This window comes from Enterococcus sp. DIV1420a (assembly GCF_051712165.1).
In the GTDB taxonomy this organism is placed as follows: Bacteria; Bacillota; Bacilli; order Lactobacillales; family Enterococcaceae; genus Enterococcus; species Enterococcus faecalis.
In genome coordinates this window covers 1,987,672-2,045,342 of the sequence record NZ_JBIOOI010000001.1, presented here as the reverse complement: position 1 = coordinate 2,045,342, position 57,671 = coordinate 1,987,672, and the positions used below count along the sequence as shown (strand labels likewise).

The 57,671-nt window shown below is 38.1% G+C and carries 56 protein-coding genes, 1 other RNA gene and 1 other annotated feature (2 of these 58 only partly in view); of the genes, 15 read left to right on the top strand and 42 right to left on the bottom strand.

Annotated elements, in window-relative coordinates; translation table 11 throughout:
- Positions 1-397, bottom strand: partial view of a class II fructose-bisphosphate aldolase gene (locus IGI80_RS10255; RefSeq protein WP_002357972.1) — the 5' portion only. It extends 473 nt beyond the left edge of the window; 397 of the gene's 870 nt are visible here — the first part of the coding sequence; the start codon lies at positions 395-397; its stop codon lies beyond the left edge, outside the window.
- Positions 398-599: 202 nt separating this feature from the next.
- Positions 600-1,556 carry a YitT family protein gene (locus IGI80_RS10250; protein WP_002381974.1) on the bottom strand — a complete coding sequence of 319 codons (957 nt, stop codon included), beginning with the start codon at positions 1,554-1,556 and terminating at the stop codon, positions 600-602.
- A 234-nt stretch (positions 1,557-1,790) separates the two neighbouring features.
- Between IGI80_RS10250 and IGI80_RS10245 the strand changes: the two genes are divergently transcribed.
- Positions 1,791-2,285, top strand: coding sequence for a YajQ family cyclic di-GMP-binding protein (locus IGI80_RS10245; protein WP_002357974.1), 495 nt, complete (start codon positions 1,791-1,793; stop codon positions 2,283-2,285).
- 16 nt (positions 2,286-2,301) lie between these two features.
- Here the strand turns inward: IGI80_RS10245 and IGI80_RS10240 are convergent, their stop codons facing one another.
- The 16 genes from IGI80_RS10240 to IGI80_RS10165 all read right to left on the bottom strand — a co-directional run bounded on the left by IGI80_RS10240 (position 2,302) and on the right by IGI80_RS10165 (position 17,917).
- On the bottom strand, positions 2,302-2,985 hold the full coding sequence (locus IGI80_RS10240; RefSeq protein WP_002361640.1) for an HD domain-containing protein: 684 nt from the start codon (positions 2,983-2,985) through the stop codon (positions 2,302-2,304).
- 21 nt (positions 2,986-3,006) lie between these two features.
- Positions 3,007-3,972: an asparaginase gene (locus tag IGI80_RS10235; RefSeq protein WP_002361639.1), complete on the bottom strand. Its 966-nt coding sequence runs from the start codon at positions 3,970-3,972 to the stop codon at positions 3,007-3,009.
- Complete coding sequence (locus IGI80_RS10230) at positions 3,969-6,431, bottom strand: helicase C-terminal domain-containing protein (RefSeq protein WP_002393441.1); 2,463 nt, start codon at positions 6,429-6,431, stop codon at positions 3,969-3,971. Before IGI80_RS10230 ends, IGI80_RS10235 begins: the two co-directional genes overlap by 4 nt.
- Before the next feature lie 36 nt (positions 6,432-6,467).
- A complete protein-coding gene (locus IGI80_RS10225; protein ID WP_002357978.1) occupies positions 6,468-6,986 on the bottom strand; it encodes a GrdB-related putative oxidoreductase in 519 nt (172 codons plus the stop codon).
- Positions 6,987-7,003: 17 nt separating this feature from the next.
- The gene (gene celB / locus IGI80_RS10220; protein WP_438723356.1) at positions 7,004-8,344 is read right to left on the bottom strand and encodes a PTS cellobiose transporter subunit IIC; all 1,341 of its coding nucleotides are present in this window, start codon (positions 8,342-8,344) and stop codon (positions 7,004-7,006) included.
- 18 nt (positions 8,345-8,362) lie between these two features.
- Positions 8,363-8,692, bottom strand: a complete 330-nt coding sequence (locus IGI80_RS10215; protein WP_002357981.1) for a PTS sugar transporter subunit IIB — start codon at positions 8,690-8,692, stop codon at positions 8,363-8,365.
- Positions 8,693-8,711: 19 nt separating this feature from the next.
- Positions 8,712-9,665, bottom strand: a complete 954-nt coding sequence (locus IGI80_RS10210; protein ID WP_002361636.1) for a N(4)-(beta-N-acetylglucosaminyl)-L-asparaginase — start codon at positions 9,663-9,665, stop codon at positions 8,712-8,714.
- Positions 9,666-9,834: 169 nt separating this feature from the next.
- Positions 9,835-11,133 (bottom strand): Sapep family Mn(2+)-dependent dipeptidase, encoded by a 1,299-nt coding sequence (locus IGI80_RS10205; protein ID WP_002419191.1) that lies wholly within the window; start codon positions 11,131-11,133, stop codon positions 9,835-9,837.
- Positions 11,130-11,894 carry a GntR family transcriptional regulator, LSA1692 subfamily gene (locus IGI80_RS10200; protein WP_002361633.1) on the bottom strand — a complete coding sequence of 255 codons (765 nt, stop codon included), beginning with the start codon at positions 11,892-11,894 and terminating at the stop codon, positions 11,130-11,132. Before IGI80_RS10200 ends, IGI80_RS10205 begins: the two co-directional genes overlap by 4 nt.
- Before the next feature lie 173 nt (positions 11,895-12,067).
- Positions 12,068-12,715, bottom strand: coding sequence for an endonuclease III (nth, locus tag IGI80_RS10195; RefSeq protein ID WP_002357985.1), 648 nt, complete (start codon positions 12,713-12,715; stop codon positions 12,068-12,070).
- A gap of 14 nt (positions 12,716-12,729) precedes the next feature.
- Positions 12,730-13,446: a DnaD domain protein gene (locus IGI80_RS10190; protein ID WP_002357986.1), complete on the bottom strand. Its 717-nt coding sequence runs from the start codon at positions 13,444-13,446 to the stop codon at positions 12,730-12,732.
- 32 nt (positions 13,447-13,478) lie between these two features.
- On the bottom strand, positions 13,479-14,975 hold the full coding sequence (locus tag IGI80_RS10185; protein ID WP_002360566.1) for a carboxypeptidase M32: 1,497 nt from the start codon (positions 14,973-14,975) through the stop codon (positions 13,479-13,481).
- An 18-nt stretch (positions 14,976-14,993) separates the two neighbouring features.
- On the bottom strand, positions 14,994-16,157 hold the full coding sequence (locus IGI80_RS10180) for a THUMP domain-containing protein (RefSeq protein WP_202567839.1): 1,164 nt from the start codon (positions 16,155-16,157) through the stop codon (positions 14,994-14,996).
- A gap of 237 nt (positions 16,158-16,394) precedes the next feature.
- Positions 16,395-16,763, bottom strand: an RNA gene (rnpB, locus tag IGI80_RS10175) — RNase P RNA component class B.
- Positions 16,764-16,870: 107 nt separating this feature from the next.
- Positions 16,871-17,281, bottom strand: a complete 411-nt coding sequence (gene gpsB, locus IGI80_RS10170; RefSeq protein ID WP_002357990.1) for a cell division regulator GpsB — start codon at positions 17,279-17,281, stop codon at positions 16,871-16,873.
- 93 nt (positions 17,282-17,374) lie between these two features.
- The gene (locus tag IGI80_RS10165; RefSeq protein ID WP_002363720.1) at positions 17,375-17,917 is read right to left on the bottom strand and encodes a DUF1273 domain-containing protein; all 543 of its coding nucleotides are present in this window, start codon (positions 17,915-17,917) and stop codon (positions 17,375-17,377) included.
- A gap of 62 nt (positions 17,918-17,979) precedes the next feature.
- On the opposite strand from IGI80_RS10165, the gene recU reads away from it, so the two are divergent.
- The 3 genes from recU to IGI80_RS10150 all read left to right on the top strand — a co-directional run bounded on the left by recU (position 17,980) and on the right by IGI80_RS10150 (position 22,436).
- Positions 17,980-18,597 (top strand): Holliday junction resolvase RecU, encoded by a 618-nt coding sequence (recU, locus tag IGI80_RS10160; RefSeq protein ID WP_002388848.1) that lies wholly within the window; start codon positions 17,980-17,982, stop codon positions 18,595-18,597.
- 41 nt (positions 18,598-18,638) lie between these two features.
- Positions 18,639-20,975 carry a PBP1A family penicillin-binding protein gene (locus tag IGI80_RS10155; RefSeq protein WP_438723353.1) on the top strand — a complete coding sequence of 779 codons (2,337 nt, stop codon included), beginning with the start codon at positions 18,639-18,641 and terminating at the stop codon, positions 20,973-20,975.
- A gap of 67 nt (positions 20,976-21,042) precedes the next feature.
- Positions 21,043-22,436, top strand: a protein-coding gene (locus IGI80_RS10150; protein ID WP_251846742.1) for an IS3 family transposase whose coding sequence is annotated in 2 segments (ribosomal slippage) — positions 21,043-21,583 and positions 21,583-22,436 — 1,395 coding nt in all. Because the reading frame shifts where the segments join, the coding sequence is not laid out codon by codon here.
- Between the two features lie 131 nt (positions 22,437-22,567).
- Here IGI80_RS10150 and IGI80_RS10145 read toward each other — a convergent pair.
- The 3 genes from IGI80_RS10145 to IGI80_RS10135 all read right to left on the bottom strand — a co-directional run bounded on the left by IGI80_RS10145 (position 22,568) and on the right by IGI80_RS10135 (position 25,617).
- Positions 22,568-24,178 carry a CTP synthase gene (locus IGI80_RS10145; RefSeq protein WP_002357995.1) on the bottom strand — a complete coding sequence of 537 codons (1,611 nt, stop codon included), beginning with the start codon at positions 24,176-24,178 and terminating at the stop codon, positions 22,568-22,570.
- A gap of 307 nt (positions 24,179-24,485) precedes the next feature.
- Positions 24,486-25,103 carry a DNA-directed RNA polymerase subunit delta gene (gene rpoE / locus IGI80_RS10140; protein WP_002357996.1) on the bottom strand — a complete coding sequence of 206 codons (618 nt, stop codon included), beginning with the start codon at positions 25,101-25,103 and terminating at the stop codon, positions 24,486-24,488.
- Between the two features lie 76 nt (positions 25,104-25,179).
- Complete coding sequence (locus IGI80_RS10135) at positions 25,180-25,617, bottom strand: DUF1934 domain-containing protein (RefSeq protein WP_002382132.1); 438 nt, start codon at positions 25,615-25,617, stop codon at positions 25,180-25,182.
- 331 nt (positions 25,618-25,948) lie between these two features.
- On the opposite strand from IGI80_RS10135, the gene IGI80_RS10130 reads away from it, so the two are divergent.
- From IGI80_RS10130 to yidA, 3 genes are read left to right on the top strand one after another with little or no spacing between them, the layout of a single operon-like run.
- On the top strand, positions 25,949-26,764 hold the full coding sequence (locus IGI80_RS10130; RefSeq protein WP_002393438.1) for a lipoate--protein ligase family protein: 816 nt from the start codon (positions 25,949-25,951) through the stop codon (positions 26,762-26,764).
- Complete coding sequence (locus IGI80_RS10125) at positions 26,761-28,131, top strand: dNTPase (protein WP_002357999.1); 1,371 nt, start codon at positions 26,761-26,763, stop codon at positions 28,129-28,131. Before IGI80_RS10130 ends, IGI80_RS10125 begins: the two co-directional genes overlap by 4 nt.
- An 18-nt stretch (positions 28,132-28,149) precedes the next feature.
- Positions 28,150-28,962: a sugar-phosphatase gene (yidA, locus tag IGI80_RS10120; protein WP_002361624.1), complete on the top strand. Its 813-nt coding sequence runs from the start codon at positions 28,150-28,152 to the stop codon at positions 28,960-28,962.
- A 63-nt stretch (positions 28,963-29,025) separates the two neighbouring features.
- On the opposite strand, the gene IGI80_RS10115 is transcribed toward yidA, so the two are convergent.
- On the bottom strand, positions 29,026-29,472 hold the full coding sequence (locus IGI80_RS10115) for an NUDIX hydrolase (RefSeq protein ID WP_002363716.1): 447 nt from the start codon (positions 29,470-29,472) through the stop codon (positions 29,026-29,028).
- A gap of 148 nt (positions 29,473-29,620) precedes the next feature.
- Between IGI80_RS10115 and gloA the strand changes: the two genes are divergently transcribed.
- Both gloA and IGI80_RS10105 read left to right on the top strand, forming a co-directional pair.
- Positions 29,621-29,995 (top strand): lactoylglutathione lyase, encoded by a 375-nt coding sequence (gene gloA / locus IGI80_RS10110; RefSeq protein ID WP_002358003.1) that lies wholly within the window; start codon positions 29,621-29,623, stop codon positions 29,993-29,995.
- 142 nt (positions 29,996-30,137) lie between these two features.
- Positions 30,138-30,860, top strand: a complete 723-nt coding sequence (locus IGI80_RS10105; RefSeq protein ID WP_002358005.1) for a gamma-glutamyl-gamma-aminobutyrate hydrolase family protein — start codon at positions 30,138-30,140, stop codon at positions 30,858-30,860.
- A gap of 50 nt (positions 30,861-30,910) precedes the next feature.
- Here IGI80_RS10105 and IGI80_RS10100 read toward each other — a convergent pair whose 3' ends face one another.
- The gene (locus IGI80_RS10100; protein ID WP_002393437.1) at positions 30,911-31,783 is read right to left on the bottom strand and encodes an aldo/keto reductase; all 873 of its coding nucleotides are present in this window, start codon (positions 31,781-31,783) and stop codon (positions 30,911-30,913) included.
- Positions 31,784-31,811: 28 nt separating this feature from the next.
- Positions 31,812-32,174 (bottom strand): hypothetical protein, encoded by a 363-nt coding sequence (locus IGI80_RS10095; RefSeq protein ID WP_002358008.1) that lies wholly within the window; start codon positions 32,172-32,174, stop codon positions 31,812-31,814.
- Positions 32,175-32,343: 169 nt separating this feature from the next.
- Here IGI80_RS10095 and IGI80_RS10090 point away from each other — a divergent pair, with 169 nt between their 5' ends.
- A complete protein-coding gene (locus IGI80_RS10090; protein WP_002382128.1) occupies positions 32,344-33,264 on the top strand; it encodes a mechanosensitive ion channel family protein in 921 nt (306 codons plus the stop codon).
- Between the two features lie 44 nt (positions 33,265-33,308).
- Here IGI80_RS10090 and IGI80_RS10085 read toward each other — a convergent pair whose 3' ends face one another.
- The 10 genes from IGI80_RS10085 to ulaG form a co-directional block, all read right to left on the bottom strand.
- On the bottom strand, positions 33,309-34,478 hold the full coding sequence (locus IGI80_RS10085; protein WP_002393436.1) for an N-acetyldiaminopimelate deacetylase: 1,170 nt from the start codon (positions 34,476-34,478) through the stop codon (positions 33,309-33,311).
- A gap of 36 nt (positions 34,479-34,514) precedes the next feature.
- Positions 34,515-35,216, bottom strand: a complete 702-nt coding sequence (gene dapD, locus IGI80_RS10080) for a 2,3,4,5-tetrahydropyridine-2,6-dicarboxylate N-acetyltransferase (RefSeq protein ID WP_002358012.1) — start codon at positions 35,214-35,216, stop codon at positions 34,515-34,517.
- Positions 35,217-35,296: 80 nt separating this feature from the next.
- Positions 35,297-35,782, bottom strand: a complete 486-nt coding sequence (gene cbpB / locus IGI80_RS10075; protein ID WP_002386623.1) for a cyclic-di-AMP-binding protein CbpB — start codon at positions 35,780-35,782, stop codon at positions 35,297-35,299.
- 256 nt (positions 35,783-36,038) lie between these two features.
- Entirely contained in the window at positions 36,039-36,749 is a 711-nt protein-coding gene (locus tag IGI80_RS10070) for an L-ribulose-5-phosphate 4-epimerase (protein ID WP_438723351.1), read from the bottom strand.
- Positions 36,739-37,599, bottom strand: a complete 861-nt coding sequence (locus IGI80_RS10065; protein ID WP_202577556.1) for an L-ribulose-5-phosphate 3-epimerase — start codon at positions 37,597-37,599, stop codon at positions 36,739-36,741. The genes IGI80_RS10070 and IGI80_RS10065 overlap by 11 nt, the downstream gene beginning before the upstream one ends.
- A gap of 4 nt (positions 37,600-37,603) precedes the next feature.
- Entirely contained in the window at positions 37,604-38,242 is a 639-nt protein-coding gene (locus tag IGI80_RS10060) for a 3-keto-L-gulonate-6-phosphate decarboxylase UlaD (RefSeq protein WP_435033069.1), read from the bottom strand.
- 13 nt (positions 38,243-38,255) lie between these two features.
- The gene (locus IGI80_RS10055; protein ID WP_002358018.1) at positions 38,256-38,555 is read right to left on the bottom strand and encodes a PTS sugar transporter subunit IIB; all 300 of its coding nucleotides are present in this window, start codon (positions 38,553-38,555) and stop codon (positions 38,256-38,258) included.
- A 14-nt stretch (positions 38,556-38,569) separates the two neighbouring features.
- The gene (locus tag IGI80_RS10050; RefSeq protein WP_002366460.1) at positions 38,570-40,057 is read right to left on the bottom strand and encodes a PTS ascorbate transporter subunit IIC; all 1,488 of its coding nucleotides are present in this window, start codon (positions 40,055-40,057) and stop codon (positions 38,570-38,572) included.
- A gap of 12 nt (positions 40,058-40,069) precedes the next feature.
- The gene (locus tag IGI80_RS10045; protein WP_002366459.1) at positions 40,070-40,528 is read right to left on the bottom strand and encodes a PTS sugar transporter subunit IIA; all 459 of its coding nucleotides are present in this window, start codon (positions 40,526-40,528) and stop codon (positions 40,070-40,072) included.
- A 17-nt stretch (positions 40,529-40,545) separates the two neighbouring features.
- Positions 40,546-41,613, bottom strand: a complete 1,068-nt coding sequence (gene ulaG / locus IGI80_RS10040; protein ID WP_002366458.1) for an L-ascorbate 6-phosphate lactonase — start codon at positions 41,611-41,613, stop codon at positions 40,546-40,548.
- A 193-nt stretch (positions 41,614-41,806) separates the two neighbouring features.
- Between ulaG and IGI80_RS10035 the strand changes: the two genes are divergently transcribed.
- The gene (locus IGI80_RS10035) at positions 41,807-42,571 is read left to right on the top strand and encodes a DeoR/GlpR family DNA-binding transcription regulator (RefSeq protein ID WP_002382117.1); all 765 of its coding nucleotides are present in this window, start codon (positions 41,807-41,809) and stop codon (positions 42,569-42,571) included.
- A gap of 93 nt (positions 42,572-42,664) precedes the next feature.
- On the opposite strand, the gene IGI80_RS10030 is transcribed toward IGI80_RS10035, so the two are convergent.
- Genes IGI80_RS10030 through racE form a run of 3 tightly spaced genes read right to left on the bottom strand, consistent with a single transcriptional unit; the run spans position 42,665 to position 45,365 of the window.
- Positions 42,665-43,177: a metallophosphoesterase gene (locus IGI80_RS10030; RefSeq protein WP_002381991.1), complete on the bottom strand. Its 513-nt coding sequence runs from the start codon at positions 43,175-43,177 to the stop codon at positions 42,665-42,667.
- Positions 43,178-43,189: 12 nt separating this feature from the next.
- Positions 43,190-44,545, bottom strand: coding sequence for a ribonuclease PH (rph, locus tag IGI80_RS10025; RefSeq protein WP_002409873.1), 1,356 nt, complete (start codon positions 44,543-44,545; stop codon positions 43,190-43,192).
- Positions 44,538-45,365, bottom strand: coding sequence for a glutamate racemase (racE, locus tag IGI80_RS10020; RefSeq protein ID WP_002409874.1), 828 nt, complete (start codon positions 45,363-45,365; stop codon positions 44,538-44,540). Before racE ends, rph begins: the two co-directional genes overlap by 8 nt.
- 264 nt (positions 45,366-45,629) lie before the next feature.
- On the opposite strand from racE, the gene IGI80_RS10015 reads away from it, so the two are divergent.
- From IGI80_RS10015 to IGI80_RS10000, 4 genes are read left to right on the top strand one after another with little or no spacing between them, the layout of a single operon-like run.
- A complete protein-coding gene (locus IGI80_RS10015) occupies positions 45,630-46,361 on the top strand; it encodes an amino acid ABC transporter ATP-binding protein (RefSeq protein WP_375344317.1) in 732 nt (243 codons plus the stop codon).
- Between the two features lie 34 nt (positions 46,362-46,395).
- Positions 46,396-47,223, top strand: a complete 828-nt coding sequence (locus IGI80_RS10010; RefSeq protein WP_002360586.1) for a transporter substrate-binding domain-containing protein — start codon at positions 46,396-46,398, stop codon at positions 47,221-47,223.
- 45 nt (positions 47,224-47,268) lie between these two features.
- Positions 47,269-47,982: an amino acid ABC transporter permease gene (locus tag IGI80_RS10005; protein WP_002363695.1), complete on the top strand. Its 714-nt coding sequence runs from the start codon at positions 47,269-47,271 to the stop codon at positions 47,980-47,982.
- 11 nt (positions 47,983-47,993) lie between these two features.
- Positions 47,994-48,659 (top strand): amino acid ABC transporter permease, encoded by a 666-nt coding sequence (locus IGI80_RS10000; protein ID WP_002382114.1) that lies wholly within the window; start codon positions 47,994-47,996, stop codon positions 48,657-48,659.
- 197 nt (positions 48,660-48,856) lie between these two features.
- Here the strand turns inward: IGI80_RS10000 and pheT are convergent, their stop codons facing one another.
- From pheT to IGI80_RS09975, 5 genes are all read right to left on the bottom strand, one after another.
- Complete coding sequence (gene pheT, locus IGI80_RS09995) at positions 48,857-51,280, bottom strand: phenylalanine--tRNA ligase subunit beta (RefSeq protein WP_016627398.1); 2,424 nt, start codon at positions 51,278-51,280, stop codon at positions 48,857-48,859.
- A gap of 7 nt (positions 51,281-51,287) precedes the next feature.
- A complete protein-coding gene (gene pheS / locus IGI80_RS09990; protein WP_438723349.1) occupies positions 51,288-52,334 on the bottom strand; it encodes a phenylalanine--tRNA ligase subunit alpha in 1,047 nt (348 codons plus the stop codon).
- Positions 52,335-52,390: 56 nt separating this feature from the next.
- Positions 52,391-52,609 (bottom strand) — a binding site (T-box leader).
- 43 nt (positions 52,610-52,652) lie between these two features.
- Positions 52,653-52,997: a winged helix-turn-helix transcriptional regulator gene (locus IGI80_RS09985; RefSeq protein WP_002358035.1), complete on the bottom strand. Its 345-nt coding sequence runs from the start codon at positions 52,995-52,997 to the stop codon at positions 52,653-52,655.
- A gap of 69 nt (positions 52,998-53,066) precedes the next feature.
- Entirely contained in the window at positions 53,067-56,861 is a 3,795-nt protein-coding gene (gene addA, locus IGI80_RS09980; protein WP_193802489.1) for a helicase-exonuclease AddAB subunit AddA, read from the bottom strand.
- Positions 56,854-57,671 carry the end of a PD-(D/E)XK nuclease family protein gene (locus IGI80_RS09975; protein WP_033626823.1) on the bottom strand. Its footprint extends 2,773 nt past the window's final position, so the window shows 818 of its 3,591 coding nt (coding positions 2,774-3,591); the start codon falls outside the window, past its right edge; the stop codon is at positions 56,854-56,856. Before IGI80_RS09975 ends, addA begins: the two co-directional genes overlap by 8 nt.

Sequence of the window (57,671 nt, the reverse complement as noted above, 5' to 3'; positions counted from 1 at the left end):
CAGAAATACCTTTAGCGTGAGCTTTTTCAACTACATCTTTCGCTAATTTTAAGTTTTCTTCGAATGGTAAGTGAGAACCATCAAACATGATTGAAGTATAGCCAACTTCGATACATTCTAAAGCAGCTTCGTAGTCACCGTGGTCTAAGTGAATTGCTACTGGAACTGTGATATTCATTGAGTCTACTAAATTAGTAATCATGTCTTTAGCTACTTTGTAGCCACCCATGTATTTAGCAGCGCCCATTGATGTTTGGATTAGAACTGGTGCTTTTTTAGCTTCTGCTGCTTCTAAAATCGCTTGTGTCCATTCTAAGTTATTTGTGTTATAGCCACCTACTGCATAGCCGCCTTTACGTGCTGCTTTTAAGAATTCTGCTCCTGATACTACTGGCATAAAAAATTCCTCCTAAGTTTTTAAAAACTTTATTTGTTAGGTGTTCCCTAACCAACGGTTCTATTTTAGCAGAATTCCTGACACTTTTCTAGTAAAATTCCCTTTTTCAGAAAATTTTTGTCTATTCTTTCACATAACCTTCATTTTTATAAAAAAACCTCCAGTTTTCCCATTATCACTTTGGGATCTGAAGGCCGACTTGCTATTTTAATTTTTTCTTTGGTGGATAACGTTTCACCTTGTAGGATTGAAGCTCAGGAAATGTTCCTGTACTATGAAAAATCCGTTGTTCATCTTCATTGGCAAAACGCCCTAAAACCGATTGTGTTGGTAAAATATTTACAAAGGCATTCTCATCGATACTGTAAACTGCTTGTTCTAAATCATAGAGCTCGTAGCGAGTAATGACCATCATAATCATCCGACCTTCTGCACCTGAATAGCCGCCGATTGAAGGCAACAAGGTCATGCCACGAGCGATTTGTTGAGAAACTTCTAAGGCAACAGCTTCTGGTCTCGTGGTGACAATCATTGCTGTGACTTTTTGGTGACTAGTATGAATCATGTCGACCACCTGACTCAAACAGTAAATAGAAATAATAGTATACAACGCACTTTCCCAGTTAAACACAAAACCAGCCAACAGCACAATAATACCATTTAATAAGAACATAAAATTACCAACTGTTTTCCCTGTTGTTTTTGAAAGAATCAGTGAAATAATGTCCATGCCGCCAGTGTTAAAGCCCATTTTCAATGAAAGCCCTGCGCCAACGCCGACTAAGACACCACCCATAATTGCGTTCATCAAAGGATTCGTTGTGACTGTTACGATTGGCACAAACATAGTGACAACGGAAATGCCAATAACATTGATGAAACTAAGAATCGTTGATTGTTTCCCTAATTTTACAAACCCTAGAATGAAGACGGGAATGTTTAAAAATAAAATGAAGATCCCTGTATTAATATGGATTCCTAAATTTGTATATAATAATGTAGCAATGATTTGCGCAATTCCGTTCATCCCTGCCGAAAAAACTTTTGCCGGAATCAAAAAGAAATTCAAACCGACCGCAGAAGTCAAAGCGGTTATCGCCATCACTGCTATTTTTTTTATCGATTCATTCCTTTGGTAAGTACTAACCAATCGACTCATTTTTCTTCGCTCCTTCGCTATTCTTCTGACTTAGAATAACAGGTTCTATCCTAAAAGAAAAGGGGCTAAAAGCGAACATTGAAAAAAATTTTTTTGCAACGTTTCCATGAAAGAATGCGGGAAGATATCCCTAAAAACTGATCTTCTTATTTCTCTATTCAAAATGATTCTAGCCTAACCTTTTTTACTATTTCATGATATGATGAAGCAAAGAATATTTTAGGAGGTTTTTACATGGCTGCAAAAGAAGCAAGTTTTGATGTAGTTTCAGAGGTCAATATGGAGGAAGTCAAAAACGCGATTCAAATTGCCTTGAAAGAATTGAAAAATCGTTTTGACTTTAAAGGGTCAATTGCTGATATTAAATTGGAAAACGATAAATTAGTAGTCGTAGCTGAAGATGATTATAAAGTCGAGCAAGTGAAGGATATTTTATTTGGAAAATTAGTCAAACGCAATGTTCCGATTAAAAATATTCATTTTTCAGAAAGTGAAAAAGCCTTAGGCGGTACCGCTCGCCAATATGGTGATTTAATCAGTGGTATTGATAAAGAAAATGCGAAAAAAATCAACACAGCTATCAAAAACTCTGGGATTAAAGTTAAGTCACAAATCCAAGAAGACAAAATTCGGGTAACTGGAAAAAGTCGGGATGATTTACAAAAAGTCATGGCTCTTTTACGAGAATTAGATTTACCAATGGCTCTTGAGTTTAACAATTATCGCTAAAAAAATCCTTCAACTGTTAATGAATAGTTGAAGGATTTTTTTGTTTTGGTACTGGCCATTCTTGATTATTCAATAAAACGATTGGTCGGCGTTGGATTTTTTCTGAAAAAGCGGCAATTGCTTTGAAAACCTTTGGCATAAAATAAAACGCATTTAATTCTTCTAAATCCAGTTCTTCTTCTGCCGTAAACGAGACACAAACCTCTTGTTCTGAAAGCATAATTTCAATTTTCTTTAAAAATTGAAATTGCCGCATTCCTGGCACGAAATAACCAGCCTTTGCAACACGAGAGGTTGTAATATCTAATTTATCACTAATGATTAGTGCTAGTGTCATTAACTCTTCCGAATCAAAGCCATTACTATGATTTTCTATAGAAGATAAAATTTCTTCTTGATAAGGCAAACAAATCTTTTGCTTACGAAAATATGCTTCTGCAAATTGTTTCCCACGAAGTGCATGTCCTGCTTTTCCTTGTAGCGCACCCACATCATGGAGCAGTGCCGCAATTTTTGCCGCCTCTAAATACTCCTCTGAAACAGCAAGTTGTTTCAAAATCATTTCCGTCATGGCTACGACATTGGTTACATGAAACCAATTATGGTATGCCCACCCAGCTTCTTCATCTTCCATTTGACCAATTGCATCATAAATTTGTCGAATTTCAGTATCTTGATGAATGCGTTCAAACAGCTTCATTTATTTTCTCCTTAAAATTAGTTACTGTTCCAAAAATTCTTTTAACTTTGCAGGATTTTTTTCGCTGTTTAAACCAACAATTAAACGAATCCGCGCTTTCGGTCCGTTTAAACCACGGGCAAAAACGACCCCCATTTTTTTCAAGCCAACGCCACCACCAGCATAATCATAGATATCTTCAGCAATGCCATTGGAACAACGAGAAACTAAAACGACTGGAATCCCGTTATCTAGCATTTTTTGTAATGCTGGGAGCGTTTCTGGCGGTAAATTACCCGCACCTAACGCTTCAATTACTAACCCATCCGTTTCTGGGGTGTTTAATAATTCAAACATTCGTTCACCCATCCCCGCATAGGCCTTCACTACGTGAACATTTCCTTTCACAGAAGAAACATCGCAAACTTCTTGCGGTAAGACCTCTTTCGCAAAAAAAGCACGTTCTTTCGCAATGGTTCCAATTGGTCCAAAAGTTGGCGTCCGAAACGTCGCTACGTTCGTTGTATGTGTTTTTGTCACATAACGCGCCGTATGAATTTCATCATTCATCACGACTAAAACACCTTTATCGTACGATTCGTCTGAACAAGCAGTCCAAATAGCACTGATGAAATTATACAAGCCATCACTACCGATTTCGTTACTTGACCGCATTGCTCCTGTTAAAACAATGGGGATTTTTTTCTCTAAGGTTATATCTAAAAAATAAGCAGTTTCTTCTAATGTATCTGTTCCATGCGTAATAACCACGCCATCAATTGGTTCAGAATAAGCTTTTTGAATCCGTTCTTTTAATTGAAACATCCGTTCTAAGGTCATGTGTGGTGAGGGAATATTAAAAATATCTTCGACAACTAAATGAACCTTGCCAGAAAATAATGCTTCTTGTTCCATCAACGGATTTTTTTCATTCGGGGCAACACTTCCTCCTGCTACTTTCGACATGGAAATGGTCCCACCTGTATGAAGGACTAAAATGGTCTTCATTTGTTTCCTCCTTTGTTTTCTTTATTTTTTAACCAAAATTGTTTCACTTGTTGAATGAGTTGTTCATTGGTGTTTGCCTTACGATGCGCCAACCAATGCGGCGGAAAGAAACGCTGGACACTTGGTAATTCAAATCGTTCGTCTAATAACAACACAAAGCCTTTATCTTCCGCATCTCGAATGACACGTCCAGCCGCTTGCAAGACTTTATTCATGCCAGGAATTTGATACGCAAATTGAAACCCTTGTCCTCGCTCTTCTTGATAAAAAGTGCGAATCAGTTCTTGCTCCGGATTCATTTGTGGTAGCCCGACACTAACAATTATCGTACCAATCAATCGGGTACCTTTCAAGTCAATTCCTTCTGAAAATATACCACCTAAAACACAAAAACCGATGAAAGTTTCTTGAGGATTCTCTTTAAATTCAGCTAAAAATGCTTCTCGCTCTTTTTCGTTTAAGTCCGTTCCCTGAATTTGAGTTTTTACTTGCGGGTAGCGTTGGCTAAATACTTGATAGACATCATCCATATAGGCATAAGAAGGGAAGAAAATTAAATAATTACCTGTTTTTGTTTCACTTAACTTCCCTAAAAGTTCACTAATCTGTGGATAACTTTTTTCACGGTTTTTATAGGTTGTTTGAAGATGACTACCAATCATCAACAATTGATTTTCTTCTGGAAAAGGATACGGAATCCGATAACGTAGGCTTTCTTCACCTCCACCAAGCACTTCTTGATAATAATTCAGAGGTGTTAAACTTGCCGAAAATAAGATACTCGCTTTCCCTTTATCTAATCGTTGTGACAATAAATAAGCCGGATCGACACAAAATTGTTTCACAACGCAGTCATAGTTTCGCAAAGAAATAGACGTATAAAAGCCGTTGTCGTAATACTCGCTGATTCGAAGATAACTTAAACAATCAAAATAAAAACTGAGAATCGACGCCAATTCCTCAATGTGTTGATTTTCTGGCAACCATTCTGCAATTACTTCTGTTAATCGATGTATCTGTTTAACTAATGAATCAATTGGCGCACGTTGGGCAAAAAAATCCGTGTCTTTTTCTTCACAGATTGCTTCAATATCATCAAACGTAGTTAAGACTTTTTGACAAGCACTTTTCAATTGAACAGATTCTTTTTGCAATCTTTTTTGAATTTGCAAAACCGCATTCCTAGAAATAGCGGCCGAATACATCTCCCGTGAACGATTGACCAAATTATGGGTTTCATCCACTAAAAAAATATTCTCTTCTGCACTTTGGGGTTCTTCAAAGAAGCGCCGTAAATAAACCGTTGGATCAAATAGATAATTGTAATCGCCAATAATTAAATCACACCAAAGACTTGCATCTAGCGACAACTCGAATGGACACAATTGGTGCTTTTGTGCATACCGTTCAATAACCTCTCTCGTTAAATGATTTTCATGTTGCAATAAATCCCACAGTCCCTCATTTAAACGATCATAATAGCCGTCAGCAAACGGGCAATGTTCTGGTGTACAATTTCGTTCAGTTAAAAAACAAATTTTATCTTTTGCTGTTAACGTAATACTCTTAGTTTGCGCTTGTTTTTCGGACAGCGCTTTGACGGCATCTTCAGCCACTTGCCGCGTGATGGTCTTAGCTGTTAAATAAAAAATCCGTTCGCCTTCTTCTTCACCAATTGCTTTCATCGCTGGAAAAAGAGTGGACATTGTCTTGCCTGTTCCAGTTGGTGCTTCCACGAAGAGCCGCTGTTTACTAAGAATTGTTTTATAGACGGCTACCGCCAATTCTCGTTGCCCTTTGCGATACTCTCCGTAAGGAAAACTAAGATTTTTTAATGATTTATTTCTCAAAATACGCCACTCTTCTTTAAAAATTACCCACTGTTCATAGCGCTTCATCAAATCAGTAAAAAACTCCGCTAATGCAGCTTCTGTAAAATGGCGTTCTTGTCGTGTGATTTGTTTTGTGGTGGTCTGATAATAAGTGAGTTGAAGCGTTATTTCAGAAAGTTGTTCTTGTTGGCAATACATGTGACCATAACACATCGCTTGATACCAAAACAATTCGACCTTTTCTGGCGGCAATTCTTCAAACGCTGGCTCGGATGTTTTAATTTCATCAATGACCACTTGCCCAGTTTCTTTCACAAAAATGCCGTCTGCACGACCTTCTACACAATAATTATGGCCATTTAAAGGCACCTCAATTTTTAAAGATACTTCCTTTTGATAAAGGCTCCCCGCTTCCTTTTGCAACATTCGATGAAGGCGACTACCTTCTTGTGGTGTATGTTCACTCACATGGCGAGAATCGATACTTCCCCGCCTTAAAATAAATTCGACCACTTGACGCACCGCAATTTTTCTCGTTGATTTCACGTAATCCCACCTATCTGCCTCCCTATTATAGAACATACATTCGCTAAACAAAAGCAAAAAATCCAAAACGAACACAATCATGCGTTCATTCTGGATTTCTCTTTAGATTATCAACAATTAAAAACAACTTGTTTCTTCTAACTGTTTGGTTTCTTTTCCATTTGCTTTTGCCACGACCAATTGCGCCATTTGTTTAAACGAATTATTTAAACCAATGCCGCCCTTTTTGGGCATCTTCACAATCGGTACTTGCTGATAATAGTGACTAACTGCTGGATTTTCTTCTGCCATCGCTGCAATTGCAGGAATGCCTGCAGCATTAAACTTACAAGCTAGATGAGCGGCCATTTCTCCAAAATTAGGATAATGCATGGCAGGTCCGCAAAGAACCGCATTGGCATGAAACTTTTTTGCAAAGCCAATAAATTTCTTTGCTACCTCTTCCTCGTTTTCCAAATAATATTGGTCACCACAATAAAGTGTCGCAACAATTTCCGCTCCTTGCTTCTGTAAAAATGGTAGCAATGTTACCCCTGGACCTAAGGGAGCTTTTTTACCACTTGGTTTCAGCTGAGCTTGTTCATCACTGCCAAATCCTGCTAAACTGTGGTTTAAGACTAAAAGGATTTTTTTCATGCCTATTTCCTCCTTATTTATAAATCATCGAAGTCAAAGGAATCAAAATCAATTTCTTCACTCTCTTCTTCTTGTGCTTTCCATTCTTCACGTAAATATTGGTCATCCATAACTCGAATAAAAGGATAATAAATGAACATTCCTAGTACCAATAAGAGAGCTTGCAGAATTGATCCTTGCCAACCGCTGACTAAAGGTGGGGTCGTCCACGGCAATTGAATACCGTTCGTCAATGGAACTAAGCCCCAATCCATAGCAAAATAGGCAATAATAATATTAATTGCGGGTACTAATAAAAATGGAATTAAAAGGATTGGATTTAAAACAATTGGCAACCCAAAAATGATTGGTTCGTTAATCCCAAAAACACCAGGAATTAGTGAAAGTTGCGAAAGCTTTTTAATTCGTTGACTTTTACAGAATAAGACCATCACAATGATTAATGAGAGTGTGGAACCGGCGCCACCAAATGTTGCAAACATATCTTGAAATTGTCCAGTGATGATGTTGGGAATTTCATGACCGTCTTTAAATGCTTGTAAATTTTCAACAGACAATGCCCGCAAAACAGGATTAAAGACTGCGCCAACCACGCTACCTCCGTTAATGCCAAAGAACCAAAAGAAGTGTAAAAATAAATAAGCAATGCTCATCGCACCTAAGGTATTACCAAGACTCAATAAGGGCGTTTGTAGAAATTCAAAAATAACATCTTGTAAATTACCATAAGGAGTTAAAGCAGCCAGCCAATTGACTAAAAACATGAGAGTAACAACTAAAAAACTCGGAATCAGGGCCTCAAAAGACTTAACCACTGTTGGTGGCACTCCTTCTGGCATTTTTATTGTCCACCCTTTACGAACAATGGCCACAAATAAACGAGTCGCAATTAATGCGACAATCATTCCTAAAAACAAGCCACTGGAACCCATCCATTTTAAAGGTAAACTAGTAACTTCATAAACCTTTGAACTATTTTCCGGTGTAAATAATGTTTGATAAGGCGTTACAATAAAAAATGAAACCAATGCGATAATTCCTGCTTGCATTGCATCCACATTGAATTGTTTTCCTAAACTATAGGCAATACCGACAACGGCCAGAATAGTCATTACATCAAAACTAGCACTAGCTGGAACAGACATCATTGTCGCCCAGTCTTTACCAAGCAAATGAGACATCCAAGTATCCCATTGTGGCAAAGGAAAATTAGCAATTAATAAGAAGACCGAACCAACAATCAACAAGGGCGTTGATAAAAGGAAGCCATCACGAATCGCTACTAAATACTTATTTTCTCCTATCACTTTTGCCAAAGGGGTCAATACGCGCTCTAACCAATCCAAAAATTTTTGCACGGTCGTCACTCCTATCTATTATTTTTTATTTTGCTTAATTAACCGCAGCGCTTCTTTCAATGCTTTTTCGCCATCCATCATGCCATAAATTTCTGGCGCAATTGCAGCGACAGGAATCCCTTGAGGAGCAAATTGTTCTTTTGTTTTTTCTAATAAAAAACGGACTTGTGGTCCTAATAAAATAGCAACAGGCTTCTCTGCTTCAACCACTTCTTGTGCTCTTGCAATAGGAAAAGCAGTAATCATTAAAGGCATTTGATGTTTTTCCACCACTTCCATCATTTTATTCACCATAATACTTGTAGACATCCCTGCATCACAAAAAAGATAAATTTGTTTTTTACTCATGTTCCTTCACTCTCCTCATTTATTCAATTGGTGCTTTGATTCTTTTTTCATAGGCCGCTAACCATTCTTGTGAAATCGGCTGAATCTCTGTGGTATGATTCTTGCCTGGATTTGCAATATAGATTTCTGGTTGCTGCATATCAGTACCAACCGTAAAAGTAAATTCCACATTCGTAGCTACGCCCCAGTCTCCCTGTTTGTTCATGGCCACTAGTGAAAAAGCTCCTGCTTTCCCATAACGTTGGGTCAATTTTTCATGAAAAGCATAGACGGCTTGATCACATGCTTGTTGTGGCGAGCGCCCTTCCCCCATTAAACGAACGATTTCATAAGAAAGACAGCCTTTCATTAAATCTTCACCTAAGCCTGTAGCCGCAGCACCACCAATTTCGCTATCAACATAAAAACCAGAACCTGACAGTGGTGAATCGCCAACACGTCCTGCTTTTTTCATGAAGAGTCCCGAACTGGAAGTGCCAGCTGCCATTGATCCTGTTTGGTCTAACGTAATAGCGCCGACAGTATCATGCCCATCATAGGGGTTCAACTGATTTTCCTGAATTTCTTTTAAACGCTTTTGCCACCATTGATTAGCGCGTTCTGTCAACATATTCTTTCTTTCAAAACCGTGCAACATTGAATATTTCGTTGCACCTGCGCCAACACGAAAACTATTAAACTTCTCTTTACTTAATGCTTTAGCCACTGAAATCGGATTTTTAACATCTGTAATTCCCGCCACAGCACCAATTGCAAATGTGTCTCCATCCATATAGGCAGCATCCATTTCTAAAATCCCTTCCTCATTAGGTAAACCGCCGTAGCCCACTGACTTATAAAAAGGATAGTCTTCTACTTCTTTAATTAATTGTTCCACGGCCGTGCCTGCAGCACCTCCTTGTTGTAATTCTTCTGTAGCTTTTAGTAACCCATCATGTGCCATCCGCCATGTCGCAATTGCACCCCAAGTCATTTTCCATCCGCCCTTTCGTTAACGCTTACATTTCTCCACCATTATAAACTAGTATATACTGTTTTGTATATACTGAAAATGAAATTTTATACAGAAAAATAGAAGATACACGTATGCGACCTCTACGAAACACATTGGCTTCTTCTCATACGTATATCTTCTATTGGTTTTATGCTTCTGTTAATGCAATCATCGCTTGCATATAGATTTCCAGATTAAGCAGTAAATCTTTTTCATCCATATATTCATCTTGGTTATGCGCAATGCCTTTTTGACCAGGAAATGATGGACCAAAAGCAACGATATTCGGCATAAAGCGAGCATACGTAGCACCTGTAGTTGTGACTGGCGTCCCATCTAAGCCAGTAATTTGTTCATAAACCTTGGTTAATTTTTGAACATTGCGCTCATCTTTTGGAAACAGCGTACTAGGGAGGCGGCGGATGACGGTCACTTCACTTTCTGGAAATAGTGCCTTCGTTAGCTGCGTGGTTACTTCGTTTTCTGTAATAGAAACAGGATAACGCACGGCCAATGATAACACCAACTGCTGTCCTCGTTTTTCCAACGCATAGGGCGTTAAAATCAATTGCCCACTATCCTGATCCTTAAAGTCTAGAGCTACTCCTTCGCCATAGTGCTTTTCGTGAAAACTAGCGGTTAACCAGTCGAAATACTGTAATAAATTTCCTTTGACTAACTGTTCCTCGCTAATTTTCTGTGCCAATAAAGTAATCGCGTTCTTGCCTAGTTCTGGCGCATTGGAAGGAGCACGTTTTCCCGTGATTGCTGTTGTTTTTCCCGCAATCACCACACTTAATTGATCAGGTACGTGGTCTTTTGCTTGATCACCCATAATCTGACCAATTTGTTCACTTGAATCATCTGGGATGGTCGTTGTGATTTCATAATTAACAATCCCTCGCTCCCCATAAACTACTGGATATTTACAATCTGGAGTAAATCCAAAAACGGGTGCGTTTTCCTTCTCTAAATATAAGGGGATATCTCCACTCCCACTTTCTTCATCCGTGCCAAACATTAAGCGAATGGTTTTCTTTGGTTGGTAACCAAGTTCTTTCAGTAATTTCATTCCATACAGGCAAGCCAAGATAGGACCTTTATTATCTAGAATTCCTCTACCATACAAACGTTGATTTTTTTTCGTTAATTGAAAGGGCGGCACTGACCAGCCAGAACCTTCTGGTACTACGTCTAAATGACCAATAATCCCCAGATATTCTTCCGCTGTTCCCCATTGCGCATAGCCAACTGCGTCATTGACAATCTCAGTTTGAAAGCCATAACGCTCTGCAAGTTTCAGCGTTTCTTCCAAGGCTCTTTTCGGTCCTTCGCCAAAAGGTGCCTCTTTTTTAGGCGACCCTTTCACACTTCGAATCGCGATAATTTTGTTTAAGTCTTCATAAAATAAATCTTTTTGAGCGGCTATTTCTTCTTTTATCTTCATTCGTTCCAAGAACCTCCTAGCTCCACTTGGTTGTTTTCAGACGGGCTATAGCGGGTCAGTGTGTTTTTAAACGTGTACCGATCTGCTCGATATAAAGAGACATCATATAAAATAGGGGTTGCATCAAGCGCATAGGTGATAGAGTGGACTTGTAAAAGTGGCTGGCCCACAGGAACATTCAATAATTCGGAAATTTCCGCTTCAACTAAGATTGCTTCAATTTCTTGATGCGAATAAGCAATCTCGACGTTCTTCTCGATTAAGCAGAAAAGAGAGCCCTCGAAGTCTTGCTTCGTATGGCCTTGTACGTATGCCTGTGGCAAATAAATTTTTTCAACTGTCATTGGCTCGCCGTCTAACATTCGGCGGCGAATCAGTTCATAAATTGCCTCATTTTTGCCCACTTGAAGCGCCTCCCGAATTTTCTCATCGGGATGTACTACTTCTTCAAAGGAAATGACTTCTGTCTGGCTTTTTTTCCCGTAAGCTTTGGCTGCCTCAGTAAAACCTTGTAAGCCAGCGCGACCACTTTGAATTTTCGCTTGCGACATCACATAACTACCTTTACCATGTCGTTTTACCAAAATATTTTTGCGGATCAAATCATCAATCGCTTTACGAATGGTCAAGCGACTGCAGTTATATTCTTTAGCTAAATCATATTCTGAAGGTAATTTTTGTGCACTTACATACAGACCGTCTCGAATCTTCTTTTCAATTTCTGCAGAAATTTGCTTAAATTTGGGTGCATTTTCTGTCATTTCATCGCCTATCTTTCTTCAAAAAAATAAATTTTCTAGTATATACCACACTGTCTATACTAAATCAATTTTTAAGAAACCGCAATCATTTGTTGCGTTTCTTAAAAATCAAAAAAAGAAAGCGAGCCACAAGTCGGTTGGACTTGTGGCTCGCTTTCTTAGGAAAAAATGTGTTATTTCCCTTTCATCCGTTCTTTGCCTTCTTGACACATATAGAGTAGCGGACAGGCTTCACATTTAGGCGCTCTTGCTAGGCAGTGATAACGCCCAAAGAAAATCATGGTATGGTGCGTTTTCACCCAGAGTTCTTTCGGAACTTTACGCATTAAGGTTTGCTCAACTTCAGTAACATTCGCATTTAGCTTACAAATTCTAAGGCGCTTGGACACTCGTTCCACATGTGTATCTACTGCAAAAGCCGGTTCACCAAAAGCATCTCCCATTACTACATTGGCTGTTTTTCTCCCCACGCCAGGTAAACTGACCAGTTCATCTCTGGTTTGCGGAACTTCTCCATTGAAACGTTCTAAAAGTTGTTGTGCGCACGCTTTAATATTTTTTGCTTTATTGCGATATAAGCCAATGGTTTTTATTTTAGCAATAATCTCCTCCACCGGCGCAGCTGCTAAAGCTTCTGGTGTTGGAAAAGCTGCGAATAAACCAGGAGTCGCTTTATTTACCGATACATCGGTTGCTTGCGCACTTAAAATCACAGCAATTAATAATTCAAAAGGATTCTTATGTTTTAATTCACATTCTGCATTTGGAAACATCTCATACATAATTTCAATAGCTTCCATCGTTTTCTCTTTTGATAGCATGGCCCACCTCCTTTTTATTCACTGTCTTCTGGATTTAACCAATTGTGTAATGTAACCTTTGGTAACGATTCTTGTGTCTGACCTTGTTGTTCAATCTCATTTTGAATCATAGAATCTTTTCGTTTTTTCTGATCAGCAGCAACTTGTTCTTTGGTGGTAATATTTTTACGCTCCCACGCAAGTAAAATACGATCAATATATTTCAAACTATACGCCTGATTTAAAACAGCTTCTCGCAACGCTAACCGGATTAACTCAGGGGAATAATGGTCCGTGTTCAACCACTGACCAATCATTTCTAATTCAATGGGTGAAAGTGGACGTCCGAATTCTTTTTCAAAGCCTTGGTAAAGCTGTTTAATTTCATCTTCGTGGTTTGCGACAACTTGTTTTTCTTTGCTCGTTTGTAAAAATAATTGAATCTTTTGAAAAACAGGCAGTAAATCATACGTATCCATCATTTGACCTTTTTGGTTTTGTTGTGTTTCAATTCGAATAAATCCGCGAGAAACCAATTGATTTAATAACTTATAAATCGTATCTGGCGTTTTGCCCATCGTCTCTGCAATCGCCATTAAGTCTGGAAATAAATCGCCTGCATTTTGCGAACGAAAAAGTTGCAGTAAAAAGAGAAATTCATCATCTTTCAAACCAATTTTTTGGTAATGATCAAATAGTAAGTTTGAGATTGTTGTTTCACCAGCTTCTAAATATTCACGAATTGATAACATTGTTGTTGTCCACTTCCCCTTGCTTGTTTCACTTATTGCACATGATAAACATCAAAATAAATAGCTTTCATATAATCAATTAAATAACTAGGATTCAATTCTTCTCCCGTTGCATCATAAATTAATTGATTTGGTTTACGTGAAGCGCCGTACTGATGAATATGTTGTGTTAACCATTTACGGATATCAGAATAATCCTCCGAAGCTAAAATTTCATCAACAGATAATTCTTGTTTCATTGCGTGAAATAGTTGCGCGGCGTACATATAACCCAAGGCATAAGATGGGAAATAACCAAAGCTACCTCCAGACCAATGAACATCTTGAAGGACACCTTCTAAATCATTTTCAGGTGATACGCCTAAGTACTCTTGGTATTTTTCGTTCCACACTTTTGGCAAATCAGCGACTTCCAAAGAACCATTAAATAACATTTTTTCAATTTCATAACGAATAATGATATGCAAAGGATAGGTGAGACTATCGGAATCAATCCGAATCAAACTTGCTTTCGTTTCTTTTAAAGAAGCATAGAAATCTTCAAAAGCAATATCATCAAAAGTACCTTCTGCGCATTCTTGGAAAAACGGGTATTGTTTTTGCCAAAAAGCCCGGTTGCTACCAATGATAATTTCATTAAAGAGCGATTGTGATTCGTGAATCCCCATAGAGGCACCTTCGCTTAGCGGCGTAAAGTCAAATTTAGGATCAAAATTTTGTTCATACATCCCATGACCCGCTTCATGAATCACACCAAATGTTGCCATTGAGAAATTATTTTCTTCCCAGCGCGTAGTAATCCGCGCATCATTTCGATTTAGAGCTGTCATAAATGGATGAACTGTATCATCTAATCGGCCTTTTGAAAAATCATAGCCTAATTGTTCAACCACACCAATCACAAAACGGCGTTGTTGTTCTTTGGTCATTTTTCTAGATAAAAAGTCAGTTCTAGGCGGCGTACCTTTTTCTGCCAAAACGGTCCGAATCTCTTGAATCCCTTGTTTTACTTGGTCGAATACTTGGTCTAGTTTCTCAACCGTCATCCCTGGTTCAAATTGATTTAATAACACATCATACGGAGTTTTTTCTTCTTTTTGCCAATAAGGAATGAACTCTTTTTGGAACGCAACGACCTTCGTTAAGGTTTCTTCTAACAAGCCGAAATCTTGTGCAGCGCGTGCTTTTAACCAATCTGTATGTGCTTGGTTTAATACTTTAACATATTCTTGCATACGTTCAGCTGGAACATTTTTATTCAAAGCATATTCTTCTTTTACTTTTTCAAAAACCAGTTTCCCTAATTCAGATAATTCTTCAGGGCGTGTCTCAAAATAGGCCAATGCTTCTTGAATAACTGGGCCAATACTTCGTTCAAAATATAATCCGGTTAAATACCCTTCTACTTCTCCTCGAAAAGGACTACTTTTTTCTGGCATCCCAGTTGATGAATCCCAGTCTAATAATGTCAAGGCATTTTTTAGTAATTGAATTTCTTTCACTTCTTGTAAAAATACAGCTTCCTTCATTTTTTTACACCAGCTTTCTTAGTCTTCCCGTGGTTTTCTTGGTGGACGTGTTCCCCAGTATTGGAATAAATCTGTTCGTAAGGCTCCGTTGTAAAGCTTCCGTTTTTTAGTAGCTTTGGCACCATAATATTCTTCAAAAGCAAGATCACTCGTCAGTATATACTTGCTCCAAGTAGTTAACGGACGGAAAACATGGCCCATTTCTTTATACAAACGACGAACACTTTCCTCTTCTCCTAAACGCTCACCATAAGGCGGGTTAGCTACCATTACACCATATTCCTTCTCGGTTGTAAAATCTTTTAATGCCAATTGTTTAAAGGTAATTGAATCACCTAAACCAACTTCCTCAGCATTCGCTCGTGCGACTTCAATCATTCGCCCATCAACATCTGAACCACAGATATCTAATTCAACATCGTAGTCTGCCTTTGCCTCGGCTTCGTTACGTACTTTTTCAAAAATCGCTGGATCAACCCAATCCCATGTTTCACAAGCGAAACTACGATTAAAGCCAGGGGCAATGTTATGGCCAATTAATGCTGCTTCAATACAAATTGTTCCAGAACCACAAACTGGATCATAAAAAGGACGATCTTTGCGCCAATTGGTCAACATCACTAAAGCAGCTGCCATGTTTTCCTTAAGAGGTGCGCCCCCCTTTTCAATGCGATAGCCTCGTTTAAATAAACTTGGTCCAGTCGTGTCCAACGTCAACGTCACTTTATCTTTTAGCAGAGCCACTTCTAATTTAAACAAAGCTCCTGTTTCGGTTAAAGGCACCGTCGCTGGACGATGGTAAACTTCTCTTAAACGGTTAACAATGGCTTTTTTGGTGATGGCTTGGCAATCAGGAACACTATACAATTTTGACTTAATTGATTTACCTGCAACTGGAAATTCTGCATCTAAAGGCAAATAATCTTCCCAAGGAAGTGCTTTAACTTTTTCAAATAATTCATCAAAACTATAGGCGTTGAATTCGCCAACGATGATTTTAATCCGATCTGCTGTTCGTAGCCATAAATTGGCCGTGGCAATTGTTTCAACAGTGCCTTCAAAGACGGCCCGGCCATTTTCTACTTCACAGGGAATCCCTAAATCACGCAATTCTTTTCCAACTAATGCTTCTAAGCCACTAGCAGCCGTTGCAACAAGTTTGAATGTTTTTTCTTTCGTCATAAAAACTCCTTCTTGACTCTTTTTTATTGTCTGGAGCTAACAGTCCTGCCGACTACTGCTCCGCTTGTTTTTTATAATTGTCCGCTTTCTCTGAACTAAACGGTCCTGTCCCGGCCTCTTTAGAACAGACAGCTTACTACTTTTATCTCAGTTTCTTTATTTTAACATTTTTTTATTCTTTTCGTAAAAAAAGCCTTCACAACTACGTTGGAAGGTCTTCCTGAATTACTTGTAATTTTCTATAAGCCATGTTCTGTATCACCAATTCTTCAGGAAAAATTGGTGACGGTCATCATCTATCTGCAGAGTAAACTCTGCCTCTTCTACTCGTTCATTTCCTTTAGAAGAGCGCCCCTACCATTGTTTGGGTTGCTCGCTCGAGGGGTTTACCGCGTTCCACCGATGGAGTTTCCCACATCGCTTCGTCACTGTGGCACTTTCAAGGATACTTTGACATAGTCGAAACCTTAGTCATTTTTCCTGCCGTTACTCTAAAAGAGTACCTTAGCTTATGATTTCGCTAAGCACGAACACTACAAGCATCTCAGCTTGTGCGAGCATGGACTTTCCTCAGCTTGCAAAAGCAAACCGCGATCACCCGAAAATTACAAATCTGTTTAAACGAACAGCAAAAATTTATACACTAAAACAAGTGTCCGCTATTCTAACAAATGCTTTTTGTTCCTCGTGAAAACTTGACTTAAATTGTCTTGTTAAAATTGACGTGTTTGTGCATTATCAACATCATGGTTCGCTGGTTCTGCAGTCATTGACGGTGCGGAAGGCGTTACAGGTGTTGAAGGTGTTTCATCTAACTTTTTACCAAAAACTTCACGCTCTAAGTTTGATAAACGTTTTAAAATATCAAAGTTGGTCACTGCTGCACTTTTTGGTACTTCTTGAGCAACACGAGGCGTTGGTTGGGCTTTTGATAATTGGTCTAATTTTGCCATTAAGCGGCTGTTTTCTTCTTGCAAGCTTAATAATTCTTTATTATAAGCTTCGTAGTCTTTAATAACATTGTCTAAAAATTCGTCTACTTCAATTGGGTCATACCCGTTCATCATTTTCGTTTTAAATTCTTTTTGTAAAATGTCTTTAGGACTATATACTAAATTTGCCATGTTTACACCTCATTTGTTTATTTACGATAGAAAATTTCATAGTTCCACAAATACTATTGTAACGAAAAATAGCTAGAAAATCAAACAGATTCTCTAATCAATCACCGAGTTTTGTAAATCATCCATTGTAATTAAGCGAATATCATAGGGTTCTCGTTCCGAAAAATGTTGTGCATCCTTTAAAAAATACTCCGTTTTGCCAGGGTACTCTTTGTCATAAATAAGTAAGCTGCCCCCAGAATGTTCCAAAAGAAATTTTGTATGCATTTTTAATTGTGCTGGCGATTGATAGGGCTGGTGACTTACTGAGTTGATATAATCAGCCAAACTTTCCGCTTTCGTTAACAGTTCTCGATTTTGTTCATTCCAATTATTGCCAAAGTCTTTAAATGGATAAAGCAAACCTAGCTGAACTTCTGGATATTCCATTTTTAATTCCCCAACTACTTCAGCTGTCCAAAGTTCAACACCTAAATTGCCAGAAATCAAAATCCATTCTACTCCCGCTTCAATATAACTGGCTAACTCTTTTTTTAAGACATTTTTAATAACTGTGATTTTCGGGTCTTTTCCTTGAAATATCCCCAATTCAAAGCTGCGATAACCGGTGACATAGAGGGTTTTTATCATTTCCATAAGTCATCCCTTTTCTTTCAGGTCTTTTTTTTGGTATAATACAGGCTAGGAGTGTGATAAACGTGACGTTCCATTATCCTAACGGAATACCTTATAATCATCATGAAGCACAATCACCAAAAAAACAAGTAAAAAAGAAACGCCCCGTTGAATTTGGTAATCGTGGGATGGATTTCGAAGAAGCGATCAATCAAAGCAATCAATATTATCTATTGAATAAGCAAGCAGTCGTTCATAAGAAACCCACTCCTGTTCAAATTGTTAAAGTAGATTATCCCAAACGAAGTGCGGCTGTTATTAAGGAGGCCTACTTTAGACAAGCTTCAACGACTGATTATAACGGTGTATATCAAGGCCGTTACATAGATTTTGAAGCGAAAGAAACGAAAAATACCACGTCCTTTCCCTTTAAAAATTTTCATCAACATCAAATTGATCATATGGAACAATGTATAGCACAACAAGGGATTTGTTTTGTGCTATTATGGTTTTCAAGCTTAAAACGCTGCTTCTTTTTTAGTGGTGAAAATCTAATAACGCATTGGAAAAACCAAGCAGTTACTGGAAAAAAATCTATGCCGCTTGCACTCATCGAGAAAGAAGGAATTGAATTATCTTTTGGAATCGCACCGCGAATCCCTTATCTCGACGCAGTGGAACAATATATTCAGACACACTAGATTCATAAAGTTTTGAAAGTATAACAAAGGAGTTGCTATTTATGCCAACCGCAAATTCAGGCTCGCGAGCTGCTAGACATGCATCCAACACCTCATCGAAGTCGAGTTACAAGAAAAAGACACAACCGCCGAAAAAGAAAAAACGGCTTGTTTTAAAAATCTTTCTTGGCTTACTTATCGCTGGGATGGTCGCTTTTTTAGCAGGCGTTGGTCTTTTTTGGTTCTATGCACGACAAGCCCCAAAATTAGAAGATGACAAACTGAATGCGACAGTTTCATCGAAGCTTTACGATATTAATAATGAAATTTTTGAGGATTTAGGCGCAGAAAAGCGTGAATTAATTCAACCAAATGATGTGCCTCAATTATTAAAAGATGCCATTGTTTCTGTCGAGGACCGTCGTTTCTATAAACACATTGGTGTGGATCCGATTCGGATTATCGGTTCTGCCCTTTCAAATGTCAAAAATGGTGGATTACAAGGCGGAAGTACCTTAACCCAACAATTAATTAAATTGTCCTACTTCTCTACAAAAGAATCTGACCAAACCTTGAAACGGAAAGCACAAGAAGCATGGATGGCTGTTCGTTTAGAACGTGAAAAATCAAAAGAAGAAATTTTAACTTACTACATTAACAAAGTCTACATGGCGAATGGTTTTTATGGAATGGAAACAGCGGCTGAAAATTATTATGGTAAACATTTATCTGAACTTGATTTACCACAAACGGCCCTACTGGCAGGAATGCCACAAGCGCCAAACTCATACGATCCCTATACAAAGCCAGATACTGCTAAAGAACGCCGGGATGTTGTACTCTACACAATGTACGACAATAAAAAAATCTCGAAAGCAGAGTACGAAAAAGCTAAAGCTACCCCAATCGATGAAGGCTTAGTGCCATTAAAAGCCAGTGATGACAATCGAAAAGTCGTAGATAATTATGTCAAAGAAGTAATCAATGAAGTGAAAGCAAAAACTGGTAAAAATGTTTACACAGACGGACTAGATATCTACACAAACTTAGATATGAATGCCCAAAAACAACTTTACGATATTGTCAACAGTGATCAATACGTTGCGTTTCCAGATGGTAAAATGCAAGTGGCTTCAACCGTTATTGATGTTGCCTCTGGACAAGTCCGAGCACAGATTGGTGGTCGTCACATTCCTGATGATGTGCAATTAGGAAACAATTTAGCTGTTAACACCCAACGTGATGTTGGTTCAACCGTGAAACCAATCATGGATTATGGTCCCGCAATTGAGAATTTAAATTATTCGACAGGTCGCCTCATGGTGGATAAACCAACGAAATATCCTGGTACCGACATTGATGTCTTCAACTCTGATTTAACATACCAAGGCGTCATTACTATGCGCCGTGCGATTATGGGTTCTCGTAACACCACCGCGGTCCAGACGTTTGATGAAGTTGGTAAAGAAAACATCATGCCTTTCATTAAAGGGCTAGGAATTGACTATAAAAACTTAGAAGCTTCGAATGCCATTTCAAGTAACACAAGCGATGTAGATGGCGATAAATATGGAATTTCCTCATTGAAATTAGCAGCAGCTTATGCGGCTTTCGCCAATAACGGGATTTATAACAAACCGTATTACGTAAACAAAGTCGTTTTCAATGATGGAACTAGCGTTGATTATCAACCTGATGGTAAACGTGCGATGAAAGACTCTACCGCCTATATGATGACGGATATGTTAAAAGATGTTTTAAACGGCGGAACAGGATTTAACGGCGCCATTCCAGGCTTAATCCAAGCGGCCAAAACAGGGACTTCTAACTATACTGATGAAGATTTAGCGCGAATGGGCACAACAGAAAAAGGAATTGCCCCGGATAGTACCTTTGTTGGTTATACAACACACTATGCCGTTTCTGTTTGGACTGGATACAATGATCGAAATACACCAATCTATCAAGAATACTATGGAATTGCCTCGGATGTTTATCGTGAAATAATGAGTTACTTGTCTCAAAATGTTTCAAACGATGACTGGGTGCAGCCAGACAGTGTTGTGCGTGTAGGTAATGAATTATACGTGAAAGATGCCTATGAGGTACCAAATGTACAAGTTTTACCAAGTACTACCTCTTCAGCACCACAGCCAGAATCTAGCAGTACGGTGGAATCCTCTTCCACAAAAGAAGCGGAAAGTTCATCAAGTTCTAGTTCAGAAAGTGCGCCTTCTTCCTCTGAAGCGCCACCATCAACCGAACAACCGGCAAGCTCTTCCTCAGCAGAGCAACCGGCAACATCGGAACAACCGCCTGAACCATCAAGTTCTAGTTCACAAGAACCGCCGCAACCACCTGAAAGTAGTTCTAAACCAGATGAAAATAAAGCAGCATAAAAAGTACGGGGCTGTAGTGCGCCCCCAAAGTTAGACCAAAAAATCTAACTTTGGAGGCGTATTTAAATTGGCAAAATACGATTATGCATTCAAGAAAAAAGTAGTAGAAGCTTACCAAAATGGCGCAGGAGGTTATCGAATACTAGCGAATCAATTTGATATTGCTTCACTTTCGACTGTTCGTAAATGGGTTAAAACAGTCGAGAAATTTGGATTTAACGCACTTCATCGAAGAGTAAATTACCAACATTACTCTTCCAAATTCAAGCGGGATGTCATACACTATTATTTAACGAGTGGTGACTCTTATCTGACTGTCGCATTGAAATATGGTCTGCCAAACGATACCTTAGTCTTGGCTTGGCACCAGAAATTTCTAGAAACAGGCATAGAAGGGCTTTCACCAAAACAGAAAGGAAGACCTTCTATGTCAAAGAAAAAGAAACCCGTTCAGGTGAAAAAAACACGAACACGTGAACAAGAATTAGAACATGAAAATGAACTATTGCGAGCGGAACTAGCCTTCATAAAAAAGCTCCGCGCTTTAGGAATGAATATCCCGGAACGACTCAAGAACGAGATGCCCGAATCATCCACGAACTCCGAAAAAAATTCCGATTAACAATCTTACTGGAAGCAACCAAATTTCCTAAAGCGACGTATATGTATTGGCAAAAGCGATTTGAGCGAAAAAATCCCAATCAAAAATTAGAAGCCCTGATTAAGAAAATTTTTGACGAAAACAAAGGAAACTATGGCTATCGCCGTATTCAATTAGCTTTAAAAGAACAAGGATTGAACGTAAACCAGAAAAAAATTCGTCGTCTTATGCGTAAACTTGGCCTAAAAGGGACAAAATTTATTCGTAAATCAAGAAAATATAATTCCTACAAAGGAACCGTTGGCTATGGCGAAAAAAACCGTCTACATCGTCGTTTCTACACTTCAGTACCCCATCAAAAGCTAACAACAGATACCTCTGAATTTAAGTATTATGAACGTGATCAAAGTGGAAAGATTCAAATAAAAAAACTCTATTTAGATCCTTTTCTTGATTTATTTAATGGTGAAATCTTGTCTTACCGTATTTCTAAACAGCCGAATGCCAAAGCAATTCTTGAGGCACAAAAAGAAGCCATTGATAAAACGCAAGATTGTCCATATCGGCGCACTTTTCATTCTGACCAAGGTTGGGGGTACCAAATGAAGCAGTACAAAAAGCAATTAACCAGTCACCAGATCTTTCAAAGTATGTCTCGAAAAGGCAATTGTTTTGATAATTCTCCTATGGAGAATTTCTTTGGTTTACTAAAACAAGAAACCTACCATGGCATTATTTATTCTAGTTTCGAAGAACTAGAACAAGCAATTGAGGAATGGATTGATTATTATAATCATCAACGAATAAAGACAAAACTAGGGTGCAGTCCCGTTCAATTCCGTAAACGGTTCGTCGCATAAAAATACCGACCAGATTTCTCCAGTCGGTATTCGGTCTAACTTTCGGGTCTCACTACAGGCTCACCATGAGCCCCGTACTTTTTTAGATTAAAAATGGACGAAGTGAACTGAATCACTTCGTCCATTTTTGCTTATTTACTTTCTTTATTTGCCAAAGCTGCACCAACAAATCCTTTGATTAAGCGTTGTGGGCGATTTGGACGAGAAATTAATTCTGGGTGGAATTGACAAGCCACAAAGAATTGTTTTTCAGGAATTTCAACAATCTCAACTAAACGATTATCTGGTGAAACTCCAGAGAAAACTAAGCCATTTTCTTCAAATAATTGACGATATTTGTTGTTAAATTCATAACGATGACGGTGACGTTCTTGGACAACATCTTCATTTCCGTATGCTGCCGCAGTTTTCGTTCCTTTTTTCAATTTACATGGATATAAACCTAAACGTAGTGTGCCACCTAAATTCTCGATGTTTTCTTGATCTGCCATTAAATCAATAATGTTATTTGTCACGTCAGGATTAGTTTCTGCAGAACCAGCATCTTCTAAGCCCACAACGTTACGACCAAATTCTACACAGGCCATTTGCATACCTAAACAAATACCAAGGAATGGTACGTCATTTTCGCGAGCAAAACGAATCGCTTCAATTTTTCCTTCAATTCCACGATCACCAAAACCACCAGGAACCAAAATACCATCTGCTGAACCAATTCTTTCAGCGACATTTTCAGCAGTTAATTCTTGTGAATCAACCCAATCAATTTCGATATCTGAATCAAAATCAAACCCAGCATGTTTTAATGCTTCTACAACAGAAATATAGGCATCTGGTAATTCAACATATTTACCAACCAGCGCAATTTTTGTTTTCTTTTTCAAGTTAAGAACTTTTTCTTCTAATGCACGCCACTCAGTCATGTCTGCAGCCGGTGCATCCAATTTTAAATGATCACAAACAATTTGATCCATGTTTTGTGCTTGAAGTGCTAATGGAATGGAGTATAACGTTTCAACATCACGAGATTCAATTACCGCTTCCGGATTAACATCACAGAATTGTGCTAATTTGTTTTTAGTGTTTTGAGAAACAGGTAATTCCGTACGGACCACTAAAATATTTGGTTGAATCCCTAAACTTCTTAATTCTTTGACACTATGTTGTGTTGGTTTAGTTTTCATTTCACCAGCCGCTTTTAAGTAAGGAATCAAGGTTGTATGGATGTACATTACGTTGTCACTACCCATATCAGCTTTCATTTGACGCAATGCTTCTAGGAAAGGTAATGATTCGATGTCGCCGACAGTACCACCTACTTCTGTGATAATCACATCGGCATCCGTCATTTTCGCTGCACGCATGATTTTTTCTTTGATTTCATTGGTAATGTGTGGAATAACTTGCACTGTTGCACCTAAGTATTCCCCTTTACGTTCTTTACGTAAGACTTCTGAATAAATTTTCCCAGTGGTTACGTTTGAGTATTTATTTAAGTTAATATCAATAAAACGTTCATAGTGACCTAAGTCCAAATCTGTTTCGGCACCATCATCTGTGACAAAAACCTCTCCATGTTGGTAAGGACTCATTGTCCCCGGATCCACATTAATATATGGATCGAATTTTTGAATCGTTACTTTTAATCCACGATTTTTTAATAATCGTCCTAAAGATGCTGCGACAATCCCTTTTCCGATAGAAGAAACCACGCCACCTGTAACAAAGATGTATTTTGTCATAATAGTTAAAAACCCTTTCTTTGATAATATTTTGTAGAGAGAAGTAAAACAACTTTGAGACTCTTACGTTTCTCCAAATAAAAAAGAAACAAAAATAGAAAAGCTCCCTATCCATTACGAATAGGGAGCTTGTAAGTTCGTTCAAACTTCTGACCTTCTTAAAGGTGCCCAAGTAGTATAATACAAGCAAACGGACATCAGGTCAAGTACTTCTATTCAAGAAAATAATTTTTTCTATTTTCTCATTTTTCTTGGGCATTCAACTAAAAAGCTTGACTCCTTCTTAGGAATCAAGCTTTTTGGTTTCTTACTCTTCAGAATATTCGTCATCAAAATCGTCTTCATCTTCAACATCATCGTCATCAATGATCGTTAAATCTTCTTCGATTTGCGGAATATCTTCTTCATCATCGTCTGAATCTGCACCAATCTCTTGTAAGTCAGAGTTGTATGCTTTGATTTCTTCATCTTCATCTTCTTCATCATCGTACAAGATGTCTTCTTCATCATCATTTGTTAATTCAGCATCTTCTGGATCGTCATCGTTATAGTCAATTACATCTTCATCGTTTGGATTAGTGATGAAGGCATTTACTTTTTTACGTTTTCTACGACGTGGTGCATCTTCTTCGTCTTCTTCCAAGCCATGTGTAACTTCTTCATCGATTGAATCGATTGGATACCATGAACGTAAGCCCCAACGATTGTCTCCCAATGAGATAAAGCTACCGTCGATGTTTAAATCTGTATAAAATTGTGCTAATTGGTCACGAATTTCACTATCAGACTTGCCAAGATAATTTTGGATTTGGTTAACTAAATCAGAAAAATCCATTACATCTGCATGTTGTTCTAAAATAGCGTGTGCTACTTCAATCATGGATAATTCTTTTTTGTTTAACCCTTCAAATACATTAATTTCCAAGAGGTACACGTCCTTTCACAGTCTACTCCTTATCATACAAAAACATTGAAAAAAAATCAATTCTATTCTGCAATATTTATGCAGTAAATTCTAATTCTAAATGATATTCTCCGATTCGCTCTGTTTGAGAGTATAAATCATAATCAACTAAAATCTTACCAGACATTGGTTGATCTTTTAAACTAACACGCAAATTATGTGTAAACGTACTAATCTGCAGCAAGCCATAAGGGGTTCGATAACTTGTATCTAATTTTTCCTGATAGCCAAATCTTAAACGCATCCGTAATTCGCCGGCACGAATCAGCTGAACATGCCCGTCTGGTTCAATTTTAATGGTTACGGGGGTTGGTTCTGTATCCTCTAATAATTCTTCTTTGTAACGAATGTATAATGTATCACCCATTTTTACTAATTGACCTTCTAAGTCAAAGAAAAAATCTTTTTGTTCGTTGCCTTGTTGGACAATCGTTTTTAGTTGAATCGATACAGGAACGCCTGTTGATAAATCCATAATGGTCACTCCTTTTCCAAAATATAACTTTCTTATTGTTGACTTTTTCAATGTATTTGTCAACTAAAGTCAATTTTTCCTTGTTTATGTACCTTTTCTTATTGTATAAGCTCTTTTCACGGGTTGCAAGCATTTGTTTCATCTATTTAATAAGAAAACCGTTTACTATTTTAGAGAATTCCTTCAGAATTCGTTTATATAACATGCTTTTTTGCGTTTTTTGTATATAATATAAGAGAGAGTAAGAAAATAAACGTATTAAATGACGTAATTATAAATAGACAGGACGTTTTTTATGAGCACAACTTTTCCCCTTCACACCGAATCATTTATGCTCCTTGATTCAGGTTGTTTAACAAACAGTGACTATTTTTTACCTTTTGCCTTGACCGATGTTTTAACTACTTTTTCAGGAATGCAGCACCAACCAATCATTCATTTCTGGCAATTGGATCAAGCAATGATTCTTGGCATGAAAGATACCCGTGTACCACATCTAAAAGAAGGCATCACTTCTCTGCAAGAAAACGATTATTCTGTAGTCGTTCGCAATGCCGGCGGTTTAGGGGTGATTGCCGATTCGGGTATTTTAAATGTTTCACTTATTTTACCAAATAATTCTGAACACAAATTAAGTATCGATGCGGCTTATGAATTAATGTGGGCTTGGCTCCGTCAGAGTTTTCCGGAGAAAGAGATTGACGCCTTTGAAATTACTACATCCTATTGTCCCGGTACTTATGATTTAAGTATTGGCGGTCAAAAGTTTGCTGGGATTGCCCAACGACGCGTCAAAGACGGTATTGCTGTCATGATTTACATCAGCGTTAACGGCAATCAACTTGCTCGTGGAGAAGTGGTTCGAGACTTTTACCTTGCTGGCTTACAAGAACAATTTGGTGAAAATGGCTATCCACCCGTTGATCCAACAGTGATGGCAAATTTAGAAACCCTGATAGAGACTCCATTAACAATAGACGCCGTAAAAACCCGTTTAATCGAAGCATTACCTCAACAATTTGAAAAATCTATTGATCCAAACTTAACCGAACTAATTATAACCTCAGAATGGTTTCAAACAAATTTAACTGTCCAGCTGGAAAAAATGGCGCAACGAAACGCCTTAATTAAAGGAGAGATCGTATGACGATTCCGTATAAAGAGCAACGATTACCAATCGAAAAAGTTTTCCGTGATCCCGTCCATAATTATATTCATGTCCAACATCAAGTGATTTTAGACCTTATTAATTCTGCTGAAGTGCAACGATTACGTCGCATTAAGCAACTAGGTACTTCTTCTTTTACGTTTCACGGTGCCGAACATAGTCGTTTTTCCCATTCTTTGGGTGTTTACGAAATTACACGTCGGATTTGTGAGATTTTCCAACGTAACTACTCTGTGGAACGATTAGGTGAAAACGGCTGGAATGACGACGAGCGCCTGATTACACTTTGCGCAGCTTTATTACATGATGTCGGTCATGGTCCTTATTCACATACATTCGAGCATATTTTTGATACAAACCATGAAGCAATCACGGTCCAAATCATCACCTCACCAGAAACGGAAGTCTATCAAATTTTAAATCGTGTTTCGGCAGATTTTCCTGAAAAAGTCGCCAGCGTTATTACTAAACAATACCCAAATCCTCAAGTGGTGCAAATGATTTCTAGTCAAATTGATGCCGATCGCATGGACTATCTGTTACGTGATGCATACTTTACAGGGACGGAATACGGAACTTTCGATTTAACTAGAATTTTACGTGTGATTCGACCCTACAAAGGAGGCATTGCCTTTGCTATGAATGGGATGCATGCGGTGGAAGACTATATCGTTAGTCGTTACCAAATGTATGTCCAAGTCTATTTCCACCCTGTTTCTCGTGGGATGGAAGTGATTCTTGATCATTTATTGCATCGGGCGAAAGAATTATTTGAAAACCCTGAATTTGACTATGATTTACAAGCCTCTCTGCTTGTACCATTCTTTAAAGGGGACTTCACCTTACAAGAATATTTAAAATTGGATGATGGCGTCCTCTCTACGTACTTTACACAATGGATGGATGTGCCTGATTCAATTCTAGGTGATTTAGCCAAACGTTTCCTTATGCGTAAGCCTCTGAAGTCAGCCACCTTTACGAACGAAAAAGAGAGCGCAGCAACGATTGCTTATTTAAGGGAATTGATTGAAAAAGTTGGTTTCAACCCTAAATATTATACTGCCATTAATTCAAGCTATGATTTACCTTACGATTTTTATCGTCCAAATAAAGACCGTCATCGTACACAAATTGAATTGATGCAAAAAGATGGCTCATTAGTGGAATTGGCAACGGTCAGTCCCCTAGTTGCAGCACTTGCTGGTCAAAGTCAAGGAGATGAACGTTTCTATTTCCCTAAAGAAATGCTTGACCAAGGAAATAAAAAACATTACGATTTATTTGATGAGACGTATCGTGAGTTTTCAAGTTACATTCATAATGGTGCGTTAGTTTTAAAAAAATAGGTTTTCTAGGAGGATTCTATGTCAATTAAGTTAGTTGCTATTGATATCGACGGAACATTGCTAAATTCACAACACAAGATTACCCCACGAGTCAAAGAAGCGCTCCAAAAAGCAAATGATCAAGGTGTTCGTATTGTTTTATGTACAGGCCGTCCTTTGCCAGGCGTGAAAGAACAATTGGATGAATTAGCCTTATATGGTGAAAATGATTTCGTGATTACCTACAACGGTTCGCTTGTCCAAGCAACCAAAGATAATACGATTATTTCACGCTATACCTTGAGTTATGAGGATTTTTTAGAAATTGAAATGTATTCTCGTAAAGTCGGCGCTCACTTGCACACAATTGATGATTCCGCTATTTACACTGCCAATCGCAATATTGGTAAATATACGATTCACGAAGCATCTTTAGTGAACATGCCTTTGAAATATCGTACGGTGGATGAAATGACACCAGAGATGAACATTATTAAAATGATGATGATTGATGAGCCAGAAGTTTTAGATCCTGCCATTGCAAAATTACCATTACATTTTACCGAAAAATATACGACTGTTAAAAGTACGCCTTTTTACTATGAAATCATGAATAAAAATGCTAGCAAAGGCAATGCTCTAGCAAAATTGGCAGACCATTTAGGCTTAAATAAAGACGAAGTGATGGCCATTGGTGACAATGAAAATGACTTATCCATGATTGATTACGCTGGGATTGGTGTTGCGATGGGCAATGCGACAGAAAATGTTAAAACAATTGCCGATGTGCATACCACTAGTAATGACGAAGATGGTGTCGCTCAAATTATTGAAAAAATGGTTTTAATTTAAACATTCTTTTCAATAACAATAACCCTCAATCTAATCAACATAGATTGAGGGTTATTCGTTATTTTATGATGCTGCCGCTAGCCATTTTTCAACGGCCCAGCGGTGGCTTCCTCTTTTTAATAAACGGACTGCTTCTTCTGGTGCAACCCAGTGTAAAGTATTGGTCCTTTCTAAGGGTTCGCTAAGTTGCCGCCAAGTATTCGCTACATAAAAATATCCAGGATTATAATAGGCAGTTTGGCGATGGTTCGAATAAAAATATTCATCAGCTTCCCCTAAATAACGGCCAATTTCTACACTAATTCCTAATTCTTCTAGCACTTCTCGATGGATCGCTTCTTCTTTCGTTTCGGTGCCTTCAATTTCGCCTCCTGGTAAAAAATAAGCTCCATTTGGCGCTTGTACCAGAACCATTGTGTTATTTTCTGGCTTTGAAACAATAATGTATGCAGCATATCTTGTTTGATAGGTCAATGTCTCTTCTCTTTTTCCAAACGTTGGCGTTTTCATTGGCGCACCTCTTCTCTTTTCATCTATTTTACCTGAGAAATTCCTTTAGAACAAGTCAGAAACCAAGCGTTTTTCTCTACATTTCACGTTTATCTATGCTACTATTAACGTTGGAAATATAATTAAGTTTGAAAGGGAGTTTTTAACTATGAAAATGGCTCATACATGTGTGCGTGTAAAAGATTTAGAGGCATCATTAGATTTCTATCAAAAAGCCTTCAATTTTGAAGAAAGTCGCCGTCGTGATTTTCCAGAAAATAAATTTACTTTGGTTTATCTAACTTTACCAGGAGACGACTACGAACTAGAACTAACTTATAATTATGATCATGAAGCATACGATTTAGGAAACGGTTATGGTCATATCGCCATCAGTACAGATGATTTAGAAGGATTACACGAAAAACATCAAGCGGCTGGCTTAACTGTTACTGACTTAAAAGGCTTACCTGGAACTGCACCATCTTATTACTTTGTTGTCGACCCAGATGGTTATAAAATCGAAGTCATTCGTGAACGTTAAAAAGTTTCACTTGTTCACTTACTGAGCTTTTTGTGTTTGAGAGCTGTCCGAGACAAAACTTGTCTCGACTTCTTCTCAAACACTTTTTTCAAAAAAAGTGCTACAATAGAACGTATGAATTTATTGAGGATGTGATGTTATTATGACAAAAAAAATTATTGGAATCGCTGGCAATCAACTTTTGCAGGCAGCTGAAGTGTTTCACGGTAACCAAGTGACTTACACCCCACAAGGTTTTGTTAGCGCTGTTCAAGCCGCAGGTGGCGTTCCTCTCGTTTTGCCAATTGGCCCCAAAGAATTAGCCGCTACGTATATACAACAAATTGATAAACTACTTTTAGCAGGCGGTCAAGATGTTGCCCCTGAATTTTACGGACAAGAACCCCATATAAAATTAGAAGAAACGAATCGTGATCGTGACGAGTTTGAGTTAGCCCTAATTGAAGAAGCCTTAAAACAAAACAAACCTATTTTTGCGGTTTGCCGTGGAATGCAATTAGTCAATGTTGCTTTAGGTGGCACATTATATCAAGATTTATCGATGTATCCTCAATGGTCAGTTAAGCACGGACAACAACCCACTCAACCAATCTTTGCGACGCATCGTATTGATGTTGAACCAGACAGTCAATTATCAAACATATATGGTACAACTGGTCAAGTCAACTCGTACCATCACCAAGCACTACATACTTTAGGAAAAGATTTACGCGTTACTGCTTGGTCCTCTGATGGCCTTGCAGAAGCAGTGGAATCAACAAATGAACAGCAGCCTTTATTAGCTGTTCAATGGCATCCTGAACTAATGTACGCACGTGATGCCAAATCCCAAGCACTCTTTAACTACTTTGTTCAAAAATTATAGTAAAAACGGAGGGACGTCTTTCGCCCCTCCGTTTTTACTTGCTATCATACTTAAAAATCAAAATTATCTGGATCTGCACCAAAACGATGATCCTTATTTAACTGATTAATTGCGGTTATTTCTTCTGGTGTTAATTCAAAATCAAAGACAGCAAAATTTTCCTGAATTCTTTTTTCGTGAACAGATTTAGGAATCACGATAATATCATTTTGTAAGTGCCAACGAATAATCACTTGGGCCGCTGATTTACCATATTTTTCACCAATTTTCACTAGTACTGGTTCAGATAATAAATTACCTTGTCCTAGAGGAGACCAAGCCTCCACGGCAATCTTATTTTCGGCTAAATATTTTCGTAGCGGTTCTTGTGTTAACGTAGGATGTAATTCAATTTGATCCACCATTGGCACAACATTTGCTTCTGTTAATAAATCTTCCAAATGATGTTGATGAAAATTGGAAACGCCAATTGCTTTGGCACGACCACTTGCGTAAATTTCTTCTAATGCTTTCCATGATTCTTTATATTTACCAGCAACAGGCCAGTGAATTAAATATAAATCAACATAGTCTAGCCCTAATTTTTCTAAGCTTTTATCAAACGCTTTAATCGCATTTTCATAGCCTTGATCTTCATTCCATAATTTCGTCGTCACGAAAATTTCTTCGCGGGGAATACCCGATTGACGAATGCCTTCGCCCACCCCTACTTCGTTTTTATAAACGGCTGCCGTATCAATCAAGCGATAACCCGCTTCTAAAGCCCATTTTACTGAATTTGTTGCTTCTGAGCCATCTTCTACACGCCAAACACCTAAACCTAGGCGTGGCATTTCATTGCCGTTTGCTAATTTTTTTGTTTTATCCAAAGTCATGTGTTTCTTCAGTCCCTTCATTTTCATTACTTTTAGTATACTACGCATTCTTCTTTCACGAAACAATCACGACTTGTCAGGTCATTTTCTTTATTTTTAATAAGTAACGACGCCAATAAGTCAGCACTCCGATTAGTGCCACAACTACAATTGTTCGACCGCTAACGCTTCCAATCCACAGTTTAACTGCAAGTAACCAGATACAAAAGAGATAAACACAGGACCAATTAAAGGAAACTTTCAATGTACATGATTCCGCAATTTCGATTATCTGACTACTAAAAAAACGACTCCCTAATCGTAAAGCGACTGGATTATGGAAGATAAATGTTCGTCGCTTGTCAGCCGTCAAGCGAGTAGCACATCGCTCATCAATAAAAATTGTTACAGGTAATTTAGAAAGTAAATCATTTTTTGCCCATTCAATTGAAACTTTCACGCAGCACTCACAACCTTTAACAAAATTATAAAATATATTATTTATTTACAAAATTATAACATTCCTAAAAAAACATGTTAAGTCTTTAAAAAAACTTTCTATTTTCTTCCCCTTTCGCCGAGAGATTTAGTATACTAAAAGAAGAAATTTTAGAGAAAGTTGGATTTTTATGTTGATACTTGGTTTAGCCAGTACTGAAACAGTCGATTCTTCTGCTCCTGATTTAGCAGAAGCGACCGTAAAAAAAGTGAGCGCGCTACAACGCTTTTGGAACAATATTAATTGGGATGCCATTGTCGCTACCTTAATTGAAAAAAGTTTATCAATTTTATTTTTAATTTTTCTATTTTTTATTATTCAGCGAATCGGGAAATATTTAATTGATCGCACCTATGCAAATTATAGTAAAAAGCAACATTTTAGTGAAAGCCGTTTAAAAACGTTACACACTTTAATCATTAATGCATTTCAATATACGCTGTTCTTTTTCTTCATCTATTCTCTTTTGACCATTGTCGGTGTGCCTGTTGGCTCATTATTAGCTGGAGCGGGAATTGCCGGTGTTGCCATTGGTTTAGGGGCTCAAGGATTCATGAATGACTTAATTACCGGATTTTTCATTATTTTAGAACAACAAATGGATGTAGGTGATTATATTCGCTTATTGGCGTTAAATATTGAAGGAACTGTTACTTCTGTCGGATTACGAACCACTCAAATTAAAGCAGTTGATGGAACTGTTCATTTTATTCCAAACCGAAACATCACCACAATCAGTAACCTGTCTCGTGCCAATATGCAAGTGTTAATTGATGTCCGCATCAATCCTGAAGAAGGTTATGAAAAAATTTGTGAAGTGATTACAGAAGTCAATGAAACGTTAAAAGAAAAGTATATCGAAAGTATTCAAACTGGGCCAGATATTTTTGGTATGGTCGATTTAGGCAATGGCAACTTTGCGGTGCGAACGACCATGTATGTACTAAACGGCAAACAATTTGCGGTCAAAGAAGAATTTCTAGCCCAATATATCAAAGCATTAACAGAGGCCGGCTTTACGATTCCCAATACGCCCATTATTGCAAAATAAAAAACAGCCACCAGATATTTATTAGTTATCTGGTGGCTGTTTTTCTAATTGTCCAATGATTTTAAAAACCCACTAACTGCCTCCACTCCAAACAATAACGCCTCTTCGTTGGGTTCAAACTTAGCAGAATGAAGGCTGTAGGGACTTGCCACGCCTAACCAAAACATCGTGCCTGGGACTTTAGACAATAGATAGCCAAAATCTTCACCTGTCATTGCAACCGGTGCTTGTTGAAATTGAACTGTTGCTTGTTTGCTTATATATTCAATAAAATTCGTGGTACATGCGGGCTCATTCACTACAGGTAAATACCCTTTCTGATCAAGATGAACAGTTACTTCACATTGAAAAGATTGCGCAATACCTTCACTAATTTCGCGAATTCTTCGCTGCGTTTGTTCATTCGTTTCTGCTGTCAATGTGCGAATTGTACCAGATAAAGTTGCTTCTTCGGCAATCACATTGCAGGCAGTCCCTGCATGAAAAGTCCCAAAAGTAACGACTGCCCCAACCACAGGATCAACATTTCGACTAACGATCGTTTGCGCTTGCTGAATTAAATTGGTGGCCGCCAAGACCATATCATTTGCTTGATGTGGAAAAGCCGCATGTCCACCTTTCCCTTTTAAGGTAATGTTCACTTCACAAGTGGCAGCAAACAATGTCCCTACTCTGGTACTAATAGTTCCGACTGGCAAATCAGGATTAACATGAAGCGCATAAAATTCATCAGGTAACCACTCACCAAACGCGTGGTCTTCATACATCAACATCCCCCCTGCTTCATTTTCTTCAGCAGGTTGAAATAAAAATAAAAAGTTATTGTCCGGTTGCTGTTGACTTAATTCTTTCAAAACCCCTAAACCGATTGTCATGTGAAAATCGTGCCCACAGGCATGCATAAACCCTGGTCGTTTTGATTGAAAAGCAGAAACCACTTCCTCTTGAATAGGCAAACCATCAATATCAGCACGCCAGCCGATGGTTTTCTGAGGATTTTTGCCTTCTATGAAGACTAAAATCCCCGTTTGCCATGTTCGAACTTGCAGATAAGGTTGCTTCATTTTATCAATTTCATTAAGTAAAAAGGCTTGTGTTTCCTTTTCTTCTAAACCGATTTCAGGTATTTGATGTAGTTGCCGTCTAATCGCAATTAATTCTTCTTGCTCCACAAAAGCCACTCCTTCATTTTTTGGGTAATCGAAAGCCGCCATGAAGAAGTTTCTTCATCGCGACTGACTAATTTATTTTTAGAGTTTACGTAATTCTTCTAAAATCTCTGTTTTACTCTTGGTTTTATCATCAATTTGTTTAATTACTTTTGCTGGCACGCCTGCGACAACGGTATGCGCTGGAACGTCTTCCACAACTACTGCACCAGCAGCCACAACGGCACCTTCACCAACACGAACCCCTTCTAGTACGACCGCATTCGCTCCAATGACAACCTCGTTTTCAATAACCACAGGTGCGGCACTTGGTGGTTCAATGACACCAGCTAAAACCGTTCCTGCGCCAATGTGACAATGCTTTCCTACAGTTGCACGACCGCCCAAAACAGCGCCCATATCAATCATAGTCCCTGCACCAACGACGGCGCCAATATTTAGAATAGCCCCCATCATAATCACCGCTTGATCGCCAATTTCAACTTTTTCGCGAATCAAAGCACCTGGTTCAATCCGAGCATTAATGTCTTTCAGATCAAGAAAAGGAATTGCTGAGTTACGTGCATCATTTTCTACAACATAATCCTCAATTTTTTCTTTGTTTGCTTCTAAAAAAGGTTTTACGTCAGCCCAATCGCCAAACAATGTCCCAGTTTTACAATTATTAAAGACCTTAATTGTTTCCGGAAACGTGACTTCTTTTAATTGCCCTTTCAGTGTTACTTTAACAGGCGTTTGCTTTTTGGCATCGCCAATATACTGAATAATCTCATATGCGTCCAATCACAGCACTCCTTTACTTCGTGTTATCATACAGAATAACGCATTTATGAGAAAAAAGTAAAGAGTTTCTTGCGTTTTATTTAAATTACTTTCATTTCTTCTGATTTAGGCAGAACAAGATGATGTTTTTCTAATTCATGCGCCATATGATTGACCGCTTTTAAAATTTCTTTGCGTGTAATGATGCCCTTAAAGCGTTGATTATCATCAACCACTGGTAAAAAAGAAGCATCTACTAATAAATGTAACACTTCTTCTAAATCCCACGATTCACCAATTACAGGAACATTGACTTCCATTACATCGGCCACAGTAAATTCATTCAATTTTTCAAAATCCACTGAAGTCAAATCAAACATTTTATCTACAACGTCTGTCAAGCCGATTAAGCCAACAAAGCGATCTCCCTTATCTAACACAGGAATCTTGGAATAGCGAACTTGCGATAAGACTAATGCCGCATGACTTAATGGATTTAAACACATTACGTTGGCGACATTTTCGGCGGGTACTAAAAACGTTTCTTGTTTTTCTAATAATAATTCTTTTACAGCAGTCCCTATCATGATTGGGTTGCCTCCATTTCTAATTCTTTAACACGTAACTTATTGTACCTAATTCTGCGGAAAAAGTCTTGGAATTCGCAAATTCTTCATAACTTAACAAACGAAAATTAACGTTTTGTTCTATTCTCCCCAAAAAAAGAGAACGCTTTCTTAAAAAAATAAAAACTTAGTTGTCCCATAACAGACAACTAAGTTTTTATAAAAGACCAATTAATCAGTCAATTATTCTTCTTTTTCACACGTTTCATCACAGCCATCACTGACCATAATAAGCGGAAATTCCATGTTTTCTAAGATAGTGTTTATCCAATAAAAAATGATCAATTGGTTCAACAGCTGGATTAATTATTTCCGTCAAACGTGCCATTGAACAGATTTCATCTAAAATCAAGCTGTTTTCAACTGCTTTTTCCGGAGTCATTCCCCAAGTAAATGGGCCATGTCCATAAACTAGCACTCCTGGAACTGCTAAAGGATCTAGTTCTTGTTCATGAAATGTTTCAACAATGACTTTGCCAGTCTCTTCTTCATAGTTTTCTTTAATTTCACTTTCAGAGAGCGCTCTTATGCAAGGTACAGCGCCATAAAAAGCATCCGCATGGGTGGTACCGTAAGGAGGTAAGGCTCGCCCTGCTTGAGCCCACGTAACACTATTCAGGGAGTGCGTGTGCGCAATCGCTCCAATTTCTGGCATTTTTTGATAAAGATAAAGATGCGTGGGTAAATCAGAAGACGGCTTTAATGCATTGGTTTCCAATAGTTGTCCCTTTAAATCAGTCACTACCATCTGTTCCTTGGTCATTTCTTGATACTTGACGCCGCTTGGTTTAATTACGATAATCCCTAATGACCGATTGATTTCACTAACATTGCCCCACGTTAATTTGACTAAGCCCAGTTTTGGCAAAGCCAGATTCGCTTCATAAACACGTTGTTTCATTGCTTGGATGATCGCTTTATTGTTCATAATAACCCACCTCTGCTAATTTGGGATAGAGATACTGCTGCGCGGCTTGAATTTTTTCTTGAAAATTCAAATCCGTTTCATTCCACATTTCAATTAAAAAAGGACCACTATAGTTTAACCGCTTGAGTGTTTTTAATAAGCCTGTAAAATCAACACAGCCTTCTCCAAAAGTAACTTCCCGAAACTTCCCTTCAAATGTGTCTGTTACAGCGAAGGTATCTTTTAAGTGAATAGCAGCGATTTCAGCAATTCCCTTTTCAAGCTCAACCGCCGGATTATTTTCCGGCCAAGCAGACAAATTACCTAAATCAGGATAAACATGCAAAAAAGGAGACGGAATTTGTTCCTTAATTTCTAGAAATTTTTGTATGCTATTCATAAAAGGGTCATCCATAATCTCAACAGCCAGAATGACACCGTATTGTGCAGCTTCCTCAACGCCCTTTTTCAGACCTTGAAGAAAAAATTCCCTTGTTTCGGCAGTTTTTTCTTCGTAAAAGACGTCATAGCCAGCTATTTGAATCACCCGTATGTTTAATTGATGAGCCAAACGAATCGCTTGAGATAAAATTTCCCGTCCTTTTTCACGTATTTCTTTATTTAAAGAGCCTAAAGGGAACCGCCGATGACCACTTAAACACAAAGAATGGATAAAAAAATCTTCTTTCACCATTAATTGAGAAAGTTCTTGTAACTGGCTTGGTGTCCAAGCCAATCGTGCTAAACGTTCATCGGATTCATCAATTGACATTTCTAAAAAATCAAACCCTAACTTTTTGGCCCATGTGAATCGTTCTGCCCAAGTTAAATTTTGCGGGAGTGCTTTTTCATACAGTCCAATTCGTGCCATTTTATCACTTCCAAATCTGATCGATTTTTTTTTGAAAATCTTTGGCTGCTTGTTCAGGATTTTTTGATTCAGTAATCCCACGGCCCGCAATAAATGTTGCAACTGCCATTGTTTGAAACAATTCAAGCGTTTCGACAGTTAAACCACCTGTGACGGACACTTCAAAGCCTAAGTCAATTAGTTCTTGAACTTTATTCAAATCTTTCTCTCCCCAACTGCCGCCAGCTAAAAGAGCATCTCTACTTTGATGATAAATCACCTGATTAATCCCTAATTCTCGCCATTGTCGAGCTTGTTGCATTGTCCAATTTCCATATAGTTCTACTTGTAATTCTCGGACTTCTTTTTGAGCTGCAGCCATCGTTGGCAAGGTGGCGCAACAAATGACCGTCATGAAATCAGCGCCTGCTTGTGCGACATTACAAGCAACTGTACCGCCCGCATCAGCACATTTTGTATCAGCAACAATTGTTTTATTAGGAAACATGCGTCTTAAACAACGAATTGCTTTTTGGCCTTCTTGTAAACACAAAATAGTGCCAACTTCGATAATATCGACAATTTCTCCGACTTTCATACAATCTGCTAAAGCGTCTTCTAAGCTATTATGATCTAAAGCGATTTGTAAGTTTGGTCTTTTCATCTTTCCCATCCTTTTATTCAGATTTTTGATAACGATCTGAAGCCATATATTTTTCTTGAATTTCTTTTGCAGACATTACATTTTTAATGCCAATCACTGTGACTCCACGTTTTTCTGCTTGCTGAAACATTTGTAAAAAATTGACTGGAGTAAAAACAACGTCGTATTGGCTAGCAGAGCTTTTTCCTTCTGAAATGGCGCAATGATGAATTTTTGTAATCGGTACACCTAGTTCTTTCATTGCTTTTTCAACACTACGCATCATCATTAGACTCGTGCCAGAACCATTGGCACAGGAAACAAGTATTCTCATTTTAAATTCCTCCTTTAATTCTCTTGAAATTTTTTAGCATATTGTTCATAATCATTGACAATCATAAAGTAACCTTCTGGATTTTTTCGATACTGAAGTTGCGGAATTATTAGTAACCCAATCACCACCACTGCTACGCCAACATAGCCTAGAACTTTCATAATGATTGTAAATAACGGCCAAGCTGTCGCCCAATCGAACATGCCCAAATAACCGCCATATTGAGATAATCCAATCCATGTAGCAAATAAAGCTGAGCCACCTACTTGGATTAAACCTGAAAGGAATGGGAATAAACAAGCAGCTTTTACTCCGCCACGATTATTTGCATAAACAGCTATGACAGCGTTATCAAAAAACAATGGGATAAAACCCGCAATAACGATTGTCGGAGACTTTAATAGAATCAGTAAGCCAATCATTAAAAACTGGCCTAATGCGCCAAAGAGAAACCCAATTGTTACTGCGTTGGGCGAGCCAAATCCGAAAGTCGCTGCTACGTCAATCCCAGGAACAGCGCCTGGTAAAATGGTATTTGAAATCCCTTGGAATGACTGCGTCAACTCGTCGACAAAGGTTCTAACGCCTAATTGTAAGATAGCTAAATAGACAGCAAAATTTAATGAAGTGGTCATGATATAAAAGAAGAAACTCTGCCCTTCTTGCATAAATTTAGCTTGAATTAAATAATCTTGTCCCAAAACAAGCAAGATAATGCCAAAGAAAAAGAGCATCAAAATGGACGTAGCAACCATATTTTCATTAAAAATGGATAGAAATCCTGGTAATTCAATATCTTCCAATTTTTTATCGACCTTCTCTGAACGATGTTTCTTTTGATCACGTTTTTTCAACCATTCTGCTAATTTTGCAAAAATAAATATGCCAAACATTTGTTGATGGGCTACCGCAAAACCAGCACCTTCTGTTAATTCCTGCGTAATCCCTACCGTTAAATTTGAAGCAACTGCCCAATAACACCCAAGAATTAAGCCCATAAAAATTAGTACTTCGATTCTACCTAAGTTAGGAAAACAAAAGAGTAAAATCCAGAAAGCGGTAGCTGCTTGTTGAATCTGAACATTCCCTGTTGTAAAAACAGCTCTCAATTTTGTATATTTTTGAAAACGAACCAACAAAATATTCATAATAAATGCGATCAATAACAAAATCATCACATCACCAAAGGTTCGTCCAAAGGTTTTCATCAATCCAGCATCGACTGCATTTTGCCCGAAATATGGATCGGTAACCATTGCCTGTAAATTAAATCGCTCTTTCAAGCCTACTAGAATAGGGCGAAAATTATTAACCAAACCACCAGAACCAACACTCAAAATAAAATAACCAACTGTCGCTTTCAGAAAACCTGCTAAACATTCATAAAAGGGCCTCCGTAACAAGAGATAACCTAATAACACGATGAAACCAATCAAATATGCTGGCTGTGTTAAAACGTTCGTAGCAAAATAAGTCCAACTATTTAACAAGAACTCCCCCATTGATTTTTCCCCCTATAATTGATATTTCTCCATAACTTCTTTAAAATCCATTGGCGTATTTGTTTCTAACAAGTCAGCAATCACGCCATCCGTCATCAATAAATCCATCAATTGCTGAATATTTTCAAGATGTTCGGCGGGATTTTGGGCTGCCAATGTAAAAAATAATGTTGCTGTTTTTGCTTCTTGATCGCCAGTAAAAGTGACTGCTTGCTTAAATTTTGTAAAAGAAATGGCCGTTCCAAAAACGCCTGCGCTTTCCTCTGATGAATGTGGCATGGCTACTTCAGGAGCAATGATGATATAAGGTCCAAACGTTTCGACACACTGAATAATCTCATCGACATAACTCTGATCGATGACGTGTTTTTGGAGTAAAATCAAACAACTTTCCTGAATCGCCTCTTGCCAACTAACCGGTTCTTTATCAGGGTAATGAATAAGCTCTTGCTCCCAAAAATAAGTTAACATTGTACATCCAGCCTTTCTTACAAGAATGAAGGAAATGGTGTATCATTTTCTTTAACAAAAACATCATCAAAGCCACGATCAAAGTTAAATTCTAAGTTGTCTTTGTCATTTGGATAAACAAATTTGCCACCCACTTGCCAAATATATGGTTTAAATTGATAATGTAAACGATCTTTTTTAAATTTCCAAATTTCCATGATTTCTTTTGGATCCGCCATAAAATTAGACCAAATATCATAATGAACAGGAATGACTACTTTCGCATTTAAAGATTCGGCCATTCTCAACATATCAACAGAAGTTATTTTATCTGTGATACCGCGAGGATTTTCGCCATATGCTCCTAAGCAAACATCAATTGCATATTGATTACCATGTTTCGCAAACAAGTTAGAATAATGAGAGTCTCCGGCGTGATATACCGTACCACCTGAGGTTTCAAATAGATAATTGACAGCTAGTTCATTCATGTCCTGAGGCATTTTACCTTTAAATGTATTTTCAGGATCATCAGAAGTAATTAGCGCGGTTCGATCAAAAGCTTCCAAGGCCACTACATTCACATCATTCACTTTTATTTCTTGACCAGGTTCTATAACCCGTGTTTTTTCTGCCGGAACACCCCAACGCTGCCATGTTTTCACTACTTCTTTTGGACCAATAAATAGAGCCTTAGGACAGTTTTGATGAACAGCAGCAGCTGTGTGAATATCCAAATGGTCTGAATGAATATGTGTGACAACTAAAGCATCTACCTCTTTTATTTCAAAAGGATCAATCACAAAAGGTTGTGTTCTTAAATTAGGTTGCATTTTTTGGCAACCACTCATGCGCATCATTTGATGGCCATTTTTCATTAAGCCGTTCCCGTGCGTTTGTTTTCCTGTTCCACACCATAAATCACATAAAATATTCGTGTTCTCATGCGTTTTCAGCCAAATGCCTGTACAACCAAGCCACCAAAGTGCAACCGTTCCTTGAAGCACATTTGTCTGATTAATTTCTTCGTTTAAATAAGTGCCCCATTCTGGAAATGTCGCCTTCAACCAACTTTCTTTTGTAATTTCATGAATCGATTTGTTCATGCTACCACTCCTCTTCTCAAATGATTGTGTTATGCTTTATAAGAAAATCATAGCCGCAAAAAATCACAATGAAAACCCTTTTATATGATTGTTTGCACTTTTAATGATTCTTTTACGTGTTTTGTTTTCCTATGAGTTATACTATTTCATGGGGGACCGTGTACAAAAAAATAACTAAAGGAGGTTGTATTACTTGAAAAGTTCATTAGAAACCATTGAAAAAAGGCAACAAAACATTCTCGCGCTGCTGCAAAAAAACAAACAAATGACTACCTATAAATTAGCAGATGCTTTAAATGTTTCCTTAAGCACAATTCGTCGTGATTTAAATGTCTTAGAAACTAAGAATGACATCATTCGAAAATATGGGTATTGTATTTACAACGACCAAAATCAGAAAGACTTTGATCAATCAGGACCGGAGTTATTAAAACAAGCCATTGCTCGTGTTGCTTGTAGCTATCTAAGTGATTATGATACCGTTTTCATTAATTCAAGTTCCACTGCTTTGAATATTCTCCATTATTTAAAGGCCGACCATCTGACCATCGTAACGAATAATTTAAAAATTGCCACCAAGCCTCATGTTTCTCAATACAATTATATTTTGACCGGAGGCGAATTACGTTTTCCCAAAGAAGTTCTGGTAGGAGATATTGCCATTAACACAATCACCGCAACGCATGCCGATGTTTGCGTAATTGGCTGTAGCGGGGTCAGTTTAGAACATGGCGTCACTACAAAAATTTTCAATGAAGCAAAAATTAATGAGCTTATGATAAAACAAACAACAAAAGTAAAAATTCTGGTCGCGGACCATCGAAAAATCGGCTTGACATCTAAATTTAAAATTGCTGATATTACCGCTTTTGATTGTTTGATTACAGACAAACATTGCTCATCAACTTTAATTACAGAACTTCGTAAGACCGGCTTAAAGGTTATCCAAGTCGACTAAAAAAAGAGCGTAGGACAAAAATCAAAAAGAGATTTTTGTCCTACGCTCAAAATCTGATAAATAAAAAAGTAGCACTTATTTCTTAACATTCACTTACTTCGTAAACGTTGCCTTTAATCGTTCCAATGGTTGGTGCTCTTTGTTATAGTACTGAACGAGATATTGTTCAGGTGTACTTTCAATTATGGCATATGTTTTCTCTTGAACTGGTCCACGAGGTAAACGAATACTTCCCGGATTAACAAAGAGAATGTTATTGTGTCGCTCTGCGCCCAATACATGAGTGTGACCAAATAAGGCAATTGTCGCTCCTGCTTCTTCCGCTTGTAAAGCAAGTGTCGTGAGTCCCATTCTAACATTGGCTAAATGACCATGTGTCATATAAATAACTTGATCCCCCACTTTTTTAGTCACAGTTTTGGGAAATTCATCATAAAAATCACAATTTCCTTGGACTACAATTAATTTCTGCCAAAGTTCATCTGTCGGTTCTAATTCAGAATCACCACAGTGAAAGAGTGCATCAACTTGTCCTTCATAATGATTCACTAAGTCAACTAAACAGTCGCGATCGCCATGGTTATCGCTTACTACCAAGATTTTCATACGTTTCAACTCCTATTTTTTTAGCCATTCTTCCCATTGTTCTTTTAATTTTGCCACTGCTTGTCCACGATGACTGACTTTATTTTTCTCTTCTCCAGACAATTCAGCTGCCGTCTTACCAAGCTCTGGAACATAGAAAAGTGAATCGTACCCAAAGCCTCCTTCACCACGAGGAATCGTACCGACTTCTCCTGGCCATTCAGCTTCGACCACCAGACTTTCTTTCTTTGGTTCAGCAAAAACCAATGTACAATGGAAACGCGCTTGTCTTTTTTCTTTTGGCACGCCCGTTAACTCGTGCAATAGTTTCGCATTATTTGAAGCATCATTAGTTGGTTCACCAGCAAAACGAGCAGAATAGATTCCTGGCATTCCCCCTAACGCATCAACAATTAATCCTGAATCATCTGCTAATACTGGTTTCTGTAAAATTTCTGCAATTGTTTCAGCTTTTAGACGAGCATTTTCTTCAAATGTTCGACCAGTTTCTTCTACATCTGGCAAATTCGGATAATCTAATAACGTCTTAACTGTATATCCTTTTTCACCAAAAATTGAACTAAACTCTTTCGCTTTACCAGGATTTCTAGTCGCAATGACAATCACTTTCTCTTCTGAATCTTGCGAAGGGACTTCTTCAGAGGCTAAAGCATAAAGCGCTTCTTTCTGATACGTAATTAATTCCTCAATCCCTGTTTTTCCATAAAAGAGCATGGCATTTAACTCATCTCCTGAGAAGGTAGCTTCTTCACCGGTTCCTTGAATTTCCACAAATTCACCAGACTCGGTCATCACGATGTTCATATCCACTGCAGCATTCGAGTCCTCTGCGTAATCTAAGTCCAGCACACAATAACCATCGGGTAAAATACCCACGCTGACAGCAGCTAAATGCTCTTTAATTGGGTCTTCCGCTAGCGCACCAGTCATCAATAAATGATTGACTGCTAAGCGTAGAGCAACAAAAGCGCCTGTAATACTAGCTGTACGGGTTCCCCCATCTGCTTGAATCACATCACAATCGACAACAATGCTCCGTTCCCCTAACTTTTCTAAGTCAACAACAGCTCGCAATGACCGCCCAATCAAACGTTGAATCTCCATTGTTCGCCCTGTTAATTTTCCTTTCGCACTTTCCCGAATATTTCTTGTGTTCGTCGCGCGAGGGAGCATGCTATATTCAGCTGCTACCCAACCTGTTCCCCCGCCTCGTAAAAATGGGGGAACCTTTTCTTCGACAGTGGCTGAGCAAATTACTTTTGTATCGCCAAACGAAATAACCACCGAACCTTCTGGATGTTTAAAAACATTGGTTTCAATAGTGATCTTTCGCAATTCTTTTGGTGCACGACTATCATGTCTAATCATTTTCGTTTCCTCCTAAGTGAATCTGTTGTGCTTTTAAGTTCTCTATACCAAGCCAACTGCTTGCAATCTCTTCAAACATTTTTGCAGAACCAGTTGTATAAAATTCATGGGTCTGTTTAGGCGCTTCAGGCGTATGGGCAATGTCAAAATAATCGAGAAGCATGCTGACTTCGCCAACTGTTTCGGCTCCTGAGTCAATTAATGTCACATGACTCCCCATCACATTTTGAATCACCGGACGTAACAACGGGTAATGGGTACAACCTAAAATCAACGTATCAAGTCCTTTTAATTGTAGTGCTTGAAGTGTTTCTGCCACAATTTTTTTTGCTACGGAAGAACGATATTGATTACTTTCAACAATGGGGACAAATTTAGGGCAAGCTAAACTAGTCACCTCAATTGCTGGTGCCTTACTTTTAATGGCGATTTCATAGGAAGCACTTTTGATTGTCCCTAAGGTACCTATGACACCAATTTTGTTATTTTTTGTGACTTTAACGGCTGCTCGTGCGCCAGGTAAAATAACACCGACAACTGGAATTGGCAAGGCAGCTTTAATTTCTTCTAATGCGACAGCCGTCGCGGTATTACATGCGATTACTAGCATTTTTATTCGTTTTTTCAATAAAAAATCGGCCATTTCCCAAGTAAACTGAACGACTTGTTCGGCTGGTCGTGGACCATATGGGCAACGGGCTGTATCTCCTAAATAAATTAATCGTTCATTTGGTAATTGTTTTAGCGCTTCCTTTAAAACAGTTAATCCACCAACGCCAGAATCAATTAATCCAATGGCTTCTTGATTGCTCATTCTCATCCTACCTTTGCCTTTTATTCACTGCCTTTATTTTCTACTTTTTAAGGACTATTGTCAATTTTTCCTGTTTTGCTCTCATTTATTTCTTTTTTTGAAGGAAATCTTTTTCGATTAAAAAACTAGTAATTCATTTTTTTGTATGTTATAATTCCTAACATTGAGAATACAATTAGAAATACATTTGGTTAATTTAATTTAAATAACACGTTTCTCACCGAATCCTCTGTTATCTTTTCTGCCAAATGATTGCAAAGGAGACTGCCTATGATTTCTTTAGAACATGTAAATAAGTATTTTGGGGAGCATCACGTTTTAAAAGATATTACTTTGAATGTAGAGCAAGGAGAAAAAATTGTCATTATCGGACCCTCCGGCTCTGGCAAAAGTACATTAATTCGGTGTATGAACCAATTGGAAAAAGTCAATGATGGTTCCGTCGTAATTGATAACATTGACATCACCAAACCGAAGGCACCCATTCAAAAGGTTCGCCAGAAAGTTGCCATGGTCTTTCAAAATTTTAACTTATATGCTCACAAAACGATTATTGATAATTTAACGTTAGCACCGATTAAAGTGATGGGCGTTTCTAAAGACGAAGCGGTTCGTACTGGCATGGAGTATTTAGAACGGGTCGGCTTAGCTGATAAAGCGTCTGCTTATCCTTCGCAGCTTTCTGGCGGGCAGCAACAACGGGTCGCTATTGCTCGTGCCTTAAATATGCATCCTGAGATTATCCTTTTTGATGAACCGACTTCGGCACTTGATCCAGAAATGATTCAAGAAGTTTTAGATGTAATGGTCAATCTTTCCAAACAAAATATTACCATGGTTTGTGTCACACATGAGATGGGCTTTGCTCGTCAAGTGGCTGACCGTGTAATCTTCATGGACCAAGGAGAGATTATTGAACAAGGAACGCCTGAACATTTCTTTACAAGCACTGAAAACCCTCGTGCAAAAGAATTTCTAAGTAAAATTATTCATAACGGGTAATGAATAAAAAACAAAAAATTGGAGGAATGAAGGAATGAAAAAACAAAATAAATGGCTGGCTGGACTCTCCTTACTTGTATTAGCAGGCATCATTGTGGGCTGTGGTAGCGGCAACAATGACTCAACTTCAAAAAGTGCTTCATCAAACAAAACGGTCACAGTAGAACAATTAAAAAAAGCGGGGAAAATTAAAGTAGGTGTCAAAGAAGACATTCCTAATTTTGGCTATATGAATCCTGATACAAACAAAAATGAAGGAATGGAACCAGATATTGCACGCTTGATTGCGAAAGAAATTACCGGCAGCGAAGAGAATGTGGAATTTGTGGGCGTGACAGCAAAAACGCGCGGTCCCCTTTTAGACAATGGTGAACTAGATATGGTAATTGCTACATTTACAATTACTGATGAACGTAAAAAGACTTATAATTTTACAACTCCTTATTATACAGATGAGATTGGTTTCCTTGTGCGCAAAGAGGATAACTTCTCCAGCATGAAAGATTTAGACGGAAAAACAATCGGCGTTGCACAATCTGCTACGACAAAAGAAAACTTAGAGAAAAAAGCGCAAGAGGAAGGAATCAAATTTACTTATCAAGAATTAGGTTCCTATCCAGAATTAAAAACAGCGTTAACTTCTAAACGAATTGATGCATTTTCAGTGGATAAATCAATCCTATCTGGCTATGTGGATGGCAAGACAGAAATTTTAAAAGATGGTTTTTCGCCACAAGAATATGGGATTACCACAAAGAAAGCAAATACTGAATTAAATGATTATCTAAATGGTTTAATTGAAAAATGGGAAAAAGACGGCACACTAGAAAAAATCTATCAAGACTGGGGCTTAAAAAATTAATCATTCCTAAGACTTGAAGAATCAAAAATTTTAGGAGGGATTTTTATGTTTTTGTTAGCCAATATTTCCTGGCTTGAAGAAGGGCCATTTGCCTTATATCGTTGGGAGGCTTTATTTCAAGATTGGCGAATTTTTGGTCAGGCATTTCTCTATACTATTCTGCTTTCTTTAGGAGCGATCTTAGTTGCCTTTGCTTTAGGCATTTTCTTTGGCAGTTTATCAGCGACCAAAAGTAAACTTTTACACGCAATTAGTCGTGTCTATGTAGAATTTTTTCAAAACACACCTTTGTTGATTCAATTTATCGTAGTCTATTATGGCTTTCCTCTGCTAAGCCCGCTGCTTTCATTTTCTATTACTACGATTGCCATTCTGTGTGTAGGCCTCTATCATGGTGCCTACATTTCTGAAGTGGTTCGCTCAGGAATCGGAGCTGTCCCAAGAGGGCAATTTGAAGCGGCTTACTCCCAAGGATTAACGTATGGTCAAACGATGCGGTATGTGATTTTACCACAAGCATGGCGGATTATGTTACCGCCTTTAACCAATCAAGTCGTGAACCTAATTAAAAATACGTCAACAGTTGCCATTATTTCTGGCGCAGACGTAATGTTTGCTGCCAATAGTTGGTCGTCTGTCAACTTGAACTATATTCCCGCCTTTGCGCTTGCTGGTTTCTTATATTTCATTCTTTGCTTCCCATTAGCGAATTTGGCTAGAAAAATGGAAGAAAAAAATAAGAAAGCATATAGCAGATAGGAGGAAAACAGATGCCTTTTTCAGAAGAAATGCGTCAATTACTGACAGCAAATAATTTTCAATTTCTATTTAACGGCTTAAAATTGACGCTCTATATTTCCTTCGTCTCAATTATTTTGAGTACGATTTTTGGCACCATTCTAGCCGTTTTGCGAAATCAAACCCATGGACCACTGAAGTTACTTGCCAGTATTTATGTAGAAGTGGTGCGTAATATTCCAAACTTATTGTGGATTTATGTTATTTTTTTGATTTTCAAAATCAAATCCACACCTGCTGGAATTGTGAGTTTTACTGTGTTTACCACCGCTGCTTTAGCGGAAATTATTCGTGGTGGTTTAAATGGGGTCGATAAAGGCCAAATTGAAGCGGCACGTTCTCAAGGTTTTTCAAATTGGCAAATTCTTTATCATATTGTTTTGCCTCAAGCCATTCGCAATGTCTTACCAGCAATTGTTTCTCAGTTTGTTACTGTCATCAAGGATACAAGTTTCTTGTATTCCGTGATTGCTTTGCAAGAACTCTTTGGCAAATCTTATATCTTAATGGGGCGCTACGCACAAACAGGACAAGTATTCACTATTTACGGAATCGTCGCCCTAATTTATTTCATTATTAACTTTAGTATCTCACAATTTTCACGTTGGCTTTCACGAAATTGGGCGAAAAGTTATTAATGTAGTTAAAAACAGGAGGCTGAGACAAAAGTGTTTAGCTCCAAGAAATAAGAAGGAATTTCCGAAAATTGTTCTTTAATTTTTGGAGAATTTCGGCTTATTTCCGAAGGAGCTGCTTTTGTTCAGCTGATTATCTTAAGATTTAGAAAGTGGGGCATAAGTCATTTCGACTTATGCCCCACTTTCCTGTTTTTATTTTATCTTACTTCTACTTGATGTTTTTCAATTAGCGCTTTTTCAACCTTTTCCATTGAACGGTTAATTTCTTCATCCACTAATGTCGCTTCTGCATTAACGAAAGTTAAACTATACGCCATTGATTTTTTGCCAGCGCCTAGTTTTTCACCTTGATATACATCAAATAAATGAATCTCTTTCAAATATTTACCTGCGTTATCTGAAATAGTTTTAACTAGTTCTTGATTGGTAACTGTTTCATCGACTAATAAAGCAATATCTCGAGAAACTGCTGGGAATTTAGAAACTGCTTCATAAGTAACCCCGCCTGCTTCTGTGGCTACTAATTGTTGCAAGTTTAATTCAGCAACATATGTTTCAGGAATATCGTACGCTTTTGCTGTCGTTGGGTGAACTTGTCCGACAAAACCAACCACTTCATCTTCTAAATAAATCCATGCTGTCCGGCCTGGATGCATTTCTGGAATCGCCGTTGTCGCTTGATAACTGATTTTTTCTGTTAATCCTAAAACAGCTACAATACTTTCCACTAAGCCTTTTACTGTATAAAAATCAACGGCTGTTGCTTTTGTTTGCCAATCTTTAACCATTGTATTACCAGTTAAAGCAAGTGCTAAGTGATTTTCTTCTGTAGGTAAATTTTTTGTTGGATCTTCTGTTTGGTAGAAAACGCGTCCTACTTCGTAGAAGGCGATATTATTATTTTTACGCGCCACATTGTATGCGACATCATCTAATAAACCAGAAATTAAGTTCATACGTAACACAGAACGCTCTTCACTCATTGGCCATTGCAAACGTGTTGTTTGACTTTCTTTCATCATAAATTGACGGGATTTTTCTTCTGTTGTCAACGCATAGCTGATGGCTTCACTCGTACCATGACCTTCCAGTAAGCTCTTTAATTGGCGCGTAACATGTTGTGCTTTGGTTAGACTTCCAGCAACTGTTTCTCCACTTGGCAATGTTGAAGGTAAATGATCATATCCATAAATGCGCGCCACTTCTTCAATAATATCTGCTTCAATCGCAATATCCCAACGTCTTGGTGGAATCGTAATTTCATATGCGCCTTGATTTACTTCATAAGCAAAACCGAGTGCTTCAAAAATTTCATTCACCGTTGCTTCATCTAATGCAGTACCTAAATATTGGTTGATTCGTTCTAAAGTCACAGCTACCTGCGCTTCTTTAACGGCCACTTCAGAACCAACTGCAGTGCCTGAAACCACTGTTCCGTCGGCTAACTCTGCAATCATCGCGGCTGCCACATCACAAGCTAACCCAACTGTCGCTTGGTTGATGCCTTTTTCAAATCTACTTGAAGATTCACTCCGTAAATTGAATTGTTTAGACGTTTTGCGAATAGACAATGGATTGAACAATGCCGCTTCTAAAGCCACAGTTGTTGTTTCTTGACTGATTTCAGAATTAGCCCCACCCATTACTCCGGCTAAGCCGACAGGCGTTTTTCCATTCGTAATGACGATATTTTCTTCTGTTAATTGACGTGTTTCACCATCTAATGTAATTAGTTCTTCTGCTGCTGTTGCTCGACGAACCAAGATTTCTTTGCTATCTAATTTTTGATAATCAAATGCATGCAATGGTTGACCAAATAATAATAAAATATAATTTGTCACGTCCACCACATTGTTAATCGGACGGATTCCTTCATTCATCAATCGATTTTGCAACCACTGAGGACTTTCTGCAATCGTCACATCTTTAATGACACGAATTTGATACGCTGGTGCATCTTGTGAATCTTCAACAGTCACTGTTACGTAATTTCCCACGTTATCTGAAGCATCTTCTTTGAGTTCGGGATCATTAAACTGAGGCGTTTGACGATAAATTGCGCCAACTTCATAGGCTACCCCTCTCATACTTAGTGCATCTGCACGGTTTGGTGTAATTGATAATTCAATAATCGCATCATCCATGTCTAAATAAGGGAAAACAGGTGTCCCATTCACTGCTTCTTGAGGTAAATAATAAATCCCTTCAGCATAGGCTTTTGGTACGACATTATCTGAATATCCTAGCTCTTCTAACGAACAAATCATTCCGTTAGAGACTTCGCCACGCATTTTGCCTTTTTTAATTTTTTGATTTCCTGCAATTCTTGAACCAGGTAATGCTACGATGACTTTAATTCCGGCTTTTACATTTGGTGCTCCACAAACAATTTGTGACAATTCTTCTTCACCGATGTCTACTTGGCAAATTGATAAGTGGTCAGAGTTTGGATGAGGAACACATTCTTTTACTTCACCGACAACAATTTTCTTTAATCCTTCTTCAGGTACAGCAACGCCCTCAACTTCTATACCTGTCACAGACATTTTGTCCGCTAATTCTTGCGGAGTAACGTTTGAAAGATTAACATATTCATTTAACCATTTATAAGAAACTAACATTTTTCAACTACTCCTTTACCTTGAATTGATTTAAGAAACGTAAATCATTTTGATAAAAATTACGGATATCATTTACACCGTAACGTAACATAGCAACGCGATCTGGTCCTAAGCCAAAGGCAAAGCCTGAGTACTCTGTTGGATCAATCCCTGACATTTGTAACACATCTGGATGAACCATCCCCGCACCTAAAATTTCAATCCAACCTGTATGTTTGCAGACGTTACAACCTGCCCCGCCACATTTAAAACAGCTAACATCTACTTCGACTGAAGGTTCTGTAAAAGGGAAATAGCTAGGACGTAAACGAATTTTACGATCTTCACCAAACATTTTTTTCATCATGACTTCTAACGTCCCTTTTAAATCACCCATTGTGACATTTTTATCGACAACAAGGCCTTCAATCTGATGGAATTGGTGACTATGTGTCGCATCATCTGTATCACGACGGAATACTTTCCCAGGAGAAATCATTCGTAATGCACCTTTTGAAAAATCGTGTTTTTCCATTGTTCGAGCTTGAACTGGTGAAGTATGCGTACGAATTAACATCTCATCTGAAATATAAAACGTATCTTGCATGTCGCGTGCCGGATGATCTTTTGGTAGATTCATGCGTTCGAAATTATAATGATCGGATTCTACTTCGTATCCTTCCACTACTTGATAACCCATGCCTAAGAAAATATCTTCAATCTCTTCCATAACTTGTGTCAAAATATGACGTGTGCCTTGAGGCATTTGTTTTCCAGGTAAAGTTACATCTAAACTTTCTTCTTTTAGTGCCGCATTTAACTCTTCGTTTTCTAAAACAACTTTGCGCGCTTCAATTGCTTCTGTTAATAAATCACGAATTTCATTTGCAAAGCCCCCCACCACTGGTCGTTCTTCTGGTGAAAGGTTTTTCATGCCTCTTAATACTTCGGTGATTAGCCCTTTTTTTCCTAATGTTTCTACGCGAATTTGGTTTAATTCTTTTAAAGTAGCAACTTGTGCGATTTCTTTGAGCGTATTGTCTCTAAGAGCTTCTAATTGCGCTTGTAATGTCATTATGCGTTCCCCTCTATCTTTTATTTAAACTAAAAAAAACGATAACCCATTCCTTTCAAAGGAACGAGCTATCGTGTTACCATCCTAATTCATAACAAATTGTTGTCATGCACTCATTTCATTTAACGGCAATTACCGGTTTGCTTTCTTCTTGAAAACAAACAAACTCAGGAAGTGAATTTCGCTTGGTGACTGTGTAAATCAGCTTCCAGTCTCTGGCTGACTCTCCCTAAAACACGTCAATTCAAACTACTTGTTTCCATCACTGTTTTTTTAGTTATTTAATTACGTTTAGTTTACAAGAAGTTTTGCTTGCGGTCAACTGCATTCTTCGTCTTTTACCCATTTTTCTGCCCAATGTTGAATTTGTTCCATTGCTAATTGCAAGTCTTCGCCTTTTTCGGTTAGGAAATATTCTAAGCGATTTCCTTCACCGCAACGAACAGCTTTGGTGATAATTCCTTCAGCTTCTAGTTCCTTCAATCGCTCTACTAAGACACGATCACTTAACATTGGAATTTTTTCTTTTAGTTCGCCAAAACGTTGAGGACCTCGCTCTAATAAAACATCAATAATTAAACCATTCCATTTTTTACCAAGTATTGAAAATGATTTTTCAAATTTGGGACAAAGTACAAACGATTCTGTTTTTACTTTTTCCATCTTCCTCACCTCTTCAATGAGTATAGCACATTCCTTACAAAATGTAAGTGTTTCTGCTTCTAATTTTTTCTACTTTATAAAATCTACAACATTTCCTGTCTGCATGTCAATAATTACTCCTCCATTTAATAAAATTAAATAGACGTGCGACACCTCTTTATGCGTTGCCTCTTGTAGCGCTCTACGATAAAGATTCATCTGTCCGCGATACCGTTCGACAATTTCAGAAATCGCTTGGGGAGAGGTGCCTTTTACATGATCGGTTTTATAGTCATACAAAATGCATTGATTGTCTAATTCGATATAGCCATCAATAATCCCATGAATTAATAAATCATCTTGTGTCGTCTCTGGATAATTTTGAATGAGCTCTTCTGCTTCAATCAGCATAGAAAAAGGTTGTTCCCTTCTAACGGTTTGATGGTGTTGAATCAATTGTTTTCCTAAGGCGGTGTCAAAGAAGGCCACGATTTGTTCCAGATTCATTTTTTCAGCAATTGCTGGTAAAATCAATTTATTTTCCACTAAGCGTTCTTGAACAGCTCGCACTTCCTCGTAAGAAGGTTGCTTACTTAAATCAATTAGTTGTAATAAATAATGGGTTGCTGTCCCAATCTCAGCTGCTGAGGGCGCTTGAACCGTATCTAAAAATTTAGGCTTACTTAAATCTCCTTCAATCATTCGATTGACAATCAACGGTTGCGCTTGAATAGTATTGTCTTCCCGAACCTCAATTTTACCAATTTCTTTGTTATCGGGGTCATCAAATACTCGCTTGATTTCAGAAACAGACTGATAACTGGTGGTCCGAGTAGCCACTTCAAACGGATAATTGAAACTTAACCGTGCAAGACCACGATTGATTTTGTCAGCAGATAATTGCGCTTTTTCGGCTAAATCCTCTGCTTGTCTTTCTGGCAATTGTAATTGCTGAATGGCTGCTCGTAGTTGTTCTTCGTTGAACCACTGAATATGAAAGTTAGCTGGGTGCTTTTTGACTTGCGGAACGTTACTTACTACTACTTCTTGCTGATATTCATCGGCTTTTTGATGACGTACCAATGTCATCCCAACCCAATTCATTAAACTACTTTTACTTTGCAAGCGATTTTCAGCTGGTAGCACCAGTGTTTCTACATCGCCAACTTTCAGCCACTCTTTCCACATCGCCGCTTGGTCTTTATAGGAGCCCACCAGAAAAAGTTTCTGTTCTGCACGTGTCAACGCCACATATAACTTCCGCATTTCTTCGGATAGTAATTTTCTCAATCGTACTTGTTTAATCGCCAAAAATGGTAAAGTATCGTACATAACTCGTTCTTCAGGTTGTAAATAACGAATGCCTACCCCTAAATTTTCTTCAAAGATATAGCGTTCATTCAAATCACTGACATTAAATTCTTTGGTCATATCTAAAACGAATACCACCGGAAATTCTAACCCTTTACTAGCGTGAATCGTCATGACGCGTACGGCATTCTCTTCACTTAAAACGACTGGTTCCGCTAAATCTTTGTCTTTTTCTTGCATTTTTTCGATGAAGCGAACAAATTGAAATAATCCGCGGAAGGTTGTTTTTTCATACGCCGCGGCCCGATCGACCAACGCATATAAATTGGCTTGGCGTTGTTTGCCAACAGGCAACCCGCCAACATAATCAAGATAGGCCGTTTCCCGATAAATCGTCCACAGCAAGTTGCTAAGCTGGTTGCGTCGAGCCTGTTCCCGCCATTTTTCTAATGATTCAGCAAAACGTATAGTTTTTTCCTGAACAACTGCTTCCTCCATGGTTGGTTCCATCTTTTGATTAAACGTTAAAAATGCTTCGTAGTAACTGGTTTCCTTATTAGCCAAACGAATAAGCACTAATTCGTTTTCTTTTAATCCAACAATTGGTGAACGTAACACAGCTGCCAAAGGAATGTCTTGATAAGGATTATCAATCAATTGAAGCAAGGCAATCATTGTACGAATTTCCGTTGCTTGGAAATAATTTTGAGCATCATTGACTTGAACTGGAATTTCTAATGATTTAAAAACATCTAAAATAGTTAAATTATTTTTCTTCGTAGGCGTTAATAAGACAATATCTTGATAAGTAATCGGTCGATCCGTTTTCAGCTTTTTATCATAAATTAAGAAATTTTGGTCAATTAATTCACGAATTTTCAAAGCAGTAACGTAAAGTTCCCCTTCTGTCTTATCTTCAATCAACAACTCAGGGGATTGTAATTCTGGAAATTCAACTGATTCTGTTGCTTTTTTTTCATAAATTAGCAATTCAGTTGAATAATCAGCCGCCTCCGAAAATTGATCAAAACCATGAACCAAAGCAGCTGACTCATCGTAAGCAATTTGGCCCACTCGCTCATCCATTAATTGACTAAATACTAAATTCGTAAAGTCTAAAACGTCTTTGCGAGAACGAAAATTTTCAGCTAGAATAATTCGTTTGCCCTCTTTGCCTTGCCCATACTGATTGTATTTTTCAATAAACAATGTAGGATCTGCCAAGCGGAAAGAATAAATAGACTGTTTCACATCTCCTACCATAAAAAGGTTTCCTTCTGTGCTAAGCGGACGGCGCAACCAATACAAAATAGATTCTTGTAATTGATTGATATCTTGGTATTCATCGACTAACACTTCATCAAATTTTTCGCGATAGTAAACCGAGGCTTCTGATGCATGCCAGCCATCTGCCTGATTTTTCGCTAAAATAGCTAACGTATAATGTTCTAAATCGTTAAAATCCACTAAATTTTTAAGCCGTTTTTCTGCGCCATAGGCCTCCATAAATTGTTTCCCCACGTGAGCCATTTCTTGAACAATGGGCGTGGCCTCTTTCAAGACTTGTTTCATGGCATCTGGAGAAAGTGTAAACAGTTGCTTTTTCAAATCATTTAACGCTTTTTTATTTTGTTCTCGTAACTGTTTGGCTTGTTCCGCGGTTGGTTTCAACTCTTCGGCACGAACCGTTGGGTAGCGGTCAAAGCTTAACAATTCAGTCAAATTATAGGCGCTTTCTAAATCATTTCTCTCTAAAAATTGTAAAAATTGTTTTGTTTGTTCCTTTTCATTTTGAGCTAAATACCAAATCTTTTGAAGTTTCTCTTCGCCCTCTGTTAAGGTCACCATTTCTTCGTAACGCTGAAGAGTTCGTTGTAACGTCTCAACGGCTAGCGGTTTTAAATACGTCTGAAATAACGTTGATTCGCCTAGCTGATCCCCTACTTCGTAGGCTTGTGTTAAGCCATTAATCCACGCCTCTGGATCAGGATTGGATTTGGCAAATTCATAAAAAGAAAAAATTAAGTTAGTGAGTCCGTCATCACTACGATCATTGGAAAAATTCGCTGTTAATTGGTAAAATTCTTCTTGATTTTCCGCATAAAATTGTTCACGTAATGCATCCCAAACATCTTCTTTTAATAACAATGTTTCTGTTTCATCTGTTAACATCCGAAAAACTGGATCTATGTCAATTAAATAATAAAAACGACGAATAACAGTTAAACAAAAGGCATGTAACGTGCTGATATTGGCTGTTGGCAAAAGAGCAATTTGACGAGAAAAATGCCGTCTTCTTTCTGGATCTTGTTCTTCATTCATTGCCTTTTGTAAAGCCACTTGGATACGTTCTTTCATCTCACGGGCGGCGGCTTCAGTGTACGTCACAATCAAGAGACGATCGATATCGACGCCGCTTTTGACTTTTTCAATGACACGGCGGACTAAAACAGTGGTTTTTCCTGAGCCAGCCGAAGCAGAAACTAAGATATTTTCATCGCCATCAAACACCGCTTGCCATTGACTGTCGGTGAATTGCTCATTGGCTGGACGTAGTGGAATTGTTTTACTCATCTTCGGTTGCTCCTTCCTCATCTTTGTTTAACAAGCGCGCCATAATTTCCTCTTTGGATAAATTCTCAATACGATGATAATTATTTTCTTTTAGCATCACATCAAAATCACAGACACTTCGAAACGGACAATAGCGACAAGCAATCCGTTCCTTGCCTTGATAAGCGGGATTAAGTTGAACTTCGCCGCCAATAATTTGATTCCCCGCTTCAATAAATTTATTTCGGTTATGGGAAAGCAACGCGCCTAATTCTGGTTCTGTCACAAATTTATCTTCTTGGCGACGACCAGGTTTAATTTGTTCTTTGGCGGATTCTTCAATCGGAAACAGCAACGAACTTTGTTTAGCTTGCAGACTCGTATCTAAATGATCCAATAAATCTGGGTCTTTCATCAAAAGACCATCAAACTGATATTTTTTAAGCATTTGTTGTTCAATGTCGTCTTTGCCTTCATAAGATAATGTAGGATTGTGTACATGCAGATAAAGTGAGCCAGCAGGTTTAGCTTCTTGACCAACTAATTGCACAGCATCCATTAAAGCCACATCCAAGTACGTCAGCATTTGCATGGCTAAGCCGTAATACGCTTCTGTCATATTAAATTTACGGTGACTCGATTTATAATCAATCACACCTAAATAGGTTGATTCGGGTGTAACCAATTGATCAATCCGGTCGATTTTCCCCCGAACATGAATTTTCCCTTGATTTTTTAATGGTAATTCCAAACCAGAAATTCCTTTTTTAGCGGCAATTTGGCCAAATAACACTTCCGTTTGAACAGTCGTCATGCCACTTCGTTGGCTTT

Excerpts from the sequence above, each read along its gene's own strand:
- IGI80_RS10030 (WP_002381991.1), bottom strand. The coding sequence starts at position 43,177 with ATGAAAATCTTGGTAGTAAGCGATAACCATGGCGATCGCGACTGTTTA.
- IGI80_RS10200 (WP_002361633.1), bottom strand. The coding sequence starts at position 11,894 with ATGACAGAAAATGCACCCAAATTTAAGCAAATTTCTGCAGAAATTGAA.
- racE (WP_002409874.1), bottom strand. The coding sequence starts at position 45,365 with ATGAGAATGAGCAATCAAGAAGCCATTGGATTAATTGATTCTGGCGTT.
- rph (WP_002409873.1), bottom strand. The coding sequence starts at position 44,545 with ATGATTAGACATGATAGTCGTGCACCAAAAGAATTGCGAAAGATCACT.
- addA (WP_193802489.1), bottom strand. The coding sequence starts at position 56,861 with ATGAGTAAAACAATTCCACTACGTCCAGCCAATGAGCAATTCACCGAC.
- IGI80_RS10070 (WP_438723351.1), bottom strand. The coding sequence starts at position 36,749 with ATGAACAATAAAGCGATCATCCAAGCAATGAAACAACGTGTTTATGAA.
- IGI80_RS10155 (WP_438723353.1), top strand. The coding sequence starts at position 18,639 with ATGCCAACCGCAAATTCAGGCTCGCGAGCTGCTAGACATGCATCCAAC.
- IGI80_RS10225 (WP_002357978.1), bottom strand. The coding sequence starts at position 6,986 with ATGAAAAAAATCCTTTTAGTCTTAAACCACAGTTTAGCAGGATTTGGC.
- IGI80_RS10130 (WP_002393438.1), top strand. The coding sequence starts at position 25,949 with ATGCTCCTTGATTCAGGTTGTTTAACAAACAGTGACTATTTTTTACCT.
- IGI80_RS10230 (WP_002393441.1), bottom strand. The coding sequence starts at position 6,431 with ATGATTGTGTTCGTTTTGGATTTTTTGCTTTTGTTTAGCGAATGTATG.
- IGI80_RS10115 (WP_002363716.1), bottom strand. The coding sequence starts at position 29,472 with ATGAAAACGCCAACGTTTGGAAAAAGAGAAGAGACATTGACCTATCAA.
- IGI80_RS10010 (WP_002360586.1), top strand. The coding sequence starts at position 46,396 with ATGAAAAAACAAAATAAATGGCTGGCTGGACTCTCCTTACTTGTATTA.
- gpsB (WP_002357990.1), bottom strand. The coding sequence starts at position 17,281 with ATGGCAAATTTAGTATATAGTCCTAAAGACATTTTACAAAAAGAATTT.
- IGI80_RS10250 (WP_002381974.1), bottom strand. The coding sequence starts at position 1,556 with ATGAGTCGATTGGTTAGTACTTACCAAAGGAATGAATCGATAAAAAAA.
- IGI80_RS10065 (WP_202577556.1), bottom strand. The coding sequence starts at position 37,599 with ATGGCACGAATTGGACTGTATGAAAAAGCACTCCCGCAAAATTTAACT.
- IGI80_RS10135 (WP_002382132.1), bottom strand. The coding sequence starts at position 25,617 with ATGGATTTATCAACAGGCGTTCCTGTATCGATTCAACTAAAAACGATT.
- IGI80_RS10190 (WP_002357986.1), bottom strand. The coding sequence starts at position 13,446 with ATGTTATCAATTCGTGAATATTTAGAAGCTGGTGAAACAACAATCTCA.
- IGI80_RS10015 (WP_375344317.1), top strand. The coding sequence starts at position 45,630 with ATGATTTCTTTAGAACATGTAAATAAGTATTTTGGGGAGCATCACGTT.
- IGI80_RS10240 (WP_002361640.1), bottom strand. The coding sequence starts at position 2,985 with ATGAAGCTGTTTGAACGCATTCATCAAGATACTGAAATTCGACAAATT.
- ulaG (WP_002366458.1), bottom strand. The coding sequence starts at position 41,613 with ATGAACAAATCGATTCATGAAATTACAAAAGAAAGTTGGTTGAAGGCG.
- IGI80_RS10105 (WP_002358005.1), top strand. The coding sequence starts at position 30,138 with ATGACAAAAAAAATTATTGGAATCGCTGGCAATCAACTTTTGCAGGCA.
- IGI80_RS10165 (WP_002363720.1), bottom strand. The coding sequence starts at position 17,917 with ATGGAAATGATAAAAACCCTCTATGTCACCGGTTATCGCAGCTTTGAA.
- IGI80_RS10055 (WP_002358018.1), bottom strand. The coding sequence starts at position 38,555 with ATGAGAATACTTGTTTCCTGTGCCAATGGTTCTGGCACGAGTCTAATG.
- IGI80_RS10050 (WP_002366460.1), bottom strand. The coding sequence starts at position 40,057 with ATGGGGGAGTTCTTGTTAAATAGTTGGACTTATTTTGCTACGAACGTT.
- IGI80_RS10085 (WP_002393436.1), bottom strand. The coding sequence starts at position 34,478 with ATGGCGGCTTTCGATTACCCAAAAAATGAAGGAGTGGCTTTTGTGGAG.
- IGI80_RS10005 (WP_002363695.1), top strand. The coding sequence starts at position 47,269 with ATGTTTTTGTTAGCCAATATTTCCTGGCTTGAAGAAGGGCCATTTGCC.
- IGI80_RS10045 (WP_002366459.1), bottom strand. The coding sequence starts at position 40,528 with ATGTTAACTTATTTTTGGGAGCAAGAGCTTATTCATTACCCTGATAAA.
- pheT (WP_016627398.1), bottom strand. The coding sequence starts at position 51,280 with ATGTTAGTTTCTTATAAATGGTTAAATGAATATGTTAATCTTTCAAAC.
- gloA (WP_002358003.1), top strand. The coding sequence starts at position 29,621 with ATGAAAATGGCTCATACATGTGTGCGTGTAAAAGATTTAGAGGCATCA.
- IGI80_RS10000 (WP_002382114.1), top strand. The coding sequence starts at position 47,994 with ATGCCTTTTTCAGAAGAAATGCGTCAATTACTGACAGCAAATAATTTT.
- IGI80_RS10235 (WP_002361639.1), bottom strand. The coding sequence starts at position 3,972 with ATGAAGACCATTTTAGTCCTTCATACAGGTGGGACCATTTCCATGTCG.
- IGI80_RS10205 (WP_002419191.1), bottom strand. The coding sequence starts at position 11,133 with ATGAAGATAAAAGAAGAAATAGCCGCTCAAAAAGATTTATTTTATGAA.
- cbpB (WP_002386623.1), bottom strand. The coding sequence starts at position 35,782 with ATGATAGGGACTGCTGTAAAAGAATTATTATTAGAAAAACAAGAAACG.
- IGI80_RS10060 (WP_435033069.1), bottom strand. The coding sequence starts at position 38,242 with ATGAAAAGACCAAACTTACAAATCGCTTTAGATCATAATAGCTTAGAA.
- IGI80_RS10210 (WP_002361636.1), bottom strand. The coding sequence starts at position 9,665 with ATGACTTGGGGTGCAATTGCGACATGGCGGATGGCACATGATGGGTTA.
- pheS (WP_438723349.1), bottom strand. The coding sequence starts at position 52,334 with ATGACATTACAAGCGCAATTAGAAGCTCTTAGAGACAATACGCTCAAA.
- yidA (WP_002361624.1), top strand. The coding sequence starts at position 28,150 with ATGTCAATTAAGTTAGTTGCTATTGATATCGACGGAACATTGCTAAAT.
- IGI80_RS10145 (WP_002357995.1), bottom strand. The coding sequence starts at position 24,178 with ATGACAAAATACATCTTTGTTACAGGTGGCGTGGTTTCTTCTATCGGA.
- nth (WP_002357985.1), bottom strand. The coding sequence starts at position 12,715 with ATGCTATCAAAAGAGAAAACGATGGAAGCTATTGAAATTATGTATGAG.
- IGI80_RS10180 (WP_202567839.1), bottom strand. The coding sequence starts at position 16,157 with ATGACGAAAGAAAAAACATTCAAACTTGTTGCAACGGCTGCTAGTGGC.
- IGI80_RS10185 (WP_002360566.1), bottom strand. The coding sequence starts at position 14,975 with ATGAAGGAAGCTGTATTTTTACAAGAAGTGAAAGAAATTCAATTACTA.
- IGI80_RS09985 (WP_002358035.1), bottom strand. The coding sequence starts at position 52,997 with ATGGAAAAAGTAAAAACAGAATCGTTTGTACTTTGTCCCAAATTTGAA.
- IGI80_RS10100 (WP_002393437.1), bottom strand. The coding sequence starts at position 31,783 with ATGCGTAGTATACTAAAAGTAATGAAAATGAAGGGACTGAAGAAACAC.
- IGI80_RS10245 (WP_002357974.1), top strand. The coding sequence starts at position 1,791 with ATGGCTGCAAAAGAAGCAAGTTTTGATGTAGTTTCAGAGGTCAATATG.
- IGI80_RS10090 (WP_002382128.1), top strand. The coding sequence starts at position 32,344 with ATGTTGATACTTGGTTTAGCCAGTACTGAAACAGTCGATTCTTCTGCT.
- IGI80_RS10215 (WP_002357981.1), bottom strand. The coding sequence starts at position 8,692 with ATGAGTAAAAAACAAATTTATCTTTTTTGTGATGCAGGGATGTCTACA.
- IGI80_RS10125 (WP_002357999.1), top strand. The coding sequence starts at position 26,761 with ATGACGATTCCGTATAAAGAGCAACGATTACCAATCGAAAAAGTTTTC.